The organism is Nonomuraea zeae (genome assembly GCF_005889725.1).
GTDB classification, from domain to species: Bacteria; Actinomycetota; Actinomycetes; order Streptosporangiales; family Streptosporangiaceae; genus Nonomuraea; species Nonomuraea zeae.
In genome coordinates, this window is record NZ_VCKX01000020.1 from 1 (window position 1) to 57,671 (window position 57,671).

Genomic DNA, 57,671 nt, shown 5'->3' on the forward strand with positions numbered 1-57,671 from the left:
GCCGTTGCATTCGCGCTCAACACCAGGCCCCGAAAGACGCTCGGATGGAAGACACCGGCAGAGGCGTTCAGCGAGCATCTAGACTTGCTGCTGAGCAGCAGTGTTGCGACGACTGATTGAATCCGAGGAATACACTGCGGCCCACCACCAGGAGCTGTGTCGGCGCCTGGGCGTCATCCAGTCGATGGGCCGGGTCGGGTGCGCGCTCGACAACGCAGCGGCCGAGGCGTTCAACAGCACCCTCAAGGTCGAGTACGTGCACCGCCACCGGTTCCGCACCCGGGCCGAGGCCCGCCTGAAGATCGCCACCTGGATCGCGGACTTCTATAACACCACCCGGCGGCACAGCGCCAATGACGGCCTGCCGCCCGTCACATTCGAACGTCACATGATCGAGAAGAGACAAGCCTCATCGGCCCTGCTGAGGACCGCTGTGGCATAGACCGTCTCCACGATTCCATTCCAGGGGATTGACAGCTGGGACTTACCCGAACGCGACGGAGATGTCATCGGTCCGGTCAGATGCGTGGATCGCCGAGCTCACCAGACCTGGTCGAATTACTCGCCCCGGACCGGTCGGCCGAAGGGGTACAGGTCGTCCACCGCCCGTGTCGCAGACGCCAGCCACCCATGCGACCAGGAAGGACAACTCGCAGGGCCCATGAATGCTCCGGGCGTGACAGCCGAGCGTCCACGCCGAACGCGAGGAGAAGCCTCAGGCTCAGCTCAGCCAACCGCGTCATCTACGAAGTACTGTGGCTCCCGGTAAATGCACGACGCGGCCGTGGAGAATCTGGCAGCAAACCTTCGATGTTTGGCAGGCATTGCGGTGGAGCGGCCTGTATCCGGTAGTTAATTTTGACGTAATCCCGGAACACCGCGAAGGGGCGATAGAACAAGATGCGTACACAGGCACTCAAGGTGATCGGCGGGACGTTGGCCGCCCTCGCATTGACCACCGCGCCGCCCTACCCCGGCGCCACCGCCAGCGCTGACAATCCGGCCGATGTCGGGGCGGCCACCTGTGGTTGGGACCCTGTCGCCAATGATGCCTACTACAACCACTGCAACTCCAACGTCCACGTCGTCATCCGCGTCGAACGGCACTCGGGGCTGACTGGATACGACAAATGCGTGCCTCCGGGGCGTACCTATCTCGGCTCTATGTCCGTGATCGCGTACGCCCATTACATTGGCAAGACTTGCTGAATCGGCCCAACGGGTGACACAAGGACGAAGGTATCCATTCACGCCTGCCGTTGAGCTTGGGCCTGATTTGAGGTAGACGCGCCGGTTTCTGCTGAATACGCGGATCCTGGGATGGTTCGACGTAGTTTGAGCTCGTATCCGGCCCTCAGGAGCTCAGCCGTGCGGAGCTGTTGACTGCTCTGGAGGAGATGCGGGCCGCGATCGCGGAGCGAGATGCCGTGATCAAGGCGCTGCTGGCCGAGGTCGAGCAGTTGAAACGGCGGGCAGGGATGGATTCGTCCAACTCCTCGATGCCGCCGGGCAGCAACGGTCCGGCGGCACGGGCCAAACGCGCCAAGAGGCCGAAGAAGCGCTCACCGCGGTGGGCAGGCCGGGCACGCGCTGACCTGGCGCAGCGATCCGGACCAGATCAGCATCCTCGCCCCCGAAGCATGCGCCGGGTGCGGCTGCAGGCTGGCCGACCTGACGAGAAGATCGTCGCGCGGGTGCAGATGTTCGATACCCACCGGTGAAACTGCAGGTCACCGAGTACCGGATGGTCACGGTGAGGTGCCCCGCCTGCCGGGCGAGGACCCTGGCGGCCACCTCGCCGGGACTGTCCGGACCTTGTTGTTGTGACTCCTCCGCCCCCTAAAGAGGGCGGCTTCTCGCTAAGCCGCTGCGGCTTCGCGAAGGGCAAGCCCTGCCCCGAGAATGTTGATCGCCGCGTTGACGTCGGCGTGCGCGGTGTGACCGCACGCCATACAGGCGAACTCGGCTTGGGTGGCGCGGTTCTCTTTCGCCATGTGCCCGCATTGGGCGCACGTGCGGGAGGTGTTGCGGGGGTCCACGGAGATCAGCTCTCGACCGGCGCTTTCAGCCTTGTGCGCGAGGATGCCCAGGAACACCCCCCAACCCCCGTCCAGGATGCTCTTGTTCAGTCCAGCCTTGGCCGCCGCGCGGTTGGGCAGGTACCGCCTTCTCCGTCCGGTTTCGGGGCTGGGCTCTTGGTCATGCTCGCGATCCGCAGGTCCTCGTGCATGATCATGTCGTAGTCGCGGATCAGGGCGTTCGCGGCCTTGTGCGCGCCGTCGAGCCGCCCGCGCCGGACCTTGCCGTGCAGGGCTGCGACGCGGGCGACCGCCTTACGGCGGCGCTTGGACCCGCGCTTCTTACGGGCGAGGTCCTGCTGAAGCGGCTGCCAACTTCTCGGCGGAGGCCGCGAGGTGTCGCGGGTTGCCGACCTGCTCGCCGTCCGAGGTGGTCAGGAACGACGCCACGCCCATGTCCACGCCGACGACCGCACCCGTGGCGGGCAGGATCTCGGCGGGTACGTCGTCGCACGACAGGACGACGTACCCGCGGGAGCCTTCCCGCTTTACGCTGATCGTCTTCACCCGGCCCCGCACCGGGCGGTGCTGGTGCACGCGGACATGCCCGACGCCTTGAAGGCGGACGAACGTGGCGGACGAGTGCTCGGGTTGGGAGTCCCACCGGCAGCCGTCGCCGTCCTTGGGCCACTCAACCGTGTCGAACCAGCCCCGGCCCTTGAAACGCGGGAAACGCGGGAAGCCCGAAGTGCGACCGGCCTTGACGCGGTCGAAGAACGCGCGGAACGCCTTGTCCAGGCGGCGCAGGGTGGCCTGCTGGGAGGAGAACGACCAGTGCGCCTGATCGGGATCGTAGGCGCGGATCTCCTTGAGCTGGGCGGACTGGTCACCGTACCGGATCGACACCTTGGACCGTTTGTAGGCCTCGCGCCGCTCCTCAAGCGCCGCGTTGTACAGGGCGCGGTGGTCGTCCAGGCACGCGGTGAGCGCGGCCTGCTGGTGCGCGGTCGGACGCATGAGGAACTTGTAAGACCTACGCACGGCCACCCGCCTTGGGCACTCGCTCATACTGCGTCTCGATGTAACGCCGCACCGTCTCTGCGGACACGGCGCCGACGGTGGCCACGAAGTAGGACCGCGACCACAGCGTGGGCAACTGGGAACGCAGGTGACCGAACTCGGCGCGCAGGTGGTGCGAGGTGAACCCCTTGAACTGGTTGGCCACATACGACGGCGAGTTCTTCGGATGCGGCTTGACGAACAGGTGCACGTGGTCGGGCATCACCTCAAGCGCCACGATCTCCCACCCGTGCTCGTCGGCCTTGACGCGGATCAGCTCCTCCAAGCGGGCCCTCACCCGGCCGCCCAGAACGGGACGGCGGTACTTCGAGCACCACACGACGTGGTATCCGAGGTCATACGCCACACCGGGGGAGATGCGCACCTGACGAGGCACACGATCATTATAACAGCATCACATATCTAGTGCGCGATGAACGGAGATCTCTGATGCCCGAATCTGGCGGGTCACTGCACGCTCGGGCCTTGGCAGCCCTCCCGCTCCCGATTCCCCCGACGGCTAGAGCCGCCGGTCCCCTCGAGAGGTACTGATGGCTCGAACGTGCGCGCCGCGACCGCGCTGCTGGCCTGCGCCGGGCATATGAGCATCAGCCGGGCCACTGACCTGATGGGTGTGCTGCTGGACGCGCCGGTCTCCACCGGGTTCAGCGGCGGCCTGGTCAAACGGGTCGCCGACCGGCTGGCCGGCTTCGAGAGCGCGCTGAAGACCGCGTTGCGGGCGTCGCCGGTGCTGCACCACGACGAGACCCCGGCCCGCGTCGCCGCTGACGATGATGATCGGCTGCTGTATGTCTACACCGTCCGCGCCGACCGGCTGGTGTGGTTCGGCGCCGCCGACAACCGCGGCCACGCGGCGCTGGATGGCTTCGGCATCCTGCCCGGCTATCGCGGCATCCTGGTCCGCGACGACTACACGGCCTATGCCAAGTACGACAAGCACCTGGCCGGCGTGCAACTGTGCTGCGCGCATCTGCTGCGGTCGTTGCGCGGCATCGGCGAACTGGACGAGCAGGGCAGCCGGGTGCAGGCTGCTGGACCGAGCCGGTGATGAGCGCGCTGACCGACGCCAAGGCCCGCGCCGACGGTGCCACCGCCGTGGACCCCCATCCTGGACGCCCTGCGCGCCCGCTATGACCAGGCGGTGGCCTGGGGCATCGCCACCAACACCCACCGCGACTGGCCCACCGGACGACACCCCGGCTACACCGATCCTGCTGGCTAACTCGTTTCAGGCCGTGAGAGAGAGTTCCGCCAGTTGGAGGCGGGCAAGGTGGCCGGTGCGGGTGCGATCGAGCGGGTGCCCGTTCCACCAGGCGTCCAAGCGGATGAGGTTGAGCGCTACGGCGGAGAAGACGTGTTCGAGGTGGACCTTGGCCAGGCCCCGGTAGCGGGCCCGGCGGACACCGGCGACCGCGACGGCTTGGCGCACGGTGCCCTCGACTCCGGCCCGGAGTTTGTACTTGTCCTGCCAGTCGTTGCTGATCTGATCGGCGCGGGCCTGGTCAAGAGCCTCTTGGAGAGGGCGGGCACGGATGGTGAGCTGGCGTCCACCTCTCGTGGCCGAGGTGCACAAGGAGCGAACCGGACACGGCCGGCAGACCTCGCCGCGGAACTTGACCACGATCGCCTCGGTGCCGCGCTGGGTGCACCGGCTCCAGGAGGAACTCGCCTGTCCTTGCGGGCACCTGGCCTGTTCGGCGTCCCCGTCGATGGTGAACGCCGCACGGTCATACCCGGCGGCGGCACGGGCTTGCGATGATTGATCCAGCAGAACCGGGGTGATGAGCGCGATCCCGAACCTCTCGCGGGCACCGACCAGGAGTTCCGCCGACGGATAGCCGGAATCGAGGTAGTGCTCGCCGGGCAACAGCCCACGTGCCCCGAGCATCTGTCCTTCCGCCATCACCCCAGCACGCAAGATCACGCGCAGGAGCTTGAGAACGGACTGGTCACAGACGCGTTCCTCGATGAGAACCTGTAAAGCGTCGTGCGCCGAGCGCTTCGGACGGAACCCGAACGAGCAGCCCAGCATGTCCGCCTCGAAGACCGGTTCGAACACGATCTTCAATGCGGCCTGCACGATGCGGTCGCGAACCGCGGGAATCGACAGCGGCCTCTGCTCGGCCGTGCCCGGCTTGGGGATCAGAACCCGCCGTGCCGGAAGTGGCCGATACCGCCCTTCCCGCAGCTCGTCGGCCAGCTCATCGAGCAGCCGGGCAACCCCGTACTCCTCGACCTGGGCCAGGGTGGTGGTGTCGATACCGGGTGCGCCGTTGTTGGCGCGCACCGCGACCCACCCGCGCTGCAGCACCTCTCTGCGGCAGACCTTGTCATACAGCGCGTGGAATCGACGTCCGGGATCGGCCTTGGCCGCCGGGTAGAGCACATGCTGCAAGGCTCGGACCGGATCACGCGGAACCCGTGGTTCCCGCGATCCCTTGGCGGCGGGACTAGCGTGACCGGCACTCACCGGGCCCCTCCATCACAGTCGCTGCGCATCGACGAAGCAGCGGCCTTTCCCTCACCGCCGGTTGTGTTGTCCGGTCGGCTCCAGCAGTACTACGGCCGCCTCCGACGCCCACCCGGCCAGCACTCCATTTCCCGGCGTGGACCGGTTATAGGACGCCACACTCCTGCAACACACTGTCCGCAGGTTGCCGGGCCGGGGAGGGCCTCCCCAGTTCCCGCCGCCACTATCGATACGTTCCGCGCCCCATACGCCGGGGAGTCCTTGACGGCTGCGCTTCCACGCTCTTCACCGCGTCGCTGGCCTTCGCCCTGGATTCGGGGGCTCGGCTCTCCCTAGTTCCCGACCAATGGCCGGGACCTCTAACGACGCCGCAGGCTTCGCTTCATGCTACGGACCGCATCGTCGCTCCCCCTATTTGCAAGGCCTTTGACGCTGGGCTTCGACCCCGCCCGTTTCCAGACGAAGCCGCCAGCCTGCTACCGGGCCTCCTGGCAGCTACCCGGACCGGAATCCCACCGGCAAGCGACGACGAGCTTACGAACAGACGATCAGCCGCTACGTCACGGCTTCACCTCCGTTCTGCTGGGCGCACGAAGAATCGAGGCTAACCAGCAGGAACACCCGGCCGCGGTGTCTTTCTCCCGTATTCCGGAATCGCTGTACCCGTGGCAGATGCAGCGCTGTTTTGGCGGTAAAACAACTTATACCCTGACGGTTAAATCAATTATCGTCAGCGCGAGAGTTCCAGAGTGGCGGCCAACAGGACCCGAGGTCAAAGGCATTATATGAACCCGTGCGCGGCCATGTACGGCGGTTTATGCGGGCGCTCAGGCAGGGTGATCGGCGTAACCAACATCAAGCGAGGTTTGTCCCGTGTTCTCGTGGGTTTGATCGTGACAGCCGGTGCGCTGACGGTCTCTCCAGCCACGGCTCACGCGGCCGACGACAATCTGGTGGCCGCCTACGGGATGGAAGAGGAGCAGGGCGGCGCCGTACTTGACATGTCGGGCAACGGTCACGACGGCAACGTGAAGGACCCGCTGCGGGTCAACGGAAAGATCGGAAAGGCGCTCCGCTTCGACAACGCCCAGGACCTGGACCGCGTCCTGATCGTCCCGGACGCTCCCGAGCTGAGCCCGTCGTCGGCGATGACGCTGGAAGCCTGGGTGCAATCGGCCGACGATCGGCCCGACTGCCTGATCGCGGCCAAGATGATCGACCAGACGGACTTCTCCGCCGGCATCAGCATGACCAACTTGGGCTTCCGCATCGGCGGCGAGTTCCAGGGGGCGTATCAGTGCCCGCTCCCGGCCGGCGAATGGTTCCATCTGGCGGTGGTCTCCGACGGCGCGTGGATGCGCCTGGTCGTCAACGGCGTCGAGGGTTCTCCGCACCGGTGTCGGGAAACATCGACAGCGGCTCCGGCCCGCTGGTGATCGGCGGGCAGGGCGATCTGACCTCCTGTTTCGCCGGCATCGTGGACGAAGTGCGGCTGTATGCGCGGGCGCTGACGAACGAGGAGATCGCGCGGGACATGGTCACGGCGATCGCGCAGGACGCGCGCCCGTCGGCCCCTGCGAACCTCACCGCCGACGTCAGCACCGGCGTAGCCCAGCTGTCCTGGGGCGCGGCCACGGACGACAAGGGCGTGACCGGCTACGAGATCCACCGCGACACCTCGCCGGACTTCGTGCCGTCGGACCTCACCAAGGTGGCCACGGTGACCGAGCTCTCCTACACCGATAGCTGCGCCGAACGCGGGTGGACCTACTACTACCGGGTGGTGGCGGTGGACGCCCTCCCGCAGTCAGGGCCGCCGAGCGAGCTCGTCTCCGCCACGGCCGAAGATCCCGATTGCCCGCCGACGGCCCCCGAGGTGAAGGTCTACCCGCGTCAGGGCTGGGCCGAGCTGCAGATGTGGGGCGGCCATGACGAACACGGCATCGCCGACCTCCAGGTGCACCGCTCCACGCAACCGGACTTCACCCCCAGAGCGGAGACGCTGGTGGCCAGGTTCGACCGCTGGGTCTCCAAGGTCTACGACTCCGTGCCCGCGGCCGGGACCGTCTACTACCGGACGCTGGTCGTCGACACCGCCGACCAGCCCAGCGAGCCCTGGCCGGTGACCAAGTCCCGACATCTCCGTGCGGCCAGACCTGCAGACCACGATCGCCGGGGTGTACGCCATGAACGAGGGCACGGGCAAGGAGGTCGCCGACACCTCGGGCAAGGAACGGCACGGTTCTCTGTGGCCCGGCATCACCTGGACCGAGGGGAAGTACGGCAAGGCACTGGCCTTCAGTGGTGCGGGCGCGCACGTCCATATCTGGCCCCACCCCTCCACCGGTGCGGCGACGATCTCGGCGTGGGTGAAGCCGGCGGTGACCGGGGATCGCCTGCCCATACTGGGATGGGTGCTCAACGGCGGCGAGAAGACACTGGTACTCTTCACGTCGCTGAACTCCAGCTATACAGCGCCGGCGGCGATGATGGACAAGCGTTCGCAGGGGAACGACTACGCGATGGCACAGCAGCCTCTCCCCTTGGGCGAGTGGAGTCACCTCGCGGCCTCGTACGACGACGGCACGATCCGCCTGTTCGTCAACGGCGAGCTCGTCGCGGAGAAGTACCACACGCTCCAGTTCGCCGATACGGGCAACCTCGAGATCGGCACTGGCAGCTACGACCTGAAGGGGACGGTGATCGACGAGGTGCGATCCTACGACGCCGCCCTGTCCCCTGCCCAGATCAAGTCCATCATGAACACCCCGATCGGCTGACCGATCTGACAGATCTGACCAGGCTGATCGACAGTGGCCGGGGCTCGGGTGAGTCCCGGCCCGCCTGCTCCCTGGACCGGCCTGCGACCTCGTGAGATCGCCGTCGGCCGGCCTCCGCTCTTGACCAGGCGCAATGCCAACGCAGGCCCCGATCCCGGTGATCTTGTGACGCGTCTTGACCCGCGTTGCTTTCGAAGTGGGGAGCCTACGGAGTCGCTATGCCCCAGGTGACGACCACTCTCTGTGTGACAACCGTCATTCTCAGAAGCATCGAATAGGCGACAACTGATTACGCGAGGTCGCCAGTGCTGCCCCCTCGGTGTGCTGGCCATCGAGATCGAACTCCTCCAGCCCGCGAAGGCGTTCATCCAGGCGGGCTGCCAGCGCCATCCGGCGGGCAGGTGCAAGAGCAGGTGGCCACGCCCATCTGCAGGTCCGTGCCGGGCCAGCCGGGCGGACACGGTGATGAGGTGACGGCGCAGGGTCGCACCGCGGGCACGGGCGTGGAAGGTCGAGGCCAGGCAGCCCAGAGCACGCAGCAGATTGTGGGTGATCGCCGCCAGGGTGAGCCAGGCGGCATTGGCCGCGAACGTGCCCGAGGACAGGTGTGCGAGCGGCCCGTCGATCAGATCAGCGTTGACCTGCTCCTGCACCGCGTGATCACGGTGCTGCTCCTCGGCTTGGATCAGCGTGTACGGACTGTCGGTGAAGATCGGGTGGTGGCGCCAGGCGGAAAACAGTTCGTCTTGGCCGTGTCCGGCCTGCTCGTTGAGTTTCTTGACCCGCCGCACGATCAGCCGGGCGGTGACGGCCTGGCCCTTGGTGCTGGTGAAGGCGGTGTAGCCGACCTCGGCGACCTCGGCGTCGGAGACCCAGCCGCCGGCCTGCTCATCGAAGATCGCTCGAGGGTAGGCGATCGGGGTCCAGGCGCCCTCGTCGATGGCTGCGATCGCTGCTTTGACCTTGGGGTCCAGTTGGCGGTGACGGAGAAGCGGGCGTGCTGGTCGCGGCAGGCGCCGATGACCTCGGCGCTGTAGAAGGCCGAGTCGCCGCGCACGATCAGGGTGCCTGAGCAGCCCGCGGCGCGGGCGGCCGGGATCGACTCGCGCACCAGGGACGCCGCGCCGCGTGCGGAGCCTGCGCTGCCGCCGCGCAACCGGGTGGCGGCCACCACCGGCGCGGCCAATGGCGTGGACAACGTCACGGCCAGCACGTTCAGGCCACGCACCAGCACACTCTTGCCGCCGATCTTGGTGTGGCCGAACCCGGAGCCCTGCTTGGTATAGCCGTAGGTGCGCCGCTGCATCGAGTCGATGTCGGGGACAGCCAGCACCTGCTTGCCGGGCAGCAGCGGCGTGTGAGCGGCCAGCGTGACCAGCACCTGCCGGGCGACCTTGTCCAACTGGCGCACGTTTCCCAGGTGAAGGCGCGCAGGAACGACCCGAGCGTGGACAGCGCGCGGATACCGTCGAACAGCTTGTCCATCCCGCAGTGCCGCAGCGCGTCCAGGTCGTCGATGCTGTCGGCGCCGCAGGCCATCCCGGCCACGATCGAGACGACCTTGGCTGCCGGATGGGCTCCGGGGGCAGCCGTCAGGGCCACGTGCTCGCCGGCCAGTCGCTGCAGCCCGGCTCGCTCCGCCAGCCGCAGCGCCGGGGCCAGGCCAGCATAAGAGATCACGTACTCGTCGTCGAAGATCGCCTGCGTACGGCTGGCGGCAGGGGAGAATCGCACTTACGAGGTGCCTTCCTGAGCTGGCTGATTGCGTGAAGAACTCCAATCTTCCCAGTTCAGAGGGCACCTCGCCTCATTTCGCCAACTCCACCCCAGATTCCGATCGGGGCTCAGTACTGACACGTTTCTTACAGGCGCCCCCGTACCAAGGAGCGCTCGTGCCTGGCGACTCGGCGTACCCGGCGTAGATGACCAGGCCCGAGGCGTTGACCAGGGCAGGCCCGGCGGCCGATAAGCAGGACCGGCACGCAACGACTTCACCGGAACAGGGCCGCAGTCACACCCGGCCAGCAACTACGATCACCTTTGAAGGTAAGCATTCACCTCCAGCGCATTTCGGCTTCTGGTGATCGCGCTGTGTGATCGTCCTCAGGCATGCGTGAGGACGGCCGATCCTGGGATGGTCAGCCGGTTACCGGGTCGGGTGGCATCCAGAGGTTGCCCAGCAGCGCGTTGCGTAGGACGGTCATGACGTCGAGGCTGTGCTTGAGTGCGGTGGATAGGTAGCCGCGTACGGCGTAGCGGTGCTCGGTGGCCTTCTCCGAGCGGAGCCTGCCGGAGATTTTCTGCTGGGTTTTGGCTGGTCGCAGGTCGCGTTCGGCCTGGTTGTTCGTCGGTGGGATCCGTAAGTCGCAGGCGAAGCGCAGGACGTCGTCGGCGCGGTCGCGCAGCACCTCCAGCAGCACCCGGCCGACCGACTGGGTGACGGTCTTGGCCGGCCCCGGCAGGCGCTTGACCTGCGACAGTCCGACGGCAACTCCGCCGCGGTACATCTTGGTGAACATCGCCAGGGTGCCAGCCTCGATGGCGTCTTTGTCCTGGTCGCGGGCGAGGTTGGCGGCGTGGATCGAGCCGCGCAGCGCCATCTGCAGCTGCCGGGGCCAGCGAGCATCTGGGTAGGTCTCCGCACAGTCTTCAAGATCGCGATTGAGGTGCGCCGCGCAGAGTTGGTGATCACGCGCACCCAGGTCGGTGGCGTCGTAGTTCTGGTAGCGGTCATGGACCACCACGCCGGTCAGGTCGGCCACCACGAACTTCTTGAAGGTCTCCAGGTCCCGCCCGCCGAGCATGTACCAGGTCAGCAGCCGGTCGCAGGCCACCAGCAGGTACTTCTTAGCCTTCTTCGGCCCGACCCGGATGGGCGTCTCGTCGCAGCACACCACGTAGGCCAGGGTGAGCAGCATCCGGATCCGCGCGTTCGCGGGATGCGACCGCGACGGCGGCCCGGCCGATCAAGCCGTGCACGAACCCGGGCGAGGGCTCCGCACCGGTGAGCGAGGCCACCAACACGGCGACCCGGTGCACCGGAATCGCGTGAACAACCAGCAGATACACACACCACGCCTGCAGATTGACCCCCAGACTGACCGGTGCCGGGGGCACGCCCGGCGCGGTATGCACGGCGCCGCACCGGCAGGCGACCGTGTGCACCTGATGCTGGAATCGGCGAGCCACCAGCAGCGGGATCTCGGTCTGCTGGTGCCGGGCCGTCACCCCCAGATCGGCTGCCTGGCCCAGATCGGTCCCGCACCCGCATCGGCCTTGTGGATAGTGCTCGACGATGTCGCCATCGGCGACCTCATCGGACCAGGCCAGCGCCCTACCCTGGGCACCGGGCTGCTTACCCGGCCGACGCCGACCGCTGCTGACCTCGCGATCCTTGGGCTGCTGGCGGCCGGGAAGGTCATCGACCGAGGGCGGCATCCCGGAATTGCCGCTGTTACGCGAGACCAGCCGCTCCAGCTTGGCCACCCGCTCGCGCAGCGCAGCGTTCTCGGCCCGAAGCTCGGCTACCTCCGCCTTCAACGCGGTGTTCTCGGCCATGAGCGCGCGCGTCAGAGCGATCAGCTCCTCGCGGGACAGCTCCTCCAGGCCGGACACCTGAAGATCACATCATCCGAGCCCGATTTGATCAAAGTGACGACGGTCACGCAACCACTCGAACTGCTACATCCTGTGCACGACGTGAAAACTTACCTTTGAAGTGCAATGACAGTGGCAGTAATCGCGTGATTTCTGGCCTTCTCTCGTCTCGACGGTGGCGCATTCCATCTGTGAAGATCACGAACTGATATTCTCAGTCGGATGGAAGGCATGAGATCGCTGTGTGGTCTTCACCTCTCATAAACAAGAGTCTGCGCAGGGTGGCCGTCTTGGCGGCAGCTGCGATGACGATGCCCGCGGTCGCCGCCCCCGCGCATGCAAACCCCGATCCCGCCTCTCTGGTCGCGGCCGTGACGGCCGATCACATCCAGCGGCACGTGCAGGCGCTGCAGTCGATTGCTGACACTCACGGCGGCACCCGCGCCTCCGGCACCTCCGGCTATGACGCTTCGGCCCAGTACGTGGCAGGGCGGCTGCGGAGCGCGGGCCTCAATGTCGCGCTGCAGCCCTTCTCTTTCCCCTTCTACCAAGAGAACGCTGTCGGCACGCTGGAACAGGTCTCACCGGAGTCGAAGAGCTACGCCCCGACGCCGCCTAATGGCAGTACCGTCGGTGACTTCTTCACCATGATCTACTCCGGTGCGGGTGATGTGCGCGCAACGGTGCAGAGTGTGGATCTCCCCCTGCCGCCGACGCCCACTCCCAGCTCCACGTCCGGCTGCGAGACCGAGGACTTCGCTGACTTCAAGGCCGGCAACATTGCCCTGATCCAGCGTGGCAGCTGCGACTTCGCGGTGAAGGCGGCCAATGCCAAGACCGCGGGTGCGGCAGCCGTGATCATTTTCAACTCAGGACAGCCAGGCCGTACCGGCACCATCCAGGCGACCCTGGGTAACCCGGTGGGTATTCCCGTCGTGGGCACCACTTTCGCCCTGGGCGAGGACCTCGCCTCGCCAACCGGTACGGTGGCGCACCTCAAGCTGGACACGACCAGCGAGATGCGCACCACTCATAACGTGATCGCTGAGTCACCCGGCGGCGACTCCGGCAACGTGGTGATGCTCGGCGCACATCTCGACAGTGTGGTCGCCGGCCCCGGTATCAACGACAATGCCTCCGGAAGCGTGGGACTGCTGGAAGCAGCCCTGCTAACGGCGAAGCTCAAGCCGCACAACAAGGTGCGCTTCGCCTGGTGGGGCGCCGAGGAATTCGGACTGCGTGGCTCCACCGAGTACGTGAACGCCCTTTCGGCCGACCAGCTCGGCCAGGTCAAGCTGTACCTGAACTTCGACATGATCGCCTCACCCAACTACGCCCTGCAGGTCTACGACGGCGACGGCTCGGGTGGAAGCGGAGCACCCGTGGGGCCGCCCGGCTCCAGCGATATCGAAAAGAACTTCCAAAGCTACTACGAAACCCTAGGCCTCCGTCACACGAGCGCCGCATTCAACGGCCGCTCCGACTACGGACCGTTCATCGAGAAGGGAATCCCCGCCGGCGGCATCTTCACCGGCTCCGACGGCCTGAAGACGGCCGAGGAGCAGCAATTGTTCGGCGGTACCGCCGGAACCCCCTATGACTCTTGCTACCACCGGTCCTGTGACACGGCTGCGAACATCAACGCCAAGGCACTGCTCGTCAACACCGGTGCCATCGTCTACGCGACGGCGACCTACGCCTTCGATGAGAACCTCCCCGGCACGGGCATGAAGCGCACGACAGGGGAGAAGGACACCTCCTCACACAACAGCCACGGCGAGCACGACCGCGAGCTCACCCGCTAACACGTTCGTCGAACACCCGGAGCGGCGTCCCCGTCGCGCCGCTCCTGGCCAACTCGGTCACCGCGAGGATGAACGCACGACCTGTGCTCGCCGGGCAACAGCCCACGTGCCCCGATGGAACTGGCACTCGCCAAAGCCGCCACCGCGATCACCCGCATGATCGAGGCATTCCAAGAGCAGCTGATCACCGTCGACGAGCTGCGCACCCGCATGCCCGACCTGCGAGCATGACAAGCAGGGCTGCGTGGGCAGTTGGAGGCGCTGCAAGCCAGCTCGCCGACCGCGAGGCCTACCTCAAACTCGCCGACGACCTCGGCGGCTTCCTCACCCAACTGCACACTGCCGCTGGCACCAGCAACGTATCCGAACGTCAGCGCATCCTGCGACTGCTGGTCAAAGACATCCTCATCGGCCAGAAAGATCACCATCCCGCACCGTACCCCTGTCCGCGGACAACCCGGCGCCCCACGCCCCAACCTCGACACCGATACGGAGGGTGCCCATCGGCCACGTTATCCATTGCGCCGGGGGCGTGACGACACACCTGTTCACCGGCTTCGTCTACGACGGCACACCATCCACGGAGGTGTCGGTGTGTACCGGGCTGGTGACGGCAGGGGCACGTGCGCGTGCATTACCGGCGTTAATCCGGCGAGGAGCTCACCGACCTGCTCAACGAGATCATCGAATGACAGCTAAGGCGTTGCGTAGAGGCCGCCGATCGGGCTGCGAGAATGCTCAAAAGAGGCGCGCCCAGCATCGCAATCATCACGCTGGTGAAGCCCTTCTGCGCGTCAAACCCTGCCTTCTGCCCTTTGCCGATACACGGCCGTCTCGAGCAGAACGACGCGGACTTGCCTGCACTCTCCCTCGAGCAGGCCGGCCAGCAACCGGAAGCCAGCCGGATTAAGCCGACCATAAAGACTCTTCACAAACCTTGAGAAACAACGTCAGGATAACGATGGGACAGGCGGAACGCTGAGCACTTTTCTGCCATTGTTCGACTTCATCACGCCAAAGAGACTCTGCCGGATTCTGCCTGTTCAGGCGCCGGTCAGTGCCTCTTTGGTCCAGCCCCACTCGGGAGCCGGCGGCCAGCGGCCATATCTTCAAAGCGTGACTTATATCACATTTACGGTTTTTCAGAGTTTGCCTCTCATTAATGGTGATATCTCTGTGAGCCAACTCGATCTTTGTACGGGGCAACAAGCAGGATCCGAGTCGAGAAACACGGGGAACGAGCGAGCACACCACTCGCCGGTCGATCGTGCCTTTCATCCCGTCTGGAACTTTACGAATGGAACGTCAATGCGAATCTCCGCATCCGTAGGACGGCTGGCGCTCGGCCTGACCGCGGTCGCCGCGCTTACCACTGCCACCGGCTTCGAGGCCGTGGCGGCCGTCGAGCTCAGCCCGGAGGCGGCCGCGTCCGCCTTGGCCGAAAAGAGTGGCAAGACTGTGGCCGTGCCGAGTCTGACCGACGAGACCAGTACCACCGTCGCCAACCCTGATGGCAGCTTCACCGCCTCGATCACCTCCGGCCCGTCCAACGTCGAGCTGGCGGACGGCACGTGGAAGGCCGTCGACACCACGCTGGAGACACACGGCTCAGTGCTCAAGCCGCGTGTTTCACGGGTCAACATTGAGGTCTCGGCCGGCGGCGACGGCCCGCTCGCCAAGCTTGTCGACGACAGTGGCCGCGTGTTCGCGCCCCGGTGGCCTTCGCCTCTCTCCGAACCGTCGGTCCAGGGCAACGTCGCCACCTTCACCGACGCGGCCGGGCAGGGGGCCGATCTGGTGGTGACCGTGCTGCCGACGGGCTTCCGCTACGACGTCGTGCTGCGTGACAAGCCCGCGGGCCCGCTGGAGCTACGCATCCCCGTAGACACCCAGGGCGTGGACCTGCAGGCCACACCTGATGGAGGTCTGCAGCTCAAGAGCGCTGACGGCGGGGTGGTCGCCGCCGCTGCGCAGCCGCTCGCCTACGACTCCAGCGGCCGCGGCAAGGCGCGCGGCGGCGCGGTCTCCAAGATCGCCAGCGCGGTCGAGACTCAGGACGGTGTCAAGGTACTGGTCCTGAAGCCGGATACGTCGTTCCTGGCCGACCCCGCCCGCGTCTACCCCGTGACCCTCGCCCCGGCGATCACCCTGCCCGGCGTCGTCACCGACACCGACGTGGCCACGTCATGGGCCTCCCACCCGGGCGACGTCATGATCATCGCCGGTACGATGCCGTGGGAGAACGGCCAGGGCGACGACGTCATGCGCAGCCTGATCAAGTTCGACACGCAGAAGATCAATGGCAAGCGCGTCATCCTGGCCGGCCTCGGCATGTGGAACCTGGAAACCAACGCCTGCGGGGCCGAGGTCGGTTCCGGCCTCACGGCCGAGCGCATCACCAGCCCCTGGGACGAGACCAACCTCAACTGGGGCAACAAGCCCTCCACCACGCACCAGGGGGCGAGCACCAACCGCGCGGGCCGCGGCCGTACCTGGACCGAGCCATGCGCCGCGGGCGCCGGCTTCCTCGCCTGGCCGGTGACCGACATCGCCAAGGCGTGGGCGGGGGGCGCACCCAACCACGGCATTCAACTGCGCGGCGCGGACGAGAACGAGAAGACGAACTGGCGGGCGTTCGCCGCATCGGAGAACAAGAACGAGGGCGTGCACCCGCCGACCCTCACGGTCGCCTACTGGCGCTGACCTCCTGCATTCATCCGCCCCTTCACCCGCCGCCGTCCGTCTGCCGGGCGGCGGCGCCTTCATCCGCATTCATCGCCTCCGCCGCTATCATCAGCCCGCCTGTTGCTCGATAGCGAGTCTTCTTCACGCCGAAATCGATGACGAGGACACCGAGATGGCTTCAGGCTGCGTATCCATCAGCCCGCCCCGATGCGAACCGCCAGCCATGATCGTCACTTGGCCCGCCGAGCCGATCGGGCGCGTTGCGCTGCTCGATGCCGACTGAGCCGGAGGCGGCCGAGCTGGCGAGGCTCGCTGTGCGCCGCGCCCCAATGTGCTTTCAGCCGGGCCGAGGATGAGCGTGCACCTGTCCAGAGCGGTCGCTGGAAGACGGCGAGGTCGTTTCCATCGGCGCAGGCCACGTCGGGGTTTTCCATCCTCTGCGATACCGGGCACGCGTTCGAAAGATTCAGCACGTGCGCAAGGTGGCGGGATCCCACCTCCCATAATCGCACTGTCGCGTCGACGGAGCCGGTGACTGCAAACCGGACGGCCCTTCAGGATCATGCACTCCACCGCGCCCCCGGGCCGGCGTGGCCAACCAGCGGAGGGCCGACCTGCCTGCCGGTGGCCAGATCCCCACAGCCGCACCTTCACATCGCCATAGACGCTCGCCGCAACCGCCGTCTCCTTGATGATCTTTTCGCCAGTTAGCGCCTGGATGCTGCCACCCTCAGTGTTTCGGGATTGCCGGGCCGGCATGCCCGCTACCGTGCGGGATCATTCCGCCGCCATCCTGGCGGGCACCGCGAGAGCAGCGACGATAAGGGGACGCAGTGTCGCAGGTCCAGATGCGCCTGGGTGTGCTTGGACCGCTGGAGGTGGAGATCGAGGGCAGGCAGGTGTCCTTGCCTGCGGGCAAGCACCGTGTTCTGCTCGCTGCTCTCCTGCTGCGGGGCAACCTCACCGTCCGTAGGGACGAATTGATCGACTACGTGTGGGACGGCGCGCCGCCGCCCGGCGCGCGCGGCGCCGTGCAGACCTACATGGCCCGGTTGCGAGCCGCCCTCCAGCCGGCCTGCGTGATCGTCACCCGGTCCGACGGCTACCTCATCGAGATGCCCGAAACCGCCCTGGACCTGCACCGCTTCCGGGAACTCGGCGCCCGGGCCGAGACGGCCGCGGCGCAGGACCGGGCCGCGGAGTCCGCCCTGCTCCAGCAGGCCCTGGAGCTGTGGCGGGGGCCCGCCCTCGCCGACGTGCCGTCCGAGACTCTGCGCACGCTGGCTGCGATCCCGCTCGCCGAGGAACGGCTGGCGACGCTGGAGCGCCGTATCGAGGCGGACCTCACCCTCGGCAGACACCGGCAGGTGCTCGCTGAACTGCGGACGCTCACCGCCGAACACCCGCTGCACGAGCGCTTCTGGGGGCAACTGGTCATGGCGCTGCACGGCAGCGGACGACAGGCCGAGGCCTTGGAGGCGTTTCGCGGGCTCCGCCGGCTGCTGCACGACGAACTCGGCATCGAGCCGGGCGAGGACCTGCAGGCCCTGCACCGTCAGGTGCTCAACGGCGCGCCGGCCCTCCCCAGCCGGCCGCGCCATGCTTCTCCGCTCGTTTCCCGGCCTGGTGTGTGGCGCGCCAGCTGCCATCTGCCGCCGGACGTCGGCGCCTATGCTGGACGCGCGGAGCTGATCGCGGAGGCCACGGTCCTGCTAGCGGGCGCCGGCCGCACTGCGGTGCCCGTTCTGGCGGTGTGCGGCGCGCCCGGGACCGGGAAGACGGCCCTGGCCCTCAGGATCGCGCATCAGATCCGGTACGCCTTCCTGGACGGCCAGTGGTTCGTCCGGCTGCGTGATGCTGAAGGCAAGCCGCGCGATCCCTCCGGCGTGCTCGCCGAGGTGCTCCTCGCGGCCGGGGTGGACCGGGCGTCCGTCCCCGGCGACTTGGCGGCGCGGGCGGCCCGGCTGCGCGCCGAGCTGGCCGGCCGCTCGTTGCTTTTGGTGCTGGACGACGCCGCCGATGCGGCTCAGATCAGGCCGTTGCTGCCCGGTGTCGCGGGTTGCGCGGTGATCGTCACCAGCCGGACCGACCTACGCGGCCTCGCCGCGCTGCACGACGCCCGCGTCGTCACGCTGGAGCCGCTGCGGCGCGCGGAGTCGGTGCGGCTGCTCGCGGAACTCGTCCCGGGCGGGGAGGCCGGCGACGAGGGCAGGCGAGCGGAGATCGCCGGGCTCTGCGACGACCTGCCGCTGGCGATCAGGTTGGCCGCGGCCAATCTGATCGGCCGCTCCCCTGCCGAGGCGAGCCGCTATCTGGCCCGGCTGCGTTCGGGCGACCGGCTCGGCATGCTGGCGGTGGCGGGCGACGCCGAGGCGTCGATGCGGGCCGCTTACGACCGCTCCTACCTGGCGCTGCCGCCTGCTGCCCGCCAGCTCTTCCGCCTTCTCGCGCCGGTGCCGGGCGACATCTCGCTGGAGGCCGCGGCGGGGCTGCTGGCTGTGCCGGCCCGGGAGGCCGAGCCACTGCTCGCCACGCTGACCGCCGCGCACCTCGTGCGGCAAGCCGGCGCCGGCGACCGCTACCGGCTCGACCCGCTGCCGCGGCTGTATGCCGCCGAGCGGCTGGCCGCGGAGGAGGCCCCGTTCCCCCGGGCGACCGCCACGGAGCGGCGGCTGGTTTGCCCATGACCCACAGACCGAGGACGCCCTGACGTGGCGGCCCGGCGTGCGCCTGCGCGAGATGTCGCGGCACGCCGTCGCCGCGACGGACGCTTCTGCGTCACGGCAGGCCGCCGGCGGCGTGGATCCTGCGCAGCGCCCCCAGAGGGCCTCGATCCTGCCTTTCCGCCCGACCGGCAGGTGCTCCTGCCAGTGAAGGCTGCGCTGACCTGCGCAGCCCAGGCCTGTACGACCTCGCGCAGCCGCGGCGGATTCACCATGACGGACAGGTGCAGGGAACCCTGCGACCCGGCCCGCGCCCGATGCCCCATGCCCAGCGGCACGTACAGTCCCTCACCTGCGCGCAGTTCGACCTCCTTCGTGACGGCGTCCTCACTGGGGATCTCGGCGAGGTCCCAGTCGTCGCCGGCCGGCACGTCGTAGAGCGTCCAGCGCTTGCTCCCCTCCGCCTGGATGACGAATACGTGGGTGCCGCCCCGGTGGGCCCGCGTGCCAAAGTGGTCGGGAGAAGTCAAGAACGCGACGGTCTGGACGCGCGCCGCCAGCTCCTTGGTCCGATGTCGTGAAGCGGAGCACGCTCCGCCCCCAATCGAGACGCTCGGCCTCCTCCGGCTTGGCGAACAGCCATGCCCACGCCGATGCGATGGCCTCCACCTCGACGTCCTCCATCCGGTGCCCTTTCACAATGTCGCCCAGCGGGCGTCTTGTGTCGGTCACAAGTCTGTTCCGTCCGCGCTGCCGCTCACCGCACCAGCAGGGCCGCGTCCCAGCCGCTTTCCGCCGGCCGGTCGCCTGCGTACGCGTGCAGCGCTAGCGCGATCCCCGCGGCCCCCTCGAGGAAGCCGGGCAGGTCGACGGTCTCCCCAGCGTGCAGGGTTGCCCCCCGGAATCCGAACGGGGCTTGCGGGTCATAGAGGTCGAGCGCCCGATCCGCGAGCCGGTCTGCGGTGCCGGCCAACTCTGCGTCGTCTGCGTCGCGGGCCACCATGCGGGTCAAGTGGAGCAGGCCCGCCCACCCGTGACACAACCCCGCGTCCTGCGGACCATGCCGCTCGTCCGGCAGCGTTAGGGTGCCACGCAACGCTTCCACGGCGAATCGGTGCCATTCCGGCCGGTCCAGCGCCATTCCGGCCAGTTGCAGGGCGCGCGCCGCACCGGGAACGCCGTAGCACCATGCCGAGCGACCGCGAGACAGGTCGGCAGGGCAGACGGCGAGTTCCTCGCGCTGCACAAAGCTGGGCCAGTACGCGCCCCCCTCATCGATGCGGTGCCAGTCGAGCATCCAGTCGACGATCCGCACCATGGCCTCATCGTGCCCGGGCACGCGCACGCCCTCCTGCCACGCGAGGGCCAGCAGCGCAAGCGGTCCCGGCACTCCGTGAGCGAGCCCCAGGTTGCCGTGCCCGCCGTACCCGTCCACCGACTCGCTGTTCGGTGTATGCGACACCCACCAGCCCGGCAGCGCCGCGTGCTCTCCCGCGAAAGGCTTGGTCAGGGCGACGAGGTAGGAGAGGATTTCCACCAGGGTCAAGCGGGCGGCCGGGGCGGGCCGGTCGAGGAGGTAGCGCCCCACGCCCGTCACGCCGCTGATGATGTCGTAGGCCACGAACGGCGTGCCTGCTCGGCCGGCTTCGATGCGCTCCCATTCGGGGCGCAGCTGCGCCGGAACCCAGGCCGCGAGATGCTCGTCGACCGACTTGAGGATCTTGGCGTACTCGCCGGGGCGGCGTCTGGCACGCGAGGCAGCGAAGGCAAGGGCCACGTAGCCGGTGTAGAGCCCGGAGGCATGCGCCTGAGCCACCTCTGCGGCGGCATGCGTCAGGTATTCGTGCGCGACCCATCGGTAGGCGATGTCGGTGTGCGCTAGCTCGCCGTACAGCAGGGCTAAGGCCGGATATCCGTCGGTGATGGACGTTGGGTGCCAGATCGGCATGCGTGTCCCGTCCGGCAGTGGACGCGTGTTGTCCCGGGCCGTCGCGTGCTCGGCGACGAAGCTCGGGTCGGCGAGTCGTTCGGCGAGTTCGGCCACGGCCGCGGCGGCCCTGGCTCGTGTCCCGGCGTCCACGCCACCTCGTGGGCGGGCCGATTGCTCGGTGTGTGTCATGCCATGAATCTCTTCCGTGAGAGGGCCGCTTCCACGACGCCGCGGGCGATGGCCAGCGTCCGTGGCTCGGTGGTGGGCCGGACGCCGATGAGCCGGTTGTGGTGCATGTGCAGGAGCCCGCTGACCACGGCGGATCGCGTGTCGCTGAGCGGCTCCGCAGCCTCCTCCCGGATGGCGCTTCCGTAGGTTTCGAGGGCGGGCCTGCGTGCCCGCCAGATTTCCAGGAGCTCGGCGCCGCCCTTCCGGGCCGCCAGCGCGGGCCAGTCACCGTCCGGGTCGATGAGCCGGATCGCCTCCTGGCGCTTGTCCCGGAACGCGGCGTGGTGATCTCCCTTTGGCAGGAAGGACAGCAGCCACTGCTGCCAGTCGGGGTCGCCGAGGCTGCGTAGGATGTCTATGTAGTTGGCCGCCACCAGGAGTTCCGCGTCGATGTCCAGGTCGCGCTCGCGTAGGCGGAGTTGGGCCAGGACCGCGGCGCTGTCGGCGGCGAATACTCCTTCGGCGGACTCGATGGTCTCCGCGCCACCGTACCTGGCGACCTCGGGCTCGTAGACGTCGAGCGCGAGGCGCGAGGCAAGCCCAGCGTGGCACAGCGTTTCGGCCCAGTCACGCAGGGCGGGCAGCAGGCGCGCATTCACCTCATGTGGATCCCCGTGGAAGCGGAGCCGAAGGTGCGGGTCGGGATCCTGGTAGCGGATGAAGAACCAGCGGTCCACCGAGGGGGGCAGGTCCGTGAGCAGATCGGGCAGATGCCGTCCCAGGAGCTCGTCCTGTCTTGCGCGGGTGCTGTACAGCTTCGCGTAGAGCCATTCGCCGCCTGGTAGATAGCGCGGGCGCGGTGCCTTGCCGCGCGGCATGTGCCTGGGGGGCCGTGCGGCGCCGTTCACGAGCGTCAGGGGGACGACGAGCTCGTTGGCGTGCCCGTCCAGCCATCCTGTCTCCTCGGGCGTGCCGGACGGCTCGCGCACCGTTACCTCGGGGTGGCGTGACAGCTCGTCCCGGAGCAGCCTGCGGTGCAGGGGTATGGTTAGGTGGAGTTCTACCCGGTGATCACCCATCGCCACCTGTACCCGGTCGGGCACCCGCCACCGTGCCCGCCAGGCGTCCAGCGCTGTGGACCACTCGTCGTCACTCAGATTCCGGTCACGCATGCGAGTGTCGGCCCGCCAGCGGGCCGGGGCGAGCACCGTGCGACCGTAACGGACTCTCGGCAGCCAGGGAAGTGCCTCGGCAGCGCCCCATGACCAGCCGTGCAGGTGGCGATGTCCACCGTCGGCGATCTCCCGGATGAGGCGGACCGCGTTGGCGCTCAGCCGCGTAGCGTCCAGCATGTGCGGTGAGACGGCTGTGATCTCCCGGCCGTGCGGGGCGGAGACCAGGAACAGCCCGTGGCCGTCCGCCCCGACCAGGAGGTCGCCCGCGCCAAGCACGCGCGGATCCGACCGCTCGGCGAAGGTGCCCACGGCGAGGGTGTGGTCGCACACCACGGGCACCTGCGCGACGTTGGCCACGCGTGGTGCGACCGGCTGGAAGATCAACTGAGCCCGGACCGGCCGATCGCCTCCGGGGGTGACGGGGGCCATCGGATAGCTTCCCTCAGGGAACAGGTAGGCGAAGCGCCCGAAGAAGGACCCGGCCATCGAGGAGCCGCCCGAGGGCACGAGCGCTAGCTGGAATTCGCCTCCATCGAGGGCTTCTGCGGAGTTGGCGAGGACCTGCACGCACAGCTCCGCGGACTCAGTCGGAGGCAGATGGGACTCTTGGTCGCCGGCGAGCCGGGCCACCAGCTCATCGTTCAGCACGACCTCGGCCGACCCGTCCAGCAACGCTTGTTGTGCCAGCTCGGCAAGCAGTTCGTCGTTCGGGTTCCAGCGTTCGGGAGCCGGCTTCGACGGCCGTTCGCTTTCCGGGACCGTGTATCCGGAGGGGAAGCCGAGACCGCGTTCGGGGTCGACGAGCTCGATAAGGGGGATCAGTTGGTCGGTGCCATAGCGTTCGAGGAATGCTGTGTGATACTCCGTCACGTGCGGCGGGAGCTCCCCGAGGGTGGACATGCGCTGCAGCGCCGTTGCCGCCGCAGCCACCTCGTCGGCCACTTTCCTGGGCAGCCTCACGTCGGCGTCCAAGCGCATGTCCACGTGGATCGGTGACGTGTCCGCTGGCCGCAGTGCGCGCATCGCGGCGATGGCCGCGCGCCACGCGAGGCGGCCCTCCCCCGGCGGGCACTCGGTATAGCGGGTCAGCGCCGCGGCGATCTCACGTAGCTGGACTGCCTCCTCGAGACCGTCCACGGCAGCGACCCGGTCGAGCACGTAGGCCAGCGGGTCGGCGCTGCTCAGCGGCGGGCGAAGGTCGGTGAGCAGCACCTCGTGCTCTACGAGCTGGCCAATCATGGCCTCGATGGCGTCTGCCGACGCCCGGAGGAAGGCCGCCTTCAGCCGGTCGAGCAGGTCGGCGTACGGGACGGGCTGCGTGGCCCACTCCATCGCCAGGCGCACCGGTCCGCTGTAGCGGATCGACAGTTCTTTGGTGCTCCTTCCGCCGTCCGGGCCGCGACGTCGTACGTAGGGCAGCACCAGCCGGTCGCCGCGAACGGCGCAGAGGTCGTTGGCGACCACACGCAGCCGCCTGCGCACACGCGGATCGCGTTCCCAGTCGGCGAGCAGCGTGGCGAGCCAGCCGGCGTCTGGACGTACCCCCTTGGCATGGGTACCGCCCAGGCGCACCTTGGTCGTGTCGCCGAAGCCGGCCAAGGCCACGCCGGCGAGCAGGCCGAAGGGTGTGGGGCGGCTGGCCATCCGCAGCAGGTAACGCGCTGTCGCCATGACCGCGCGCCGCCGCTTGGCCGCCTCAACCGGCCGTCCGGCCTCGATCCGGCTGAGGGTGCCAGCCAGCGAGTCACTGGACACCTCCAGGGCCTCGCGCAGCAGCGAGTCACGCAGGGCCTCCTCCAAGAAGGTTTTGCCCTCCTCGTCGTCCGCATCCGCGCGGACCCTGGTAACCCATGCGACGGGCGCCGCCGGAACGCGCAGCAAGGCGGCGCCCGTGGCTGCGAAGCGCGGCTTGTCATTCATGCGAGCTCCCCCGGATATGAACCGAACGCGGCCACCCTAGCCAGCCATGTCATGCCCGTCACCGCCCTGACAGGGCGCGTGATCGGCGCGTAAGCGGCGCGCACTCGCCGCGTAAGCGCACTGCGGGATGGTAGTGGCGGTCGCCCTCCGTGCATGGAGGGCGACCGTTTCGCATGCCGTCCTGGGCGCGCAGGATACGGCCAAGCCCGAACGAGAATAAGGAGCGACATGTCGCCGATGACATTGTCCGATGAGGACCTGTTTGATCTAGACCTCGAGGTGGTGTCCGCGGATGGGCGGTCCGACACCACTCAGTACGCCTCGGGGGGCGGGTATGTGTGCAGCCCGGGATTCAGCACCGCCTGCTACACCTCTCGGTGCCCCACCAACGGCTGTACATACAGCAACCGCGCCAATTGCTGCATGAGGCCCGTGTAAGGCCGAACGGTCGCCTCTGACCGGAGGGACGCCTCCGTCCCTCCGGTCGTGTCATGTCCCGATCCTGAGGGGAGGCCGAGACGCGTGGAAGGCATGCGGCCGAACTCCCGTTCCGGCCGGCACCGCGCCGACGGCCGGGTGCACATCCCGGAGGTCGACCCGCTGTTCGGCAGCGGCATCAGAATGACCGCCGGCTGGGCGCAGCACGACGGGGCCGGAGCTGATCTCGGCTTCTGGACGCTGCTGTGGCGGTTGCCGCGCCTGATGCGGATCAGTTTCGGGCTGGCGTGGCACGCGGGCCACCTGTTGCTGCCCGTGGCCATCGCCGCGAAGCTGCTCGCGGGCGCGGCCACCGGCGTGGTGCTGCTGGCCACCAACGAGGCCCTGGCGCTGCTCCTGGCTGGCACGCCCACCGTCGAACGGCTCGTGGACGCCCTCCCCGTCCTGCTCGCCGTGGCTGCCGGCGGGGTGGCGCGCAGCCTGCTGTCCTCGCTGGGCGACGCGACGAACGGCAAACTCGCCCCCCGCATCGACCGAGCCGCGACCGTCAAGCTGCTCGAACGGGCCGTGCGGGTGGAACTCGTCATCATCAAGAACGCCGAGTTCCGCAATCTGATGTCGGCCGCGGCGCGCGGCGCGCTGTCGGCCCGGATGGTCACCACGTACGCGATCGCGCTGGTGGAGGCGGTGACCGGGCTGGTCGCCGCGGCCGGGGTGCTGACCGTGCTGCACCCGATGCTGATGCCGCTGATGGCGGCCGTCACGGTTCCGTCAGCCTGGGGCGCGGTCCGCATGGCGCGGGCCCGGTTCACCTCCATGAAGCGGTGGACGGAGCTGCAGCGGCAGCTCGAGACCCTGTCCGAGTTGCTGATCGGGGCCTCGCCCGCGGAGGAGGTGCGCGCCCATCGGGCGGACGGCTTCCTGCTCCATCACTACCAGCGGCTGGCCCGGCTGTCGGAGGCGGAGCAGGCCCGACTCGCCGGCCTGGAGGCACGCACGACGCTGTTGTCCGATGGCGTCGCCGGTCTGGCCAAGCTCGGCATGTACGGGGTGCTGGGCGCTCTACTCGTCTCCGGTTCGGTGCGGCTGGCCGTCGCCGGGACGGTCCTGATCGCCATCCGCACCGGCACGCACCATCTCACCTCGCTGGTGTCCGCGGTGAACGACCTGTACGAGCAGGGCCTGTTCGTCCAGGACTGGAAGCAGGCGTGCGACCGGGCCGAGGCGGAGGCGATACGCGGCGGGGCGTTCGAGCTCACCGCACCGCCCGACCAGATCTCCGTCCGGGACCTGTGGTTCACCTACCCGAACAACGAGCAGCCCTCGCTCGCCGGGGTCGACATGACCATCCGCAGAGGGGAGATCGTCGCCCTGGTAGGTGAGAACGGCTCGGGCAAGACGACGCTGGCCAAGGTGCTGGTCGGCCTGTACATGCCGCAGGCCGGCGCGGTCTGGTGGGACGGCCGCACCACCGCCGAGGTGGACCGTGCCAGCCTCTACGACCACGTCGCCCTCGTCGCGCAGGACTTCGTGGAGTGGCCGTTCACCGCCCGGGTCAACGTGACGATCGGCCGCGCGACGCGCCGACCCGATGCCGATGCGCTGGACGCCTCGGCCGCATTCGGCCGGGCCGATGAGGTGGTGGCGCGCCTCGACGCCGGCTGGGACACGTTGCTGGCGCCCGAGTTCCTGGGCGGCACCATGTTGTCCGGCGGACAGTGGCAGCGCATCGGACTGGCCCGCGCGCACTACCGCGACGCGGCTGTGGTGATCTTCGACGAGCCCACGGCCGCACTGGACCCCCGCGCGGAGGTCGCGGTGTTCGAGCGGGTCAGTGATCTGGCCCAGGAGGGCCGGGCCGTCGTCCTCGTCACCCACCGGCTGGCGTCCGTGCGCCGCGCGGACCGCATCTACGTCCTGGAGCGCGGGAAGGTGATCGAGCAGGGCACGCACGCGACTCTCATGGCGCTGAACGGCCGCTACGCCGAGCTGTACACCCTACAGGCCAGCCAGCACCAGGATCCGGTGTCTCCAGCATGATCCTGGACGACCGTCCTTGGCCGCCGTACGGGCGACACCGGCGCAGTTCGCATCGCCGGTGACGACTCAGGATCTGGTTCATGGCCGAAGCGCTCATGTCCGACTCCTATCTGGTCGGCGCGGCACACGGTGGCCAGGCAGATCCCGAACCGGGTGCCAACTGCCGCAACCATCGTGGGCATCTGGACAGCTCCCGCCGCCGGCGGAGCGTAAGGTCACCACGCTTATGGGCCGTCCCAGCACGGCGGCATCGATATGGAGATCGTCGGAGGCAAGGCCGTGGGGTCACCGTGGGCAGCACTGGCGTCTCTGAGATATCGCTCTCGGGCGGGCGGCCAAGCTGCTGCCCGGCTCGGCGGAGCACACCCTGATCGAATGGCCGTGGGCCGGTGCAGCGCGCCCCACCGACGTCCGGTCACACGAGACCGCCTTCCGCGACCTGCTCAGCCTCGAGACCGGAGGGTTTTTCGCGTGGACAGGTCCTCTACGACCTTCCACCGGACGCGCAGGCACTTCGGGCCTCAGCCGCCCCCGGGGGAACACGGCTCAGTCCGGTCGACCGTGGCGCCGATCAGTTATCGCCACCGAGGACTGTTCAGCTCCCGAATCAACGACACACAGGTGAAAGTGGCGAACCTACGCCACATCGGCCGATAAACGCTTGGACGCATGCCCCTGAACACCTCACCCGGCACAGATGGAATCAACCACAGGAAGGTCTTCGTCCCACTCCCCCAGATACTCCCGTCGGATACGAGGTGGCGGCCGCAGGTCCACGACAAATGCCAAGAAATCGGACCTGTCTCGACCAGCTGGTCAGACTCATGAGTCTGCTTTGGCGGGCTGTCGCGTATGCTGACGCCATGAGTGCAGCCGTCGCGGCCCGTGGCCGGATCGACAAGCGGCAGGCGATCCTCAACGCCGCGTTCGCCGTCTTCGCCCGTTCGGGATACGCCCAGGCCGGCGTGGACATGATCGCGGCGGAGGCCGGGGTGGCCAAGGCCACCGTGTACAGCCATTTCGGCGACAAGGAGACCTTGCTTCGTGAGGCCATCGCCGCCTCCGCCGACCGGGCGCTGTCCGACAATCTGGCCGCGGTCGACCGGCTCACCGATCGTGGTCACGACCTCGGCGCCACCCTCGAAGGCGTCGGCCTGCGCCTGCTCCAGTGCTACTGCGACGACCGATCCTGGGCGCTGCGCCGGCTGCTGTCCGCTGAGATCAACCAGTTCCCCGACCTGCTCGACATCATCCACACACGCGCCGCCGACCGGATCACCGAAGCCCTGGCCGACCGGCTTGCGCGACTCACCGTCACCGGACACCTGCACACCCCCGATCCGCTCCTGGCCGCCGAGCAGTTCTTCGCCTTGCTGACCGGTCCGATGGACAGACGGGCGCGCCTCGGCACTCGCCACGTCCCCGTCGCCGAGCTGCGCGGTCTCTCGCGTGCCGCGGTCCACACCTTCCTGCAGGCGTTCACGGTCGCCGGCTCGCGGCCTGGTGAGTGAGCATGCCGCGAAGCTGCGCGGCAGAGTCGGAGCCGGCCGGAGGGACCCTCGATCTTCCCCGGCTTCGATCTCTGACCCGGCGTAGTACGGCGTTGCACGACACGCCTGACGGCGTGGCGATCTCGTGGTCCAGCCAACCAGCGCCGGCATTCGCGGCCGGCATCGGAGCCGGGGCCCAAACGTCTGGGCGATCACTTCACGCTCGAACCTGTTAGCGGGAGGATCCGCGTAACGGTTGGCCGTCTTGAGCCCGAGCTCGGCGCGCGGGCCTGGCAGGGCCTCGCTTCGGTGATGGTGGGCCGGCGCGGTGCGTGTCCCCCGTACGGCCACAACGTCACGTCTTCTCCCCGGCAGGCCGTCAAAGTCATCTCGACCACGTCCGCGGCGCCCTGCGACGAGTCGCGGCGGCACACGCATACGCTGTGACCCGGCCCTGTGCCGGGCGGCCTGGGCCCTGTCCCGGATCGTCAGCCCTTCAGCCGGCCCGCCACCCGCTTCGCCAGGTCTCGCATGCTTTCGCACTGCTCGCCGGCATTAACGCTGGCCGCGGGCAGCTCGGGATCGGTCATGGAGAAGATCGCCACGAACCGGCCTTGACGGATCACCAGCGCGCCTGCCGGTCGCGCGTATTTCCTGGTCACGCAGTAGGCGTTCGCGGCCAATGCGGCCTTCAACGGCTTTCCCGCCTCAGCTCGCCGGCCGATGGCCATCGCGTGGTCGGCGGCGGCATCGGCGGTGTAGCTGGTGATGGCCATCGTGAGTGTGTGCCGGTCGACCGCGTCCTCGCCGCTGAACCTCTTGCATTCGGTGTAGGTGTAAGCGTATTCCATGGGGTCGGCGATGCCCGTCCCTCCGCTGCTGAAGTCCGTACGGCCAACCGCCGAGCCGAATATCTCCTCCACGAACGGCGCCGGCGGCTGGCCGAAGTGCGTGTGGAAGTCCTCGGCCCGGAGCGCGGCGCAAGGTGAAGCAGGCTCAGAGGTGAGCAGCGGGCTGTCGTAGATGACGGCCGGGGTCCCTGTGGGACTGAGCGACACTCTCCTCAGATTTCTGGCGACCGTAGTCAGCACGGCCTGTTCAAGCCGGCTGGCATCGGCGCCGCGGGGCAGCATCATCGTCAGCCGCGCCGCCGTCTTGCCCAGCCGTAGCCCGTATCTGAGATAGACGGTTGCTTCGTCCATCCCGTAGGTATTGCCTTGTCGTACCGAGACATCTGCGATGGCGGGCCGGGTGCGGTATCGCTTGAATTCGTACACCATCGCCGAGGGCGTCGTGTACGCCTCCTGGAATACCTCGATCTCCACGTGCCCCTTCGGCTCGATCAGGTATCGACAGGAATTGGGCGGGGTGACCGGGAAGAAGAGCTGACTGCCCTTGTCCACATCCCCACGGCCCTGGCCGTCGAAAACGGAGCGATGGTAGGCGGCTCCCAGCGGGTTGGGAATGAGGAGCAGCCCATGGTTTTTCAGCTCAGCGAGGGTCAGGAGCGCGCAGGCCGGGATCACCGGCGTGCCGCCGTATCGCAGGGGCACCGGGCTTGCTCGTTCCACCAGCGGCGCGGGGTCGGCTATCCCGTCGGAAATGTCGCGGTAGCCCTTACGGGGGACCGTCCGTAGCTTGGTGTCATCCGTGCTGGCCTCCTGCGATTTCGTGGTGGACGGAGCCACCAGCCGCCACCCGGTGTATCCCTTCACCAGGACGCCTGCGACGATGCCGAGAGCGATGACGAGGACGGCCGCCAGCCCTGCGGCGATGAGCCATGCTGCCAGCCCGCTGCGCCGTCGGCGCCTCGGTGGTCCGCCAGGGAACGGGGGCGGTGGGGGGTACGCTCCTCGCGGGCGCGGACCGTTGGGCCGGTGTGCCACGTCATTGCCTACATTCGATGATCAACGCTGCCGGGCCGTGCTCAGAGGAGGCTGACAGCACAAGCCCCGTCGTTGCCAGCGGCAGCGCTGCCGAACAGCGCCATATTTCTGCCAGGTGGGTCGTTGGCGTTCAGGTTGCAGGCGTCATCCCCGCTCGCCGCCATGGAGGCGGTGCGATCGCATCGGCACGCCGCAGGCAACACCTACGCGACGGCGCCACCGATACGCGTACCCGTCCGCTGTCACTGCTCATAGCGACCTGCAACATTCCGTGTGGTGCCGGACACCTACCTAGGTGTCCGGCACCACACGGCAAGGAGACTCTGTGACACACCGTGACCGCTTCGAAGCGGTCTATGACACCTACTACCCGGCGATATACCGGTACGCCGCGCGCCGTGCCGGCTCCCCCGACGACGCCGCGGACGTCATCTCCGAGACGTTCCTCACCCTCTGGCGGCGCATCGGCGATGTGCCCGAAGGCGAGGAAGCACTGCTGTGGCTGTACGGCGTGGCCCGGCGCGTGCTGGCCAACCAGAAGCGTGGCGCTTCCCGCAGGGCCGTGCTCGCCGAACGGCTGCGTAGCGAACTGGCAGCCTTCCGGCCGGTCAAGCTGATCGATCTGGACCATGTCCGCACCGCGTTCGAGGAGTTGCCCGAGCGTGACCGTGAAGTCTTGGCGCTGGCCTGCTGGGAGGGCCTGACCGGCGAGCAGATCGCCAAGGTCGTGGGATGTACGGCTATCGCCGCCCGGCCCCGGCTGCATCGGGCGCGTAAACGGCTGGCGGCGGCGCTGGAGCGGCAGGCGTCCTTGACGATCGCGATGGGGGAAGCATGAGTGACATCGACAACGTGGTCAGGGCCATCGATCCGGCACCGAACGCGCCGGATCAGGGACACGGGGCGCGCCAGCTGCGTGAGGCCATCATGGCGACCCCGGTGCGTCCGCGTCGGATGACCCGGCGCCTGACGTGGCGGACCGGCTCCATGGGGCTCGCCGTAGCCGCCGCTGTGGCCGCCGCTGTGGCCGCGACAATGGCGGTCTTGGGCCGGAGCGTCCCCGCTCCCCCGCCTTCGCCTCCGGCCACCCCCGACGGCGCCTCCCTGTCGGGCGTCTCACTCTTGCTGGTCGCCGCCGCCAAGGCCGAAGCCGCCCCGGAAGGGGCCTACTGGCACCTCAAGGAGCTGTACACGAGGCGGGGGCCCTGGCCGTTCAGCAGGAACGGCATCATCTACCGCCTGGAGACCTCAAGCATCTCCGAGCGGTGGGTGGACACAGACGGCCGAGGCTGGATCGGTTACAGGCAACTGGCCGCACGCCCCCTGGACCTGGAGGCGTGGCGCCGGGACGGCTCGCCGACCGAATGGGCCATCGGCAAGGACGGCGGTGTCTACACCACCTCCCCCGGCAAGGGCACGCTCATCCGGCTCAAGAGGAAGCAGAAGCTGCACTGGAGTGCCATGCCCTTGACCTTGCAGCAGGTCCAGGCGCTGCCCGCCGACCCGGAAGCGCTGAAGAAGCGGGCCGCCGAGGCGATCCTCAGCGATCAGGATTTCGTCGGTTCGGTCGCGGACGGCCTGCCACCCACCCTGGCCGACCTCCTGTACCAGCTGCCCGCCTCCCCGCAGGTGCGCAGCGCCGCCTACCAGGCGCTGGCGACACTGCCCACGGTACGGGTCGAGGGCCCGACCACCGACCCGCTGGGGCGGCCGGGCCTCGCCGTGACCTTCCCGATCCAGAACGGCCGGTCCGCACGGACCAGACTGATCATCGACCTTGAGACCTCCAAGGTCCTGGCCGTCGATGTCATCGGCATGCCGGCGAAGAACGGCGATGGAGCCGGGGTGGTACTGGAGTCCGGCTGGACCGGCATCAAGCCATCTCCTCCCGCGGCCGAGTGATCGCCGCCGGGCCGGGCGGCCGGGTTTCGATGGGTTGCATCAAGGCCGCTGTTGCCTACTCGTGCGGCACGGGGGTGGTGATGATCCCTCCTAAAAGCGGCTCGCCTTGCACCATCTCTTGGTCGAGCAGCACTCCGGAGATGCGGCTGGCCAGTGCGAGGGCAGGCGCCACCGAGTCGGACAGGTATTGGAGGCCGGTGCCAGCCGGCTCCGGATCCAAGCCGAGTTCGCGCATGTGCTCATTCAGCGCGTCGGGTCGGGCGCCCCACCGCTCTCGGGGTGTTTGCGGGCGGAAAGCGGTACGTTCCTCGCCGTCGACGGCATGCGCGAAAGGAAACCTTGATCAGGGAAACGCGAACACTCTTGGGGCTATCGGAGAAGAAGGGACGATGGATTCGCGCGAGAGAAGGCGGCCGATGACACCCAGTGCGACGGCGAGAGCCGTGACATGACCCAAGCGACGCAACAGGCGACTGACGCCGAGCTCATCGAATGCTCCTTACAACAGCCGGACTGCTTCGCCGCACTGTTCCACCGCCACTACTCGTCGATCCACGGCTACGCCGAGCGGCGGTTGTCGCGCCCGCTGGCCGATGACATCGCCGCCGAGACGTTCCTGATCGCGTTCGACCGGCGTGACACCTATGACCTGGCCCGGCCGGACGCACGGCCTTGGCTGTACGGGATCGCCTCGAACCTGATCTCACGCCACCACCGGGCGGAGATCCGGCAGTACCGGGCGCTGGCCAGGACGGACCCGGGGGAGGTCGGTGAGGACCACGCCGAACGAGTTGCGGACTCGCTCGACGCCTCCACCGACCGTGGTCGGCTGGCGGCGGCGCTGGCCGAGTTGCCGGCCGAGGAGCGGGATGTGCTGCTGCTGGTCGCCTGGGCCGAGTTGAGCTCCGACGAGGTCGGCAGAGCGCTCGGCGTGCCCGCTGGCACGGTCCGCTCGCGGCTGCACCGGGCCCGTACGAAGATCCGCGCCGTGCTCGATTCGGCGCTCACCAGGAAGGAGCGTTGATCATGGGCGAGTACTCGCAGGCCGATCTGGAGGCACTGCGCCAGGCCTGGCCACAGCCTGCCCCGCCATCGCCTGATGCCCACGCTGCCGCCCGGGACGCACTCCTCCGGCGGGCTATGGCGGCGGCGCCTCCGCGGGCCGGTCGCGTTCGCCTGCCCAGGACGGGGCGGCGGGCCGTCACGATCGGCATGCTCGCTGCCGTGATCTCGGCGATCGCTCTGGTGCTCGACCCCGCGGAAGTCGAGGCGCCACGCTCGATCATGCCCGGCATGGGGGTGCCGGCCGCCAACGCGCAGGCCGTGCTCGGCCGGGCCGCCGAGGTCGCCGGAGACCGCGCGTTCACCGCCCCCCGCCCTGACCAGTGGGTCTACATCGAGACCCGCGTGCGGGGCGTCGGGAAGGCCGCCCGGGGCGAGGTGCAGACCCCGCGAACGCCGCTGGAGACCAGCGTGGACCGGGCATGGACCCGGGCCGACGGCAAAGAAGTAGCCCTCTTCGAGGACGGCAAGCTGGTTCGCTCGCCTACCGGCGGCGGCATGCCTCCCGTGGACTATGCCACGGTGGCGGCGCTCCCCACGGATCCCGATGCGCTGCTGGCCTGGATGTACGCCAATATGGGCGGTCTGCAAGATTCCGAGGAGGACCGGCACAACTGGGCTTACCTGCTTCTTGGCTCACTGCTGGCCCAGAACCTGGTGCCTCCGGTGCAGGAGGCGGCCGTCTACGGGGCCATGGCCAAGATCCCCGGGGTGACGGTGACCCCGGACGCCGTCGACGTCGATGGGCGGCCGGCGGTGGCGGTGGCCCGTGTCGAAGACGGCTGGGTGAGCCACGAACTGCTGCTCGACCGCTCCACCTACACCTACCTGGGCGAGCGTGCGATCGCCAGCGCCGACTACACCGCCCCGGAGCCAGGCACCCACCTGGAGGAGGGCCAGAAGATGATCAACATGGGGCCTTCCTACACGATCAAGAAGGGGACGATCATGACGCTCGCTGTCCGTCTGAACATCGGGGTCACCGATCGGCCTGGGGTGAGGCCCTGAGCCGTGGTCGCCAGCGCGGGTGGGCGCTGGCCGCGGCGTCGCTGCTGCTGGCGCTCCCCTCGGCCGCCAATCTGGCCAGTGGGCTCACCTTGATCTGGACGCCATGGCTCCCGTTGCCACTGCTCGACCTGCTGGCGCGAAGGGGACTGCTCGACGTGTGGCTGGTAGCGGATCTCCTCGCCGCCTCGGGCGCCCTGGGGGCGGCCGGGATAGCAGCGCACGTCGCGCGGGAACGGACCGCCAGCACGCTGCTGCTTGCCGCGGTTTCGGCGATCAGCCTCGCCGTCGCCATGATCGGAGGTGGCTGGCTCCCCGCATAGTACGGCGTGGCATACGCCGCGGCGCTGATGCTGCTGCGAACCTTCCGGCGGGCACGGCTCTGATCAAGTGTGAGACGACGTTTGATGTGACGACGATCGAGGGTTTGGCATCACGCTCGTGAGTATCGTCCGACAGGCACGATGCCGTTCCGCAGGTCAGCGCATGTCGCTTCCGACAACTTCGAGCGGAAAGGACGCCGGGTTCCGGTGCACTTGGCCAGGCAGGTGGTGGCCTTCGCGCAGATGTTTCTTATGCCTCACCGATTCCGGCTGGGTGTGAGGTAGTGGGGCGGGCGGTGCGGGGCGTTCCACGGGCGGCGCAGATCCTCGGCCAGGCGAGTTGGGTGTGCGCGACGATGATCAGTCAGGTCCAACGGGTCTGCGGCTTCACGCGTGCGAATGTTGGGGACGGTCCAGCGCGAGCAGCGGCCCCAGGCGCTTGGTGATCCGGCGGCGCAAGACACTACGGGCGCCCTCTGCCGCAGCCCTTTCCCGGGCTGTCTCCGCCTCGTTCCCGCACGATTCGCACCAGCCGCTCGGACCGGTTCATCCGCAGCTCAGCGAAGTTTCCACCCACAATGGATCAGCTCGCAACGCCCCATCTATACACGGAAGACGCCACTCCATCACTTTTTGCAACAATTCTTAGATCAGCCGACGGCCCACCACTCTCCGTGTCCCGGCAATTCCCCCGGCCACCAGCGCGGTCAGCAACGGCACCCCGAACGCGAACGCCGCGATGAACAGCCAGGGGATCTCGATGGTCGTGGGTCCAGGAGCGGAGGAGAGGCTCTCCATCGCGTGGAACGAGGTCTCGTAGCCCATGGGCCAGGACAGCGCGATCCCGGCGACGAGCCCGGCCACCGTGCCGACCGCGACGCCCAGCCCCGCGACGTACCCGGCGTGCCCGGCCACCACCAGCCGCCTGATGCGTGGCGGCGCGCCGGTCGCCGACATGGTGTCCAGGTCGCGCCGCATGTCGGCCGTGGCGAGCCCGGTGGCCGCGAGTGTGCCGCCGAGCACCAACATCGTGGCGATCCCCAGCAGGATGGGGAGTCCGACCTGTGTGAACGCTTCGTCAGGGCCGGTCTCAGCCCGGATCATGATCCGTTCCGCGTACGGTGTGAGATTGCGGTGCACCTGTGCGAGGTTCGCCGGATCGTGCATGGTGTACAGGCGCCGTTCCTTGGCTCGCAGGCCCAGTGAGGTCAGCGCGGCGGGAGGGATCACGGCGCCGCGCACTCTCGGGTCGGCCGGTGTCGCCAGCACGGCGGGGACCTGCTTGGGCGCAGGGCGGGGGTCGGTCGTCCCCTCAGCCGGGTCGAGTTCCACGGTTGCCATGCCGTTTTTGATTAGATCGGGGGCGAAGACCACGATCGTGCCCGCGGCCAGCGCCGTTGCGGCCTGGCCATCGGGCCGTCCCTGGATGAACGCGAGCAAGCGAGTGTCGCCGACCAGCGGTTCACTGCGTTCCCTGGAGACCTGGCAGGGGACATCGCAGTCAGGCACGAGGCGGATGGTCAGCTCACGGCCTTGGGCGTCCGTGGGGGCCTGGCCGGCGACCAGCCGAGCCCCCTTCATCTCCTTCTGGGCCGCCGTCTTGAGCTCGGCCCAGCCTTGATCGTCCAGGTCGAAGGCGCCGATCTCCACGGTGCCGGTCGGGACTTGCGCGAAGTGAGCGGCCTCGTGCCCGGCTTCGGCGCCGGTGAGGCCGATGCTGAAGGCGACGGCCATCGTGGTGACAGCCATGACCGCCGCCGCGGCGGACGCCGTACGGGATCGGTGACGAGAGGCGTCCCGAACCGACAGGCGCAGCGGGAGCGGCAGGCGGTGGGCGAGCCGGCCGGTGCGCCGCACCAGCCACGGCATGAGCGCGACCAGCCCCAGCACGACCAGCCCCACAGCCGCCACGGTCAGCGACCCGTCGCCGCGCAGGCTCAACCACGTGACGACCATCCCGAGCGCCACACAGGCCAGACCGAGTACAGGACGGCCTGCCCGATCGCGCACCGTACCCTCGCGTCCGGCCAGCACTTGGGCAGGGCTCTGGCGGGCGGCCTGCACGGCCGGCACGACGGCGGCGATCAACCCGCTGACCACGCCCAAGGCGGCCACACCGGCGACAGCCGCCCACGGAACCTCGACGGGGCCGAGCGTGCCCGTCCATTGCCCGGCCAGCGGAGCCACGGCCAGCGCTCCCCCAACGCCGAACACGGCCCCCGCCAGCGCCGCCGCGCCTCCGATTACCAGGCCATCGGCCAGCACGATGGCCCGCAGGTGCCGGCCCGAGCCGCCCTGGGCCGCGATCACGGCCAGCTCCCGGCGCCGCCGCCGCAGACCCACGGCGAATGCGGGCCCCGCCAGCAGCACCGTCTCCATGACGATGAAGACGACGGCGAGTGCGATCATGATCGGGCCGTCGCCATCCGGGATCTCATAGTGCGGATCGGAGGGCGGGTTCTCGACCACCGCTCGCGCATGGACGACCAGCCCGTGGCCGTTCAGCCGCTGGATCTGCGGCCAGTCGAGCGGCGCAGTGGCATCGACGAGCCAGCCCGTACCGCTCCCGTTACGCTTGTCCAGCAGGAGCACGCCACGGAAACCGGCCATCTCGGTGTGGGCGGGCCTGTTCGGATACGCGACCACGCCGACCACGCGCACCTGCGTCCTGCCCAGTGTCACGCTGATCGTGCCACCCAGCTTCACGCCCCGCTCAAGCAGCGCGGGCGTCACCACGACCTCATCTGGCGAAGCCGGGTACCGGCCCTGCACCAGGGGGCGCATGCCGCGCGCCATCGGGTCGCGCAGGTCCACCTCTATGGCCGACGCCTCGTCATAGCCGTCGCCGGTCAGGAATTTCACACTGCCCTTGTCGTACGGCACGATCCTGCCTTTGACGAGCGCGGCGATCTGGGCCGTTGTCCACGGCGAGTCCGCGGCCCTTTCCTCCTTCTCTGGGTGGATGCGGCGGAAGTCCTGCGCGACCCGCTGGTGGGGCTCGGTGCCGATCCGGGCGTCGGCACTACCCAGGCTGGCGGCCAGGTCCTCTCGATCGTTCACCTCGAGCGTCGCCCATCCCGTGAGCACGCCGGTGATGAGCAGCACCGGCAGGCCGATCATCACCATGATCAGCGCCGTGCGGCCTTTGAAGCGTCGCGCGCCCCTGCAGGAGATCCGCAGCGCGGCCACGAACGCGCTCACCAGGCGCCGCCCAGGGACATGGACGTCGAGCCGGCGAGTTCTCCGTCGGCCAGGAACACCACTCGGGCCGCCCACCCGGCGCACCAAGGCTCGTGGATGGCCAGCGGTACGACAGCGCCACCGTCACAGCGGGTACGCGATAGCCGCAGGATCTCCACTCCCGCGGCGGTGTCCAGCGCACCCGTCGGCTCGCCGACGGGCAGGCGCCGCTCCGGCCCCACGACTCCGGCCGCCTCGCCGCCTGAGATGTCGCGGTTCACTCTCTTGAACGCATGCACATCGCCGAACACGCGCGTCGCCTCCTCCAACCCCACCAGGGTCATGCAGGCCCGGCCGACAGGCAGAGTCCAGATTCCCATTGCTCAGCAACGCGACCAGCCGAGCTCGATCGGCGTAGATACCGAGTATGCATACGTGGTATGCACCTGACAAGGAGATGCAGAGCTTTGGCAGAAACACGACGTTCGTCTTCAACTCGCGCAGTCGTCAGCTGATCCGCGATCGGTCGACTGCTCTCCTTGATGCTGGAGCAGTTCCTGGTGGACCGAGCGATGGTGCATGGGTCGCTGACGTTGCTCTCTATGCTGCTCCGATGGCTGATTCTCCCCCGCCTGCAGGCCACGCCGGCGCCGTCGTGCGCGCTCGTCCCGGCCACGCCTGTGCAGTGATGGTTATGGGGGCCGCGCTCACAGTGACCGCCTTCCTCCCATGGACGGGCTTCACCGCCCCAACCCATCAGCCAAGCACCGGCCTGGGCAGCGCCTTCGCCTACGAACTCCCCGGCATCGACAGCGTTTTGGGCGTTTGCACGCTCGTGGCGGGGGCCGGCACGGCGGCGCTTGGATGCACCGAGCTGCTCACCCGTCGCCAGCTGACAGTGTTCACGGTCATCCCCGGGGCGCTCGCGGTTTTGGCCCTGGCGCTCTTCGCCATCAGATCAGGTGGCATCGCAGCTCTCATAGCCCACGATCCCTGGGCGTCTTGGCATGAACCCACGCTCAGGCCGGGCTGGTTTGTCGCTCTCGCATCAGCAATGGCCGTGACTGTCCTCGCTTGTCGGTCCCTCACCCGACGACGCCCATAACGAAGCGCGGCATCAAGACCATCATTGCCCGACGCGGCATCTTCCACGGCTCAGCTTTGGGCAAGGTTCGCTGGAAGGTCGAGCGCGCGCTGTGCACCGCGAGGCGCTCTGTTGCATCCACGCTTCAGCCGGGAGGGACTTGAGTGGAGGTTCTTGGGTCTGATGGCACGGGTGGGGAGGTGGTGCCGCACATATGCCTCGCACCGCCTCGCGATAGACGAGCCCGTCCCTGACTGGCTGTGGACCGTCGCCCGTGCGGTCATACTCGACACGTTGTCCAGCGCGTCAGCTTAGCTGCACGTCAAGATGGAGTGCGGCCTATGCACCTTCCGCAAGGTCTCCCGCGGACGCATTCCCCTCCACCACGCCGGTGTCCAGACCAACCCCCACCGCGCATATCCCCCGGCCATGGACCGTATCGCCACCCAACTGCCTGACCGAAGAGCGCGGAACCGCCCGATGGGTGCCCGTCGCAGCCGGACACCGGACACACGAAATAGAGCTCGCGGGCAGTGCAGTCGGCGGCCCCCGGCGGCGACCGGCCCCTGGCGATCCTGACACCGCCGCCTGCCGGTCCCCCGATGACAAAGGCGCGCCTGGCTGTCCGCGTCCTCGTAGGCTCCCATGACACCTGGCTTCCCGGCCCGTTGAGCGTCGCCGGCACAAACCAACCGGCTCGGGCCTTGCATGTAGATATCCGCCTTCCCGGACAGCTTTCAAGCGACCTCTGACGAAGGCGCGGTCCAGGTGTTGCACGAGGCGGCGTCGCCGGTGGCGAAGCCGCGCTTGAGCCACATGCGCACGTTGGCGGTCTTGCCGTACAGCCTTTCCTCGCCGGGTTCGTCACCCCCGATGAGCCCTTGGAGCTCCTTCCAGTCGTGCGTGCTGCGGCCGGGGACGGGCCAGATGCTCTTGATGAACGCTCCTGCCAGGCAGTCACTTTGAAGGCTGTGGCGGCGCAATCGCTCTGCACGTTCAGACTTGCTGTCATAGAAGGCCTCGACATCCACGCTGAAGGAGATGCCGACGAGCCGCTGGACGTGGTAGGCGTACACTGCGGCGGCGTTGTACATCAGCCACAGGTCGGAAGGATCGTCCAGCCGTGACTTGCCGGGTTTGAAGGCGACCGTGGGGGGTCCTCGCAGTAGACGGCGCCGGAGTCCTGCTTGCGGCCGATGCCGCAATACGAGCCCGTCACGAACTTCAGGCGAGGGGCCTCGAACCGCACCCCGTTCTCCGACAGGTGCTGCTCCCAGGTGGATTCGAGACACTGTACGACGGTAGCGAGGTAACGCTTGGCCGCCGCCTGGTTGTTGCGCTTGACGGGCGGCTCCTCGCACGTCGACTCGGGCAGCCTGCCCATTTTGTACAGGCCGTTGTCCGTCAAGACCCGTGCTTGACGAGATAGGCAGTCGCGGCCGCCGGCCCGCTCAGCAGTAGGGTCGCGGCGCAGGTCAGGGCGGCGATCAGTGGAATCTTCATGGCGGGAGACTAGGGCTGGCACGTCACAGGGGGCGAGCGCAAATCCGGACCCGGCTGCGATGGCATCAGAGATTGGCGGAGATCAAGCGCACGTTGGCATCCATCCGGCGATTCGCGCCTGCGACAGGACATAACGTGCCGGTCAGCCTCATCATTAACTGATTCCTGCGGCGCATGAGCGTCTCTCAGCAAGGGCGTCCCACCGCTGCCAAGTTCCAAGTTTCTCATGAGAAGGAGAACCTTGCGATGAACGCAGACGACATTGAACTCACTGTCGAGGAGGCCCGCGCCCGCTTGGGCGACGTGGCGAACCGCGCCGACCAAGCCGGGCAGATCACCTACCTGACGCGCAACGGCCGGCGGGTCGCGGCCATCGTTCCCCTCCATCGCACCGCGGAGGCGGCCGACGTCATCGTCATGACGTCGGTGGATCTCATCGCCGAGGAGACTGGCGCAACCGTTGAGAACGTACACGCGGCGATTGAGCACGTCAGTGCTCTGGCTGTCGGGGAATCGATTGTGACCAGTGATGACCACGATCTGGTGGGCATGGACAGGGTCGCCCTCTCCGCCGTCTACGAGCAGCTTGGCCGGACCATCAGATTCATCCGTTCGAGGGAGGACGGTGAGCGCGATACCGTGACATTCACCATCAAAGATCTCGAGATCACCGAGACCTCCATCGTGAACGGCATCGCTCAAACCCATACCGACACGGGAGCCGGTCTGCGTGACATCGACGCGTACCTGAATGAGCGCGCCACAGACCTCATAGCCGAGGGTTACAGCGAGGATCTGCCGACGATCTGGGACGGCTCGTCGTAGCGGTGCTCCTGCTCGTCGCCTGGTCGCCGGCGTCGTCGACCCGCAGGAGCAGGGCAGGAAGTGGGCCACGTGCATGCGCGAGCACGGCACGCCGGTGGAGGAGCCCCGAGCGAAACGGCGCCGGCGCCTGAGTGTGCTCGCCCAGCAGGCCGGCAAGGGCAAGGTCCGCGTTCGCCCGCGGCAAGTCGTCGCACGCAGTGTCGCAAGCGAGACCGGAGCTACGCGGTCTCGCACTACGTCGCAAAAGACGCTGTCGATAGAGGTGGAGGCGGGACCCGCCGTCCAGGACCTCTTTGCCTGACCCACATGACTACATGACCAGACTCGTGCGTATGGTTCAATGAACTTGTCGGTACGTCAGCGGCACCGGTGGCGGTGAGCTGTCCGCGACGGGCGACCAGCGTGGCCGAGGCACTGTGGACAGATGAGATGACAAGGATGCCGATTTGATGAAGACGTATGTGATCACCGGTGGCACCGACGGCATCGGTGCGGCGCTGGCCCGCACGCTGTTCTCACGAGGTGATAGAGCCGTGGTGATCGGGACCGATCCGGCGAAGGGCGAGCGGCTCGTGGCCGAGGCCGCCTCGGCGCCGGGAAGCGCGGCGTTCGTCGAAGCCGACCTCAGCCTGGTCTCCAGCACCCGCCGCACCATTGACAGGCTCGCCGAGGAGTATCCGGCCATCGACGGCGTGGTGCTGTGCGCACGGTTCATGCGCTCCAACCGGTCGGTGACCGCCGAGGGGTTCGAGGACAACTTCGCCCTGTTCTACCTCAGCCGCCTGCTGTTCAGCTACGGGCTGCTCGGTCAGCTGGAGAAGACGGCCCGGCCGGTGATCGTGAACGTCGCCGGTCCCGGCCATGACACGCCGATCGCCTGGGACGATCTGCAGAGCGCCCGTCAGTACGACCTGGTAAACGCGATGTTCATGACCGGGCGCCTGAACGATCTGCTCGGAGTGACCTTCGCCGAGCGGCACGGCGATGGGCCGGTGCGATACGTGCTCTTCCATCCCAGCACCACGGCGACCAGTTACGCGGGTGAGTTCGACCCGCAGACCGCCGCCTACCTCCGGCAGCAGCGGATGATGGCCAAACCCGCGACCGATGTGGTCCCGCCGCTCCTGCGGGTGCTCGATGACCCGCCGACGCCGCCCTTGACCGCGTTCAACCTGTTCACCGAGCTCAACGTGCGCAGCAAGCTCTTCTCCCCAACGGACGCGGAACGGCTGTCCCGCCTCACCGACGAGCTGCTGGCCGGCATCACCGCGTGAACCCCGAGGGCGCCGGCCAGCTGGGCGATCCCGGCCGCATGGCCGCGCAGCCCGAATGCTCACCCCCGGTGTCCCCTTCGAGCGGATTTCCATGCCGTGCTTGGCCGGGCAACGCCTGCTGGAGAGGCAGATATACGCCCGGTATACGCTCCGCGCAACGCGCTGGCCCTAAGCTTTGCGCTCATCGAAGAAGGGATGTGCGATGACGCGCAAGCATGTGCTGGTGGCCACCCTGGCCGCCGGTTTGATGTTCACCACGGTTCCCGCGTCGGCGACCGCGTACCAGGCGAATGAGAAGGCCGCATTCACCCTGAGCCAGACCTCCGGCCCCAAGGGAGGCAAGCTCGTCGTCGGCTACGCCGTCGTCTGGGCGAAGGACTTGGAGAACACGGCTCTCGTGGAGAAGAAGACCAAGGCGGTTCACACACGTCTTCCCTTCAAGAAGAGCTTCACGGTGAAGCAGGACACCTGCGTGATCGTGGCGGTGGCCGAAGGGAAGAAGGGAGTGCGGCTCCGCCTGAACGTGACCGTCGACGGCGCCGCCGTGAGCAGCAAGCGCGGGAAGGCGCCGTACTACGTTCATTGCAACGTCTAGGACCTTTGCCGAATCACGAAGCGGGGAGAGCGGCGTCAGGCGGCGCCTCGTCGAGAAGGTGGTGCGCTGTGGATCGCAATGAGCTGGCCTACCTCAGCGGTGGTCCTCATCGGGTGGCGCTGGCGGCTCTGGTCACCCTTGTTCTGGAGGGCCGGATGCGTCTGTCCTACGCGGGCAAGCTCTACGCGGTCGCGGGAGCCACCGGTGGCGACCCTGTCGAGGAGATCGCGTTGCTGCAGCGTTCCACCCTCCCGGAGGCTCTCGCGGCAGTGGCGGGCCATGAGAGCGTACGGGCGGTGGAGGAAGACCTCATACGCCGTGAGCTGGTCACGCGGAGCTGGCTGGGCCGTTTCCGGCGTGCCACCCCGGCCGGCCGCAGGCTGATCGAGCAGGCCGGCCCCGCTCCCCGGGGAAGCGTGGTCGGGGTCGCGCTCGACGGCCTGGCCGGGATCTCCGATGAGAAGATCCGCCGGCAGTTCGGCGGAAGCCGCAGGAAGCGAGGTTCCCTGCGCGGCCAGGGCACGGGAGGCTGGGACGCCACAGGCAACACGCTGGGCGGTGACGGAACCCCTTCTTGACCGCGGAGAGATCACGCGCGCCTGCCCGTCCATGCAGTGATCGTCGCGCTAGAAGCGTTCGATGACCAGTTCCCGCAGGGGCCGTCGTCCTCGCGGGATCGCCGAGGTGCCCGGCGGGGCAGGTGCCGGATGGCCGAGCGAGATCGCCGTACGGACGTGCCACGGCTCGTGGAGGCCGGCGAGCGCGGTGGCCTTACCGGCATTCGCCGCGGGGAAGAACGAGGCCGGGCAGGTGCCGAGGCCCAGGGTGTGGGCGGCGAGCATGATGTTCTGGGCGGCCCTGCCCGCGTCGAACTCGGCGTCCTGCGTGCTCACCGTGGCGTCCACGGCCAGCAGGATCGCCACGGGCGCGCCCGCCAGATGCCCGGCGTAGGCGCCGAGCCGGCTCAGCTCCCGCAGGAGGGCCCGGTCGCGGACCGCCGCGAAACGCCACGGCTGGCGGTTGCGGGCCGAGCCCGCCCAGCGCCCCGCCTCCAGCACCGCCATCACGTGCGCGTCCTGGACGGGCGCCGCGGCGAACGTGCGGGTGGCTCTGAGACTCGTGATCAACTCCAGCGACATGCGTGCAAGGCTAACTCCGCAGGGGGCCGTCCCTGCCGAGCCGATCAGGCCGCGTCGCCGCCCTCGGCCCGCGTGCAGGTGACGTCCATTACGAGCCGGGACGCGCCTCGCGGCAGCTGGCCGCCCTGAGCACGACCGGCTCACGTGCCGGCGTCCCCTGTACCAGCCGCGCCGCCACCAGGGCCAACACGCCCGCCTCGTGCACCAGGACACCGGCGCTGAAGTCGATACACAACGATCGAAGGCAGAAAAGACGCGCGGTTTGGCAGATGCGAAGCCTGTGAGGCGGTGGCCGCCAGTCGATAATCGAGCGCAGGCGCATCCGACCGCCGAACAGCCCTCCTGCCGGCGATCCGGGTCAGGACCGACGCCAAGGTCGGGTTGAGGACCCTGCGCGGCACGACGGAAAAGGGATCTCCACCTGGTCGAGCCAGGCAAAAGGACCAGCGGGCGGTGGCGGCCGGAGGGTGGACGGCCGTGCGATGGCTGCCTGCGGCAGCGCCGACGGGTCTGATCAACAGCCGCAAGTCTGGTGCTGACAACTGATTCATAACGGGGAAGGGCTCGTGCACACATCTCAGGAGAGGCGTCGCCTCTCCCGTACAACATCCGCGTTGATGAGTACGTTCATCATCGTCGTCTGCTCCATGTTCATGGCGGCGCCGCCGACGCCGGCCTCGGCAGCGGCGACGAAGCAGTTCACCTACACCTGCAGCGGCCAGCCGTTCACGAACACCTCGATCACGGTGGGGCTCAGCGCGCCTGACTCGGTGACGGCGGGCCAGAGCTTCACCCTGACGGTGAACATCCCCGCGCTGACGCTGGCGACGGCGCCGGCTGCCGCCACCACCGTGCAGGCGACCTTGGCGCTCACGCCAACAGGTGGCAGCAGCTCCGACACCGCCGCGAAGCCAGGAGCGACGGTCACGGCCGGGCAGACGGCTGTGCCCGCCGGCACCGTCACGTACCAAGTCACGGCGGCCACCAGCGCCGCGACGAAGGTCAGCATCAAGCCCGGTGAGCTGAAGCTCGCCCTGACCAGCGCCTCGAGCACCGCCACGATCTGCACCACGACATCCACAGAGGTCTTGGACGTGCCGATCGGCACCGGCGGCGGCACCGATGAGGCCATCGTCGCCTACGACTGCATCCTCCCCGGCGTCAGCGATGACCACGCCGAGGTGGACATCAAGGTCGTCATGACCACCCCCACCAACGCCACGGCCAACGCCGACGCCTCGATCACCTGGACAGGCACCATCCAGAGCACCGGTGACGCCCTCAAACCCCCCGCCGGTGTCGTCATCACAGGCGCCAAGCTCTTCGCCACCATCGAAGCGAGCGGCGCGGGTGTCCCCGCCACCGCGACGGGCGAGGCCGCCCTCAATGTCACGGCGGGCTCGGACATCACGACACTGCCCACCATCACCATCAAGGTCAAGCCGACCACGGCGGGGACCGTGTCGCTGACCGCGGGCGACCTCGCCCTCGGCCCCACCTCGACCTCGCCCGTGATCAAATGCACGGCCCCGGCCACCGGCCTCAAGGCCTACACGTTCACGGTGGCCAATGCCTCGACCAGTCCGAGCCCCACGACCAGTGACGCCCCCACCACGACCCGCACCGCCACCATAACCATCACCCCTCCGGCCAAGAAGCCCTCGACGAGGAAGTCCCAGACACCCAAGGCGGGCGCGGACACCGGCGCCGGCGGCACGACGGGCCCTGACGGGCGGTTGTTCATCCTGACCGGCACGGCTCTGGTCGCCGCCGCCGCGATCGGCGGGCTGGTCATGCGGCGCCGTTCCCTCAAGAGCTGAGACGAGATGCCGGGTCAGCATCCGTACGACGGCGCTCCCGTGCCTGCTCCGCCACCCGAAGACAGAGGCGGCGCCATGCTCATGGCCGCCCTGATCCTGGCCGCCGTCGCGGGCGTGGCGGCGGTCGTGACGGGCCTGCTGATAGTGCTGGACTCGCCCGGAGACTACGGCCTGCAGAGCAAAAGGGACACCCTGGACCTGCAGGCGCAGCCGGAGCAGGGCGGCCAGCCGGCGCAGGCGCTCTTCCAGGCGCCGGCCGACGTGCCGCCGCCGTTGCCGCAGATCACCCCGGCGCCTGCGATGCTGCCGTCGACCCCGATCAGGATCATGATCAAGCGGCTGGGCATCGATGCGCCCATCGAGTCGGTGGGCCTGGCCAGGGACGGCGCGATCGAGGTGCCCCCGGCGGACAACGTCAATCTGGTCGGCTGGTACCGGAACATGTCCACCCCAGGTGAGGCGGGCCCGGCAGTGCTGCTCGGACACAAGGACACGCGCACACGCGACGCCGTGTTCGCCCGGCTGCGGGAGATCAAGAACGGCGACGTGGTCGAGGTCAAGCGCCAGGACAAGACGACCGTGGTCTTCACCGTCGGCGGCGTCGAGCAGACGGGCAAGAAGACCTTCCCGACCCAGCGCGTATACGGGCCCCGGGACAACGCCCAGCTCCACCTCATCACCTGCGGCGGCGACTTCGATCGGATCACCGGACACTACCCCGACAACGTCATCGTCTACGCGACGATGACGAGCTCGCATCGAAGCTGAGTGCGCGGCGCGCCGGGGCCGGGAGAGCGATCCGACCGACAGCGGCCGAGGCCAGATGTCACCAACCATCTTCGCCCGCACGTTACGCACCGTTCGGTATGCAACGGCTGCTCTACCGGACTGTGGGCCAGTGCTCCGGCGTTCACGCCGGGGGTGAAGGCCCACGCGGGAGTGCCCGCTGGGGCGCGAGCGTGCCCTAGCCTTTCGCGAGCGTGTGCAGGTCAGCTCACACGGGTCGTTTCTGCTGTTCGATGTACTGCTTGAGGATCGTGAGCGGTGCGCCGCCCACGCTTGCGGCGAAGTAGGAGCCGGACCAGAAATGGCCGTCCCACAGGTACTGGCGGACGTGAGCGCTGTATTCCTCGCGCAGCATCCGCGCCGAGACGCCCTTCAGTGAGTTGACGAGCTTGGACAGGCGACCTTCGGCGGGTAGTGGACCAGCAGGTGGACGTGGTCGTGTTCGCCGTTGAACTCGCGAAGTTCGACCTCGAAGTCGGCGCAGACCTCGCGCATGAGTTCCTCGCAGCGGACCAGCATGGGGTCGGTGAACACCCCACGCCGGTACTTCGTCACGAACACCAAGTGTGCGTGGAGGTTGTAGACAACATGGCGTCCCGTGCGTACATCGGGATTTGGATTCCACCGCGGTGACATAAACCAAATGATGCGATCACGGTGTGGAGTTGGTGAGGCAGGCTCGCCGCGTTCCCGTGAGTGCCGCGCTGACCCGGCTCTATGCCGACTACCAGCAAGAACGCTGGCGGCTGCTGGGAGATGCCGCCGAGAACAGCCCGTTTGTGTTCGTCAATCTCTACCGCTCCCCGCTGGGAACGGCAATGCGGCCCGACGGGGTAGAAGAGCTGTTCGAGCGGCTCTCCCGCGATGCCGGGATCAAGGCGACCCCGCATACCTGCCGGCACACCTTCGCCACTCATCTGGTGCGTGCCGGTGTCGACCGCGACGTGGTGCAGGAGTTGCTTGGACATGCCTCGCCGATGAGCACCGCCATTTACACGCACGCCGACTGGTCGGACCTGCAGGCGGCGGTCGCGGCGATCGATCCGAGCCGACGAGTGGCGGGAGCTCCATGAGCAGGTCGGCGGTGCTGCGGCTCGCGGGTGCGTCATCGTCGGAGTCCTCCGCTCCGGCCGACCGGCTGGTGGGCTTGCTGGATCCGGGCTGGCGGTCCGGAGCCTGTGGACGCCGATCATCGGATCTTGCTGGTGTCGCGTGACGATGCCTGGATCACCTCCTATTGCTGCGTGGCCGGAGGCTGTGACCACCAGCCACGTCATCGCGGCGTGCAGTTGTGTCAGGGGCACCACCGGTTGTGGTGTCAGGCGGGTCGGCCAGAGGTTCAGGCCTGGGCTCGCGACGTTGAAGGCGAGCCAGAACGGCTGTGTGTGGTAGGCCGCGGCGTCAGCTCCTGCCAGCTCCCGGCCTCCAGCGGCGATCTGTGTCATCGCCATGCTGAGCAGTTGCGACACTGGCCCGTGGACCAGACAGCGGCTGGAGCGAGAGGGCACGCCGCACCCGGTCCCCGAACCGTGCCAGATCCCGCATTGCCGCTTCCGCTCGCGGGGACGCCGCCAGCACGGCCTGATCTTGTGCAAGCATCACGCCAATCGCGCCGACTACTACTTGCGCACGCATCCGCAGGCTGACCTGGCATGGTGGGCCTGCGCAGTGGCACCGATGCGGGTGGGCGTGCTGGCGTTCGCCGGGGTGAGCGAGCGCGTGCAAGCGTCGACCCTGTTCTGACGGCCCACCTGCGCGCCGTCGCTGTCCCCTACGGACTTTGCGAGGAGCCCAGCAACGTCAAAGCCGGCGGCCAGCAGTGCCCGATCCGCTACCAGTGCGCAGGCTGCGGCCATTTCGAGAGCAACGTCTCCTACCTGCCCGAGCTGCGGGCACGCCTGGATGAACTGCTGCGCGCCCGCGAGATGGGCATCACAATGGGGGCTGCGGCATGGGCCCTGCCCCAGCAGCAAGAGATCGACCGCTACCGAGAGATGATCATCGGGATGGAGGACCAGTGGGAGCGGTTGAGCGCTGAGGAACGCGTCACGATCGAGGAGGCAACCACCTTGCTGCGTCAAGCTCGTCGCAGCCAAGCCGTCTTCCTCGGCACCCCAGCCTTGCGTCCGGCAGCACGCGGCGATGAGCACTGACCACGCCGCGCGTCGTGTCGCGGCCCTGCACCGGGCACGCGCTGACGAGGCTGCCCGCAAACGCCAGGCCGTGCTGGACACCCTGCAGAAGATGGCCGGCAACGGTGTCCGAGTCACCCTTGACCTTGTCGCCCGCCAAGCTGACGTCTCACGCCAGTTCCTATACAGCGACTCTGAACTCCGCGCCTCAGTCGAACAGGCCCGCAACACGCCTCCATCCGCGCCCCACCATGACCTCAGCGAGGACTCGGGCGGCCTGCGCACCGACCTGCTGCTGGCCCGCGAAGAGATCAAGCGACTCCGGACAGAGAACGCCAAGCTCAAGACCAAGCTCATCGGCATGTCGCCAGCTCCCAGCTGACCGACGACGAGGCTCTGCACGAACTGACTACCCGCAACATGGAACTCGCCCGCGAAACCACCAGCCTGCGCCGCCAACTCGCCACTGCCAACGAGGACCTGACCGCCGCTCGCAACACCAACCGAGACCTGATGACGGAGCTCAACCGTCGCCGCAGCCGACGTGAATGACGTCCCTGGCATGCAAATACCGGCGTTGACCTGCGACATCACAAAACCACCACCGGAAAATGAACCGCTCGATCGCTGGGCAAGCGTGGGGCCGGACGGTCACTCTGCTGGAATACAAGACCTCCGACCGAGGCGGCCACGTCGTGAAGGTTCCCGCGCGGGGGACCTCGCAGACCTGTCACCAGTGCGGCCACCGTGACCCGGTGGCCCGGGACGGGATCAGGTACGCCTGCGCCAACCCCGCGTGCGGTTGGGTCGAGCATGCCGACACCAACGCCGCGATCAATATCAAGAACGCCGTCGGAATGCCGGTGTCAGGACGTGGAGACCTCGGGGCTGCCCGGTCTGTGAAGCGTCAACCCCCGCGCGCCGCTTAACCGCGACGCGACGGGAGAACCTCCGGCCTTCGGGCCGGGGAGGAGTTCGACGTAGCCACCAATGATCACGGCCTTACGTGAGGTCGGGAGAGGGGATCGTGGATGCGCATCGGAATTTTGGGCACCGGAACGCTGGCGGCGGCACTGGGCCAGGCCTGGGCAAGCTCCGGACATGAGCTGGCCGTCGCCGGGCGATCATCAGCCAAGACGCAGGACCTCGCTGCACGGCTGGGCCATGGGGTGCGCGCCCTCACACCGCGCCAGGCGGTGGCGGATCGCGACGCCGTGCTGCTCGCGGTGTCCTGGCAGGGCGCCGAGGACATGCTGCACAGCGCGGGCGCGGGTGACGGCTCCCTGGAGGGAACAGCCTTGATCGATCCGACGAACGCCGTCGAGCACGGGGTGGGTGTCGTGCTCACCGGACCGGGCGAGGCGATGGCGCAGCGGATTGCCCGGCTGTCTCCAGGAGCGCACGTCGTGAAGGCCTTCCACATGTTCCCCTCCGATCAGTGGGCGAAGTCTCGCGCCAGCGACGAAACCCTTGTCACGGTGGCGATGTGCGGTGATGACCCCGAAGCGTTGCGCCTCGTCGGCGAGCTGGTCCGTGATGCCGGCGGAGCCCCGACCGTCCTGGGTTCGCTGGATCGTGCTCGACAGCTCGAGGAGGTAGCAGGTTTCGTCATCGGCCTGGCTTTCGCCGGCACTGACCCCAGCTCCGCCATTCCACGTGTCCCATCAAAGGCTGCGTGACAGCTTCTGACCGGCGGCGACCGCGCAGTAAGCATGTGGTCTTCGCGGGTATCCACGAGGAGAACGACGGCGCCGTCCAGGATTCGGCCGGCTCACCGTGCGCTCGACGGTCCACCGACGGAGCGGGTCGAAGACCTGGATGCCCTTGTGTTCGTCAAGTGGCCAGGCTGGGGCATGGGCATGGTCGGCTGTCGCGAACGGTCGGAGCCGGCCGCGCGCGACCGAGGATGATCACTCGGTTCTGCGCGGGGCGATGATGTAGCTGAATGACCACAGGAAGTCGATGCCCAGCGCCACGGCCCACGGCAGCATGGGCCCCCACAGCACGGCTGCCTGATCGAGGTCTTCGACGATCAGCGTGAAGACGCCGAGCGTCACCGCGGCGATCGCGTAGGCGAGCAGGTGACGCAGCCACATGACGCGCTCGCGGGCGGCGTGCGAGCGCCCGGCCCGGCTATCACGCGGCGATGGTCCGAGCCCCTCCTCCACGACGACGTCCTCACGGCTGCGGCCGCCCTGTGCCTCCGCCGTCCCAAGGCTGGCATGCCTTTTTCGCGTGACACGGGCCACGCGCTCGTCGGCCCAGCGGATCATCGTGGGACCGAAAGCGACGGTGACACCTAGATAGACGCCGGCCAGGGCGTGCCCCAGATCTGGCGTCGCGCCGCGATACAGGTCGGCGGCGGACAGGACGAGCAGCATCACGTCGATGACCGGCACGCACGCGAGGAGGACCGTGCCCAGGCGTGGGGCACGCGCCAGGTAACGGGCCGACAAGCCGAGCCCGAGCAAGACCCAGAAGGCGACTTCGCACCCGACGATCAGTCCGATCACCAGGCCCTCCTTTTTTCATACGATCGTCTTATCTCTTTATAACACGATCGTGCGATTATGGGGCATGCCGAAGATTGTGGATCACCAGGCACGCCGGGTCGAGTTGGCCGAGGCGGTCTGGCAGGTCATCGCACATGACGGGATCGCAGAGGTGTCGGTCCGGGCGGTCGCGGCCGCGGCCGGATGGTCCACCGGCACCCTGGGCCACTACTTCCGCTCCCGGGCCGACCTTGTCGCCTTCGCCGCCGAGCTGGTGGTGGAACGGGTGACTGCGCGCGTGATCGCCCGCATGCACGACCTGCCGCCGCAACTGGCCCCGATCGAGCGGGCGCGAACCCTGCTGGCCGAGACCATGCCCGGTGACCCGCAACGCTTCACCGAGTCCTCCATCGCCTTCGCCTTCCTGGCGCTGGGCCTGCGCGACCCTCGCCTGGCCGCCATCCAGCAATGGCATTTCGGCGGCATGTACGACCTGTGTCGCACGCTGATGCACGACCTCGCCGCCCACGGCGCACCGCTGGCCGGCTCACCACCCGACAGCGCGGCCCGCCGGCTGCATGCGGTGGTCGACGGGCTGTCCATACACGTCCTGGCAGGACACCTGACCCCCGCGGAAATGGCCGCCGAACTGGATGCCCACCTGGCAACGCTGACCTCCGCCCCAGGATGACACCAGACCCTCACTTCTGCCCGCGTGGCGGTGCAGGCCGAGGCCGTATGGGTTCTCGGCCGGACCCCCGACAGCTACGAACGCCGGCCTGCGAGTTCGCCCACACCCGACGCGCGAGCAAATCGGTCGCGAAGGACCCGCGAGCGTCGTTTCCTGTTGCCGTCGCCGACAGGCGCAGTCCGGGACCGACAGATCAGGCGCTAGCGGCCGCTCGCCACCGTGCCAGAATCGCCGTGTCGTCATGGTCTCCGTGCCATGCGGCTGCCTCAGGGATGGCGAAAGGCAACCAGTCCCCGTACTCCGGAGCATCGGGAGCGATGTCGCGCGTCCCCTCGACCCGGGTCCCGTCCGGCAACGTGGTCGGCTCGGGGACGCGAAGGACTCCGCCGGCCAACATGATGGCGGTCATGAGCAGTGTCCCTTCCGTCTCACACGTCCCCTTCCTCAAGCCAGCATAGCGCGCGGGCCCGATCGCCGGGGGAAGTCCTTCACCCGACGCCATAACGGCCCGCCAGCCACAAATAGGCCTGCTGGGCGGCATACTCATCGCCGAACAGCGTGATCAGGCGCCGCGCCCGGCGGGTGAGCACGCACGCGAAGGCTTCAGCGAAAAGCTCGGCCACGTCCTGGCGATAGGGGGGCGCCAGGTGCTCGGCGCGAAGCGCGTGCAGCCCCGCCCAGAACTCCCCATGGGACGGCATCCCGTCCATATGGTCCGTGGCATGCCCGAGCTCATGGCCCGCCACGCTCACCGAAGGAGAGGGCACACTCCCGACTCCGATCCGGCGCCGGTTGGGGTCGTACACGCCGGCGCTGCGCTCCCAGCCTCCCCTCTGCACCGGCAGCTCAACGCCACGCAAGTCCCCGAACCCGGGCAGGTCCGGCACGGCACCGGGCCCGACCACGACGCCACCGGTCAGATGAGCGGCCAGCCGCACACCCAGCGCACGCGGCACCGCGGCCAGTGTCATGATCGCTAACAGGACCTCGGCCGGGGGAAATGTTCCGGGGTCCCATGCGCGCACCAGTCGTTCCTCGATCGCGCCGACATCCATCCAGCCTGGCCGTCCCCTGCTCTGGCTGGCCACACCCATCTCCCCCGGTTGCTCACGCTGGACGACCGCCGGCCGCTCCCGCCTACGAGCAGGGGGCGCCGCGGTCGCCGGAACGGCGTCAATGATCGCGAACTCTAGCGGCGCCGGTACCTTTGCGCAGCTGTCTTCCGACGACGGAACCGGGGTGGTTGTCGGCGACGTGCGGCGATCAGACTGATTTGCGTGCAGGGCGGCCGGCCGCTCTTCGGCCTGCGGGGTATGCGGCTCAATGTCCTGGGGGAGGCATGCCCGACCGCTACCACGATGCTCGGTCGTCGCCATGATCCTGGCCTACGGTGTTGCGCCACCGGTCTTGGCGGGTGCACCGCCCTGTCGATGGGCACGCCAGTGAGTCCGCCGTAGGTGGCCGGAGCGGCTGGCGTGCCGGCGGCCAGCGGACCGAGCAGCACGTATCGGCCGACCAGACTACGTGGGTGCCGCCGGGCAGGCGGGCCAGGTGTGCTGTGGACGGCCAAGCTGATGCGTTGGTGTAGGGCTCACAGCCGCCTGCCGCACAGCGAGCTGACGCGGATCGCCGATGGCGTCAGGCACCTCCAGGAAGCTGAGGCGAGTTCGTCGACGGTCTTTAGTCGTCGAGTTGGGATACCTCAACCACCGAGAGGTGCTCTGTCAGCTCTGGGAGCGCGGGCTGCCAGCGGTTGGCGTCGGTGGTGAGAGTAGGGCAGGCTCGGAGCACGGGCTTGGAGCGCTGTCTGCACGTGCCACAGGTCCTCTTGTGCGTCCATCTCCAGGCGCATCCGTGCCAGGTCGGTGGTGTCGTCGAAGGTGGTGAGTCCGGCGAAACCGGCGCAGTCCAGTCGGCCTACGCCTCGGATGATGGCGAGTTACTCGTTGGTGGCCGCCGTCTCCACGGTGGCGCCGGTGATGGCGAGCGCCACGGAAGATCCAAGGTGGCCGTCCGCTCATAATGTGGAGATCGTCGGGCGGGCGCGGTGTGTATCGTCAAGGAGATCGGCACCAAGATCTCCTGTGCCTGGCCCTTGAGCAGACCGACGCAACGTAGTGGGGGACGCGGCTTGTCAGGTCCTGGCTCAGCGCTGGCGCCCCAACTGCCGCGCTGAGGGGCGTGTTGCACGGGCCGGATGCTCTGCTCTCCTTCTGCGGACGACCGCTTAAGACTGTGTGCTCACTGACCCCGTTCGGCCGCGAGTTCTCCGAGGCCTTGGCGCCGCTTTCCGACCGGGGTCATCGCCGCATGGAAAAGCTGGCCAGGTCCCACCGGCCTCCTGAGACAGCGCCGATCACCAGTCACGGGTTGCGCTGCTGGGCCCTCATCATGATCTCAATGAAGCCGGGCCCGCCTTGCCTGTCGGGATGCCGTGCCTCGAGCACGGTGACGCATCGAAGTCACCTGCGCGTTGCTCTGTTGGAGACGGATCGGATCACACGGGGTCCCGATCGACGGCCGCCCCTGCGAGAATCCGCCTGGCCAGGGCCGGCGAGCCACTGGTCGGCAGGACGGCGCGGGCGATGGCGGCGCGTTCGGCCGCCTCGTGTTCGGCAGCCTCCTGCTCCGCTGCGGTACGGCTGTCATAGGCGGCGCGGGCCGCGGCGATGGCGTTCTGGTGTTCCTCGGTCCAGACGACGAGGGCGCGGATGGTGCTGTGCAGGGTCGCACCCATCGGCGTCAGCGCGTAGTCCACGCGCGGCGGGACGGTCGGGTGCACCGTCCTGCTCACCAGCCCGTCGCGCTCCAGATGCCGCAGGGTGCGGGTCAGCATCCGCTGGCTGACCCCGTCGATCGCGCGGCGCAGCTCGGTGAAACGCAGGCTGCGTTTGTCCAGCAGCGCGATCACCAGGAGCGACCACTTGTCGGCGACGCGGTCGAGGATTTGCCGTACCTCGCAGTCGGCGCGCTGGTCCCATTGGAGAACGTCCTCGTCGATGCCGGTATCCGCGCAGTAACCGAGGGACTCGAAAGTGCCGTCTTCCATGCTCACTGATGGTGCCCGACGATGCTGTCGGTTACAAGAGGGAACCGGCGGGCTTTCAGGGAACCGCCCCGGGCCTGGTTCTCGCGACACGAGGGAGTGGGGTAGCGATGTCCAATTCCGTTACTGGATCGGCCGGTGGGCCAGCCCGCCTGACGGGGCGTGCGTGGGGCGTACTGCTGGTGTTGTGCGGCGCGATCTTCCTGGAGGGGATCGACGTGGCGATGCTGAACGTGGCGCTGCCGTCGATTCGCGCCGACTTGGGCCTGTCCACCGGGATGCTCAGCGGGGTCGTCAGCGCCTACGTGCTGGGCTACGGCGGGTTCATGTTGCTGGGCGGACGCGTCGCCGATCTGCTGGGCCACCGCCGGATGTTCGTGCTGTGGCTGACGGTCTTCCTGATCTTCTCCGGGCTCGGCGGGTTCGCCACGGAGGGCTGGATGCTGCTGGCCGCCCGGTTCGTCACGGGGGTCGCGGCCGCGTTCATGGCCCCCGCCGGGCTGGCGCTGGTCACGTCCAACTTTCCGGAGGGGCCCGCGCGTACCAAGGCGCTCGGTGTATATGCGGGGACGGCGGCGGGCGGGTTCTCACTCGGCGTGGTCGCAGGCGGCGCGCTCGCCTCGTTCGACTGGCGATGGGTGTTCTTCGCACCGGTGATCCTGTCGGCGCTGATCCTGGTGGCGGCCCTGCTCCTTGTCCGCGACACGGGCGGTGAGCGCCCCTCGGGCGGCTTTGACCTGGCGGGGGCGATCACCATAACTGGAGCAATGCTACTGCTGGTGTACGGGGTGGTCCGGCTGGAGCACCCCGGCGACGGCCCCGGTCTGACCGCCGGCGTGTTCGCGGCAGCCCTGGCGCTGCTGGGGCTGTTCACGGCGATCGAGCGGCGGTCTTCGTCCCCGCTGCTGCGGCTGGGGATCCTGCGAACGGCGCCGCTGGTGCGCGTGAACGTGGCCGCGCTGCTGTTCCTGGCCGCGTTCGCGGGCTTTCAGTTCCTGGCCACCTTGTACTTCCAGGAACTGCGCGGCTGGAACACGATGCAGACTGGCCTGGCCATGCTGGTGATCGGCATCGACACCGTCCTCGCGCCGGTTCTGACGCCGCGCCTGGTGAACCGCTTCGGCAACACGCGCGTGCTGTTCGGCGGCATCGTGCTCGCGGTGGCCGCGTACGCGCTGTTCCTTCCCGTCGGGATGGACTGGACCTACGCCGCCATGCTGCCGGCGCTGTTCCTGCTCGGACTGGCCTTCTCCCTGGCGTACGGTCCGCTGACCATGGCCGCCACCGACGGCGTCGCGGAGGACGAACACGGCCTGGCGGGCGGCCTGCTCTACACCTCCATCCAGTTCGGCACGGCGCTCGGGCTGTCAGCGGTCACCGCCGTCAGCGTCGCCGCCGGCTCGGGCCTGGACGCCCTGCGCACCGCGCTGATCATTCCCGTGGCGGCGGCGGCGCTCGGCGCGATCGTCATCGCGTTCGGCCTCCGTGCGCCCGCCGTGCCGGACAACACACAACCGGTCGCGACCACCCCGGCCGAGTCCACCACAACCGCCGCCTGAGAAGGGAGGGAACCGATGGTCACACACGTAGTGTCGTTCGCCGAGATCAAGGACCAATTCGACGCCTACATCGGCGACATTGTGTACGCGACCATGACCACCGTCGACACGAGGGGACGGCCGCGCGCACGAGTGCTGATCCCGGTCTGGGAGACCGTCGACGGCACCCCACTGGGCTGGCTGGCCACCTACAAGACGCCGGTCAAGGCTGCCCACCTGGCGGGCAACCCGCACACCACATTCTCCTACTGGACGCCACGGCAGAACGCGGTGAGCGTCGACGCCGTCGCCGCCTGGAGCGACGACCTGGAGATCAAGCGGCACGTGTGGGACCTGTACCGGCGAACGAGCCCGAAGGGAGCCGGGTACGACCTGGGCAACTTCTGGCATGGCGGGCCCGGTGATCCGGAACTGCACCTCCTGCGGCTGGAGCCCTGGCGCATCCAGGTGATCCGTGGGACGGACCTGCACAGCAGAATCTGGTACGCAGCACGAAGAGGCTGACAGGGGCGCGGCGACGTCTCGATGGAGTATCCCGCCGGCGCGCATCCGCGCCAGCTCGGTCTGCCGGCGGGCGGTACGTTGGAGTTGTTTGCCCCCGCTGAAGACGAGCTCGTGCTGGTGTCAGCAGGCGCGCCCGGGTCCTGGCCCGGGGCCGGTAAGCCCTGCTGGCGCTGTTCAGTGCTGGCGGCGGCGGAAGGTGACGATCGACTCGGAGTCGCCATTTCTGACTGTCGTCATCAGCCAGATCTGTGATGTGCCCGGGATGCGCTCGATCAGGGCGCCCTCCACCACGCCGGGCGAGGGAGGCAGTTCGCGCCTCCAGGTCCTGCCGTTCCAGTGCAGGATCATGACGTGGCTGGGCCGGTAGGTGTCGTCCAAGCCGGCGATCCACACGTCGTCGGGGCCGAACGCGGTCACGCTGTGCAGCGCGCCTCGCCAGCCCGCCGGGAGGGTCACGCGCTGCCAGGAGCCGCCGTCCCAGCGCAGCACGAGAGGGTCCAGGTCCGCGCCGGCCGCGCCCACCGCCCATACGTCGGACGGGCTGTTCTGCCAGATCCCGCTGAGTCTGCTTGCGGGTATGACGGGCACCTTCGTCTCCTGGAAC

51 protein-coding genes and 4 pseudogenes (1 of these 55 running past the window's edge) are annotated in these 57,671 nt (G+C 68.3%); 32 read left to right on the forward strand and 23 right to left on the reverse strand.

What is annotated here, in order from left to right:
- Window positions 1–100 precede the first annotated feature (100 nt).
- From ETD85_RS09190 to ETD85_RS09200, 3 genes are all read left to right on the forward strand, one after another.
- Window positions 101–442 (forward strand): integrase core domain-containing protein, encoded by a 342-nt coding sequence (locus ETD85_RS09190; protein ID WP_138689200.1) that lies wholly within the window; start codon window positions 101–103, stop codon window positions 440–442.
- A 458-nt stretch (window positions 443–900) separates the two neighbouring features.
- On the forward strand, window positions 901–1,209 hold the full coding sequence (locus ETD85_RS09195) for a DUF6355 family natural product biosynthesis protein (protein WP_138689201.1): 309 nt from the start codon (window positions 901–903) through the stop codon (window positions 1,207–1,209).
- Between the two features lie 170 nt (window positions 1,210–1,379).
- A complete protein-coding gene (locus ETD85_RS09200) occupies window positions 1,380–1,721 on the forward strand; it encodes a DUF6444 domain-containing protein (RefSeq protein ID WP_138689202.1) in 342 nt (113 codons plus the stop codon).
- A gap of 138 nt (window positions 1,722–1,859) precedes the next feature.
- On the opposite strand, the gene ETD85_RS65590 is transcribed toward ETD85_RS09200, so the two are convergent.
- From ETD85_RS65590 to tnpA (ETD85_RS09210), 4 genes and pseudogenes are all read right to left on the reverse strand, one after another.
- A complete protein-coding gene (locus ETD85_RS65590; RefSeq protein WP_240779049.1) occupies window positions 1,860–2,096 on the reverse strand; it encodes a transposase in 237 nt (78 codons plus the stop codon).
- 29 nt (window positions 2,097–2,125) lie between these two features.
- Window positions 2,126–2,332 (reverse strand): annotated as a pseudogene (locus ETD85_RS65595) (RNA-guided endonuclease TnpB family protein); the annotation flags it as partial.
- Window positions 2,333–2,360: 28 nt separating this feature from the next.
- Entirely contained in the window at window positions 2,361–3,059 is a 699-nt protein-coding gene (locus ETD85_RS65600; protein ID WP_240779050.1) for an RNA-guided endonuclease InsQ/TnpB family protein, read from the reverse strand.
- Window positions 3,052–3,462, reverse strand: coding sequence for an IS200/IS605 family transposase (gene tnpA, locus ETD85_RS09210; protein ID WP_420847243.1), 411 nt, complete (start codon window positions 3,460–3,462; stop codon window positions 3,052–3,054). The genes ETD85_RS65600 and tnpA (ETD85_RS09210) overlap by 8 nt, the downstream gene beginning before the upstream one ends.
- A gap of 177 nt (window positions 3,463–3,639) precedes the next feature.
- On the opposite strand from tnpA (ETD85_RS09210), the gene ETD85_RS09215 reads away from it, so the two are divergent.
- On the forward strand, window positions 3,640–4,146 hold the full coding sequence (locus tag ETD85_RS09215) for an IS66 family transposase (RefSeq protein WP_170246582.1): 507 nt from the start codon (window positions 3,640–3,642) through the stop codon (window positions 4,144–4,146).
- Between the two features lie 36 nt (window positions 4,147–4,182).
- The gene (locus ETD85_RS62970; protein WP_170246583.1) at window positions 4,183–4,320 is read left to right on the forward strand and encodes a hypothetical protein; all 138 of its coding nucleotides are present in this window, start codon (window positions 4,183–4,185) and stop codon (window positions 4,318–4,320) included.
- 6 nt (window positions 4,321–4,326) lie between these two features.
- Here ETD85_RS62970 and ETD85_RS09220 read toward each other — a convergent pair whose 3' ends face one another.
- The gene (locus tag ETD85_RS09220) at window positions 4,327–5,484 is read right to left on the reverse strand and encodes a transposase (protein WP_240779053.1); all 1,158 of its coding nucleotides are present in this window, start codon (window positions 5,482–5,484) and stop codon (window positions 4,327–4,329) included.
- Between the two features lie 965 nt (window positions 5,485–6,449).
- Between ETD85_RS09220 and ETD85_RS09225 the strand changes: the two genes are divergently transcribed.
- Window positions 6,450–7,004, forward strand: coding sequence for a LamG-like jellyroll fold domain-containing protein (locus tag ETD85_RS09225; protein ID WP_170246584.1), 555 nt, complete (start codon window positions 6,450–6,452; stop codon window positions 7,002–7,004).
- 750 nt (window positions 7,005–7,754) lie between these two features.
- Window positions 7,755–8,348, forward strand: a complete 594-nt coding sequence (locus tag ETD85_RS09235) for a LamG domain-containing protein (RefSeq protein ID WP_138689207.1) — start codon at window positions 7,755–7,757, stop codon at window positions 8,346–8,348.
- A gap of 335 nt (window positions 8,349–8,683) precedes the next feature.
- Here ETD85_RS09235 and ETD85_RS67445 read toward each other — a convergent pair.
- The 3 genes and pseudogenes from ETD85_RS67445 to ETD85_RS09255 form a co-directional block, all read right to left on the reverse strand.
- A pseudogene (locus ETD85_RS67445) lies at window positions 8,684–10,082 on the reverse strand (IS1380 family transposase); the annotation flags it as partial.
- A 404-nt stretch (window positions 10,083–10,486) separates the two neighbouring features.
- Window positions 10,487–11,266, reverse strand: a complete 780-nt coding sequence (locus ETD85_RS09250; protein ID WP_138689210.1) for an IS66 family transposase — start codon at window positions 11,264–11,266, stop codon at window positions 10,487–10,489.
- Complete coding sequence (locus ETD85_RS09255) at window positions 11,196–11,963, reverse strand: DUF6444 domain-containing protein (protein ID WP_138689211.1); 768 nt, start codon at window positions 11,961–11,963, stop codon at window positions 11,196–11,198. Before ETD85_RS09255 ends, ETD85_RS09250 begins: the two co-directional genes overlap by 71 nt.
- Window positions 11,964–12,226: 263 nt before the next feature.
- On the opposite strand from ETD85_RS09255, the gene ETD85_RS09260 reads away from it, so the two are divergent.
- The 3 genes from ETD85_RS09260 to ETD85_RS09270 all read left to right on the forward strand — a co-directional run bounded on the left by ETD85_RS09260 (window position 12,227) and on the right by ETD85_RS09270 (window position 19,122).
- The gene (locus ETD85_RS09260; RefSeq protein WP_420847241.1) at window positions 12,227–13,750 is read left to right on the forward strand and encodes a M28 family metallopeptidase; all 1,524 of its coding nucleotides are present in this window, start codon (window positions 12,227–12,229) and stop codon (window positions 13,748–13,750) included.
- Window positions 13,751–14,926: 1,176 nt separating this feature from the next.
- Complete coding sequence (locus ETD85_RS09265) at window positions 14,927–16,453, forward strand: DNRLRE domain-containing protein (RefSeq protein WP_138689212.1); 1,527 nt, start codon at window positions 14,927–14,929, stop codon at window positions 16,451–16,453.
- Window positions 16,454–17,268: 815 nt separating this feature from the next.
- Entirely contained in the window at window positions 17,269–19,122 is a 1,854-nt protein-coding gene (locus tag ETD85_RS09270) for an AfsR/SARP family transcriptional regulator (protein ID WP_138689213.1), read from the forward strand.
- Here the strand turns inward: ETD85_RS09270 and ETD85_RS67450 are convergent.
- From ETD85_RS67450 to ETD85_RS09285, 3 genes are all read right to left on the reverse strand, one after another.
- Window positions 19,014–19,703, reverse strand: a complete 690-nt coding sequence (locus ETD85_RS67450) for a JmjC domain-containing protein (RefSeq protein ID WP_138689261.1) — start codon at window positions 19,701–19,703, stop codon at window positions 19,014–19,016. The two genes, ETD85_RS09270 and ETD85_RS67450, sit on opposite strands and share 109 nt — an antisense overlap.
- A 152-nt stretch (window positions 19,704–19,855) precedes the next feature.
- Window positions 19,856–21,178, reverse strand: a complete 1,323-nt coding sequence (locus ETD85_RS09280) for a lanthionine synthetase C family protein (protein WP_170246588.1) — start codon at window positions 21,176–21,178, stop codon at window positions 19,856–19,858.
- 35 nt (window positions 21,179–21,213) lie between these two features.
- Window positions 21,214–24,291 carry a lantibiotic dehydratase gene (locus ETD85_RS09285; protein ID WP_138689215.1) on the reverse strand — a complete coding sequence of 1,026 codons (3,078 nt, stop codon included), beginning with the start codon at window positions 24,289–24,291 and terminating at the stop codon, window positions 21,214–21,216.
- A gap of 531 nt (window positions 24,292–24,822) precedes the next feature.
- On the opposite strand from ETD85_RS09285, the gene ETD85_RS09290 reads away from it, so the two are divergent.
- Window positions 24,823–26,769, forward strand: coding sequence for an ABC transporter ATP-binding protein (locus tag ETD85_RS09290; RefSeq protein ID WP_240779054.1), 1,947 nt, complete (start codon window positions 24,823–24,825; stop codon window positions 26,767–26,769).
- An 863-nt stretch (window positions 26,770–27,632) separates the two neighbouring features.
- Window positions 27,633–28,280 (forward strand): TetR/AcrR family transcriptional regulator, encoded by a 648-nt coding sequence (locus ETD85_RS09295; protein ID WP_138689217.1) that lies wholly within the window; start codon window positions 27,633–27,635, stop codon window positions 28,278–28,280.
- 467 nt (window positions 28,281–28,747) lie between these two features.
- Here ETD85_RS09295 and ETD85_RS09300 read toward each other — a convergent pair whose 3' ends face one another.
- Window positions 28,748–29,974 carry a hypothetical protein gene (locus ETD85_RS09300; protein ID WP_138689218.1) on the reverse strand — a complete coding sequence of 409 codons (1,227 nt, stop codon included), beginning with the start codon at window positions 29,972–29,974 and terminating at the stop codon, window positions 28,748–28,750.
- 496 nt (window positions 29,975–30,470) lie between these two features.
- On the opposite strand from ETD85_RS09300, the gene ETD85_RS09305 reads away from it, so the two are divergent.
- Both ETD85_RS09305 and ETD85_RS09310 read left to right on the forward strand, forming a co-directional pair.
- A complete protein-coding gene (locus tag ETD85_RS09305; RefSeq protein WP_138689219.1) occupies window positions 30,471–30,983 on the forward strand; it encodes an RNA polymerase sigma factor in 513 nt (170 codons plus the stop codon).
- Window positions 30,980–32,047 (forward strand): CU044_5270 family protein, encoded by a 1,068-nt coding sequence (locus ETD85_RS09310; RefSeq protein ID WP_138689220.1) that lies wholly within the window; start codon window positions 30,980–30,982, stop codon window positions 32,045–32,047. Before ETD85_RS09305 ends, ETD85_RS09310 begins: the two co-directional genes overlap by 4 nt.
- 55 nt (window positions 32,048–32,102) lie before the next feature.
- Here the strand turns inward: ETD85_RS09310 and ETD85_RS09315 are convergent.
- Window positions 32,103–32,366: pseudogene (locus ETD85_RS09315) on the reverse strand (DUF6461 domain-containing protein); the annotation flags it as partial.
- 129 nt (window positions 32,367–32,495) lie between these two features.
- On the opposite strand from ETD85_RS09315, the gene ETD85_RS09320 reads away from it, so the two are divergent.
- The 3 genes from ETD85_RS09320 (at window position 32,496) to ETD85_RS09330 (ending at window position 34,437) form a co-directional block, all read left to right on the forward strand.
- Entirely contained in the window at window positions 32,496–33,071 is a 576-nt protein-coding gene (locus tag ETD85_RS09320) for an RNA polymerase sigma factor (protein ID WP_138689222.1), read from the forward strand.
- 2 nt (window positions 33,072–33,073) lie between these two features.
- On the forward strand, window positions 33,074–34,117 hold the full coding sequence (locus tag ETD85_RS09325) for a CU044_5270 family protein (RefSeq protein ID WP_240779055.1): 1,044 nt from the start codon (window positions 33,074–33,076) through the stop codon (window positions 34,115–34,117).
- Between the two features lie 113 nt (window positions 34,118–34,230).
- A complete protein-coding gene (locus tag ETD85_RS09330) occupies window positions 34,231–34,437 on the forward strand; it encodes a hypothetical protein (RefSeq protein ID WP_138689224.1) in 207 nt (68 codons plus the stop codon).
- Window positions 34,438–35,082: 645 nt separating this feature from the next.
- Here the strand turns inward: ETD85_RS09330 and ETD85_RS09335 are convergent.
- The 4 genes from ETD85_RS09335 to ETD85_RS09355 form a co-directional block, all read right to left on the reverse strand.
- The gene (locus ETD85_RS09335) at window positions 35,083–37,638 is read right to left on the reverse strand and encodes an FtsX-like permease family protein (RefSeq protein WP_138689225.1); all 2,556 of its coding nucleotides are present in this window, start codon (window positions 37,636–37,638) and stop codon (window positions 35,083–35,085) included.
- Window positions 37,635–37,928 (reverse strand): P-loop NTPase family protein, encoded by a 294-nt coding sequence (locus ETD85_RS09340; protein ID WP_138689226.1) that lies wholly within the window; start codon window positions 37,926–37,928, stop codon window positions 37,635–37,637. The genes ETD85_RS09335 and ETD85_RS09340 overlap by 4 nt, the downstream gene beginning before the upstream one ends.
- Before the next feature lie 1,510 nt (window positions 37,929–39,438).
- On the reverse strand, window positions 39,439–39,795 hold the full coding sequence (locus ETD85_RS09350; protein WP_138689227.1) for a neutral zinc metallopeptidase: 357 nt from the start codon (window positions 39,793–39,795) through the stop codon (window positions 39,439–39,441).
- Complete coding sequence (locus tag ETD85_RS09355) at window positions 39,795–40,109, reverse strand: hypothetical protein (protein WP_138689228.1); 315 nt, start codon at window positions 40,107–40,109, stop codon at window positions 39,795–39,797. Before ETD85_RS09355 ends, ETD85_RS09350 begins: the two co-directional genes overlap by 1 nt.
- 341 nt (window positions 40,110–40,450) lie before the next feature.
- Here ETD85_RS09355 and ETD85_RS09360 point away from each other — a divergent pair, with 341 nt between their 5' ends.
- The 4 genes from ETD85_RS09360 to ETD85_RS62990 all read left to right on the forward strand — a co-directional run bounded on the left by ETD85_RS09360 (window position 40,451) and on the right by ETD85_RS62990 (window position 43,476).
- On the forward strand, window positions 40,451–41,029 hold the full coding sequence (locus ETD85_RS09360; RefSeq protein WP_138689229.1) for a type II toxin-antitoxin system Phd/YefM family antitoxin: 579 nt from the start codon (window positions 40,451–40,453) through the stop codon (window positions 41,027–41,029).
- A 449-nt stretch (window positions 41,030–41,478) separates the two neighbouring features.
- Window positions 41,479–42,303, forward strand: a complete 825-nt coding sequence (locus ETD85_RS09365) for an SDR family NAD(P)-dependent oxidoreductase (RefSeq protein ID WP_138689230.1) — start codon at window positions 41,479–41,481, stop codon at window positions 42,301–42,303.
- A 202-nt stretch (window positions 42,304–42,505) separates the two neighbouring features.
- Entirely contained in the window at window positions 42,506–42,898 is a 393-nt protein-coding gene (locus tag ETD85_RS62985; RefSeq protein ID WP_170246590.1) for a hypothetical protein, read from the forward strand.
- Window positions 42,899–42,966: 68 nt separating this feature from the next.
- Window positions 42,967–43,476, forward strand: coding sequence for a TIGR04222 domain-containing membrane protein (locus ETD85_RS62990; protein WP_170246591.1), 510 nt, complete (start codon window positions 42,967–42,969; stop codon window positions 43,474–43,476).
- A gap of 48 nt (window positions 43,477–43,524) precedes the next feature.
- Here the strand turns inward: ETD85_RS62990 and ETD85_RS09375 are convergent, their stop codons facing one another.
- Entirely contained in the window at window positions 43,525–44,037 is a 513-nt protein-coding gene (locus ETD85_RS09375; RefSeq protein ID WP_138689232.1) for a nitroreductase family protein, read from the reverse strand.
- Between the two features lie 617 nt (window positions 44,038–44,654).
- Here ETD85_RS09375 and ETD85_RS09380 point away from each other — a divergent pair.
- Together ETD85_RS09380 and ETD85_RS09385 are read left to right on the forward strand one after the other, a co-directional pair.
- A complete protein-coding gene (locus ETD85_RS09380; protein WP_138689233.1) occupies window positions 44,655–45,857 on the forward strand; it encodes a hypothetical protein in 1,203 nt (400 codons plus the stop codon).
- 75 nt (window positions 45,858–45,932) lie between these two features.
- The gene (locus tag ETD85_RS09385; RefSeq protein ID WP_240779051.1) at window positions 45,933–46,625 is read left to right on the forward strand and encodes a class F sortase; all 693 of its coding nucleotides are present in this window, start codon (window positions 45,933–45,935) and stop codon (window positions 46,623–46,625) included.
- A gap of 226 nt (window positions 46,626–46,851) precedes the next feature.
- Here ETD85_RS09385 and tnpA (ETD85_RS09390) read toward each other — a convergent pair.
- A pseudogene (gene tnpA, locus ETD85_RS09390) lies at window positions 46,852–47,279 on the reverse strand (IS200/IS605 family transposase).
- Between the two features lie 56 nt (window positions 47,280–47,335).
- On the opposite strand from tnpA (ETD85_RS09390), the gene ETD85_RS09395 reads away from it, so the two are divergent.
- The 6 genes from ETD85_RS09395 to ETD85_RS09415 all read left to right on the forward strand — a co-directional run bounded on the left by ETD85_RS09395 (window position 47,336) and on the right by ETD85_RS09415 (window position 50,454).
- On the forward strand, window positions 47,336–47,716 hold the full coding sequence (locus ETD85_RS09395; protein ID WP_170246593.1) for a tyrosine-type recombinase/integrase: 381 nt from the start codon (window positions 47,336–47,338) through the stop codon (window positions 47,714–47,716).
- A gap of 579 nt (window positions 47,717–48,295) precedes the next feature.
- On the forward strand, window positions 48,296–48,796 hold the full coding sequence (locus ETD85_RS09400) for a transposase (protein ID WP_138689236.1): 501 nt from the start codon (window positions 48,296–48,298) through the stop codon (window positions 48,794–48,796).
- Window positions 48,786–49,157, forward strand: coding sequence for a DUF6262 family protein (locus ETD85_RS09405; protein WP_138689237.1), 372 nt, complete (start codon window positions 48,786–48,788; stop codon window positions 49,155–49,157). Before ETD85_RS09400 ends, ETD85_RS09405 begins: the two co-directional genes overlap by 11 nt.
- A gap of 38 nt (window positions 49,158–49,195) precedes the next feature.
- Window positions 49,196–49,327 carry a hypothetical protein gene (locus ETD85_RS66725; protein WP_276617201.1) on the forward strand — a complete coding sequence of 44 codons (132 nt, stop codon included), beginning with the start codon at window positions 49,196–49,198 and terminating at the stop codon, window positions 49,325–49,327.
- Window positions 49,328–49,386: 59 nt separating this feature from the next.
- The gene (locus ETD85_RS09410; RefSeq protein ID WP_138689238.1) at window positions 49,387–49,704 is read left to right on the forward strand and encodes a zinc ribbon domain-containing protein; all 318 of its coding nucleotides are present in this window, start codon (window positions 49,387–49,389) and stop codon (window positions 49,702–49,704) included.
- Window positions 49,705–49,806: 102 nt separating this feature from the next.
- Window positions 49,807–50,454 carry an NADPH-dependent F420 reductase gene (locus tag ETD85_RS09415; protein ID WP_138689239.1) on the forward strand — a complete coding sequence of 216 codons (648 nt, stop codon included), beginning with the start codon at window positions 49,807–49,809 and terminating at the stop codon, window positions 50,452–50,454.
- Between the two features lie 231 nt (window positions 50,455–50,685).
- Here ETD85_RS09415 and ETD85_RS09420 read toward each other — a convergent pair whose 3' ends face one another.
- A complete protein-coding gene (locus ETD85_RS09420) occupies window positions 50,686–51,288 on the reverse strand; it encodes a hypothetical protein (protein WP_138689240.1) in 603 nt (200 codons plus the stop codon).
- A 64-nt stretch (window positions 51,289–51,352) separates the two neighbouring features.
- Here ETD85_RS09420 and ETD85_RS09425 point away from each other — a divergent pair, with 64 nt between their 5' ends.
- Complete coding sequence (locus ETD85_RS09425; protein ID WP_138689241.1) at window positions 51,353–51,958, forward strand: TetR/AcrR family transcriptional regulator; 606 nt, start codon at window positions 51,353–51,355, stop codon at window positions 51,956–51,958.
- A gap of 488 nt (window positions 51,959–52,446) precedes the next feature.
- On the opposite strand, the gene ETD85_RS09430 is transcribed toward ETD85_RS09425, so the two are convergent.
- Together ETD85_RS09430 and ETD85_RS09440 are read right to left on the reverse strand one after the other, a co-directional pair.
- Entirely contained in the window at window positions 52,447–53,013 is a 567-nt protein-coding gene (locus tag ETD85_RS09430) for a hypothetical protein (protein WP_138689242.1), read from the reverse strand.
- A 1,442-nt stretch (window positions 53,014–54,455) separates the two neighbouring features.
- Complete coding sequence (locus ETD85_RS09440) at window positions 54,456–55,007, reverse strand: winged helix-turn-helix transcriptional regulator (protein ID WP_138689243.1); 552 nt, start codon at window positions 55,005–55,007, stop codon at window positions 54,456–54,458.
- A gap of 107 nt (window positions 55,008–55,114) precedes the next feature.
- On the opposite strand from ETD85_RS09440, the gene ETD85_RS09445 reads away from it, so the two are divergent.
- Window positions 55,115–56,563, forward strand: a complete 1,449-nt coding sequence (locus tag ETD85_RS09445; RefSeq protein ID WP_206058205.1) for an MFS transporter — start codon at window positions 55,115–55,117, stop codon at window positions 56,561–56,563.
- Window positions 56,564–56,578: 15 nt separating this feature from the next.
- Window positions 56,579–57,067 (forward strand): pyridoxamine 5'-phosphate oxidase family protein, encoded by a 489-nt coding sequence (locus ETD85_RS09450; RefSeq protein ID WP_138689245.1) that lies wholly within the window; start codon window positions 56,579–56,581, stop codon window positions 57,065–57,067.
- A gap of 174 nt (window positions 57,068–57,241) precedes the next feature.
- Here the strand turns inward: ETD85_RS09450 and ETD85_RS09455 are convergent, their stop codons facing one another.
- Window positions 57,242–57,671: the 3' portion of a hypothetical protein gene (locus ETD85_RS09455; protein WP_138689246.1), read on the reverse strand. 674 nt of this gene lie beyond the right edge of the window; 430 of the gene's 1,104 nt are visible here — the last part of the coding sequence; its start codon lies beyond the right edge, outside the window; the stop codon is at window positions 57,242–57,244.

Bases quoted from the DNA above. Each gene is read 5' to 3' on its own strand.
- ETD85_RS09325 (WP_240779055.1), top strand. From the start codon at position 33,074: ATGGGCGAGTACTCGCAGGCCGATCTGGAGGCACTGCGCCAGGCCTGG.
- ETD85_RS09445 (WP_206058205.1), top strand. From the start codon at position 55,115: ATGTCCAATTCCGTTACTGGATCGGCCGGTGGGCCAGCCCGCCTGACG.
- ETD85_RS09430 (WP_138689242.1), bottom strand. From the start codon at position 53,013: ATGGATGTCGGCGCGATCGAGGAACGACTGGTGCGCGCATGGGACCCC.
- ETD85_RS09365 (WP_138689230.1), top strand. From the start codon at position 41,479: ATGAAGACGTATGTGATCACCGGTGGCACCGACGGCATCGGTGCGGCG.
- ETD85_RS09410 (WP_138689238.1), top strand. From the start codon at position 49,387: ATGAACCGCTCGATCGCTGGGCAAGCGTGGGGCCGGACGGTCACTCTG.
- ETD85_RS09360 (WP_138689229.1), top strand. From the start codon at position 40,451: ATGAACGCAGACGACATTGAACTCACTGTCGAGGAGGCCCGCGCCCGC.
- ETD85_RS09450 (WP_138689245.1), top strand. From the start codon at position 56,579: ATGGTCACACACGTAGTGTCGTTCGCCGAGATCAAGGACCAATTCGAC.
- ETD85_RS09290 (WP_240779054.1), top strand. From the start codon at position 24,823: ATGCGGCCGAACTCCCGTTCCGGCCGGCACCGCGCCGACGGCCGGGTG.
- ETD85_RS09440 (WP_138689243.1), bottom strand. From the start codon at position 55,007: ATGGAAGACGGCACTTTCGAGTCCCTCGGTTACTGCGCGGATACCGGC.
- ETD85_RS09295 (WP_138689217.1), top strand. From the start codon at position 27,633: ATGAGTGCAGCCGTCGCGGCCCGTGGCCGGATCGACAAGCGGCAGGCG.
- ETD85_RS09380 (WP_138689233.1), top strand. From the start codon at position 44,655: ATGAGTACGTTCATCATCGTCGTCTGCTCCATGTTCATGGCGGCGCCG.
- ETD85_RS09320 (WP_138689222.1), top strand. From the start codon at position 32,496: ATGACCCAAGCGACGCAACAGGCGACTGACGCCGAGCTCATCGAATGC.
- ETD85_RS66725 (WP_276617201.1), top strand. From the start codon at position 49,196: ATGGAACTCGCCCGCGAAACCACCAGCCTGCGCCGCCAACTCGCCACT.
- ETD85_RS62985 (WP_170246590.1), top strand. From the start codon at position 42,506: ATGACGCGCAAGCATGTGCTGGTGGCCACCCTGGCCGCCGGTTTGATG.
- ETD85_RS09285 (WP_138689215.1), bottom strand. From the start codon at position 24,291: ATGAATGACAAGCCGCGCTTCGCAGCCACGGGCGCCGCCTTGCTGCGC.
- ETD85_RS09405 (WP_138689237.1), top strand. From the start codon at position 48,786: ATGAGCACTGACCACGCCGCGCGTCGTGTCGCGGCCCTGCACCGGGCA.
- ETD85_RS09400 (WP_138689236.1), top strand. From the start codon at position 48,296: ATGGTGGGCCTGCGCAGTGGCACCGATGCGGGTGGGCGTGCTGGCGTT.
- ETD85_RS09350 (WP_138689227.1), bottom strand. From the start codon at position 39,795: ATGTACAACGCCGCCGCAGTGTACGCCTACCACGTCCAGCGGCTCGTC.
- ETD85_RS09310 (WP_138689220.1), top strand. From the start codon at position 30,980: ATGAGTGACATCGACAACGTGGTCAGGGCCATCGATCCGGCACCGAAC.
- ETD85_RS09250 (WP_138689210.1), bottom strand. From the start codon at position 11,266: ATGCTGCTCACCCTGGCCTACGTGGTGTGCTGCGACGAGACGCCCATC.
- ETD85_RS09385 (WP_240779051.1), top strand. From the start codon at position 45,933: ATGCTCATGGCCGCCCTGATCCTGGCCGCCGTCGCGGGCGTGGCGGCG.
- ETD85_RS09235 (WP_138689207.1), top strand. From the start codon at position 7,755: ATGAACGAGGGCACGGGCAAGGAGGTCGCCGACACCTCGGGCAAGGAA.
- ETD85_RS09195 (WP_138689201.1), top strand. From the start codon at position 901: ATGCGTACACAGGCACTCAAGGTGATCGGCGGGACGTTGGCCGCCCTC.
- ETD85_RS09375 (WP_138689232.1), bottom strand. From the start codon at position 44,037: ATGTCGCTGGAGTTGATCACGAGTCTCAGAGCCACCCGCACGTTCGCC.
- ETD85_RS09425 (WP_138689241.1), top strand. From the start codon at position 51,353: ATGCCGAAGATTGTGGATCACCAGGCACGCCGGGTCGAGTTGGCCGAG.
- ETD85_RS09415 (WP_138689239.1), top strand. From the start codon at position 49,807: ATGCGCATCGGAATTTTGGGCACCGGAACGCTGGCGGCGGCACTGGGC.